This is a genomic window from Variovorax rhizosphaerae, assembly GCF_037889975.1.
In the GTDB taxonomy this organism is placed as follows: Bacteria; Pseudomonadota; Gammaproteobacteria; order Burkholderiales; family Burkholderiaceae_C; genus Variovorax; species Variovorax rhizosphaerae.
The window spans coordinates 1-54,339 of the sequence record NZ_JBBKZT010000032.1; the positions used below are offsets into that span (position 1 = coordinate 1).

Here is a 54,339-nt window from a genome sequence, read left to right on the forward strand (position 1 = left end):
GCGGCCCCTGCGGGGGGCTGGAATAATGAAAGTCAGAACAGCCAGAAGAGAAGTCAGACCATCCCGGTCTGACTCAAGCCAATAGGCCTCCTCGAAAGTCGGTGCGGTTCAGTTCCGTTGCCTACATTGCCGCCGAGCACAACTTGCGATACCCCCCCGATTCTTAACCGACGGAATCGACCCCACCACACGACATCCACGGTTGGACAGGCTCCAGCCAGCATGACCGCTTGTTGCAGGTCACTTTCGATGAAGAGGCTGATGCCGAGACGCAACAGCGCCTGTGCCTTGTGCGCAACCGCACCGTCGATCGTGTGTGAGTGAATCTGCGGATCTCGGCAGCTCAGGCCGCAACCTTCGAAGCCATGACGATCGAGCCATGCTCGCGTCACCCGGTAGTCCTGCTGCGGCCGTGCAGTAATCACGTGACATGCTTGCCAATCCACTGGTGGCAGCTCGAGGTGAGGTCGAGGTGGCAAGTCGGCCCGACGCTCCAGAGTCTGCACCAGGTCGCGTTCGTATTCACGACGGTGGATGTCCCGCAACAAGATACCATCCAAGTCCACACCAACGAACTCGGCCTCCTCTGCTGGCGATAGCATTCCATATTGGGAAATGAACTGGCGAGCTGCTGGGGTCGTTTCACGCCGGTCCCAAGGGTAGCGGATGAAGCCGGGTGCGTCCAAGGCCAAGTCGGGCGGTGCGACGCATCGTCCACGGTCGACGAAGAGTGTGCAAGTCGTGACGCGGCAGCCCGCGGCCTCTACGAACGCTCGTGCGAGCGAGAGCGTGGTCCCGCGACTTGCGATGTCATCCACCAGAAGTGTCCGGCTGCCAGCGGGCGGGGCCTCGCCGAGCCACTCAACCCGGGCTTGATGGCGCTCGGCCCGGAGCAGCACCAGCTCGGCGCCCAAGCGTTGACTGAACATCGTGGCGGGAACGACGCCGCCGCGCACTATCCCGACCACTGTGTCAAAGCGCTCGCCACGACAAACTTCGGCCAAGCGGTCGACCAGCTGGGTCACCAGCTGCTCGATTTTCGAATAGCTGACCTGGTGGACCGGGGAGTTCATGGCTAGTCCACTCCAAGGCTTTGCACGTGAATCGTCGGCGTATCCCTCAGACATTGGAGTTCCTTGTGGCGATTACGAGTATGGGTCTATCCATTCAAGGTGATCAAGAATCTCCCAGCGGTATCACAGTAGGCGTCGCGGCCAATCGGCATAAATGTACTAACGGCATACCGCTCATTACTCCAACGGGGACGCACACAAGAGTCCGTTTCCTACCAAAAGGCACCACGGATAGTGCCCTTCCGTTAGTATGTTTGCATGCCGTCCCTCCCCCTGTTCGCAGAAGCTCCAGTCGCGACACACCGGGCGGCCTTCGAAAGCTGGCTGGCCGATCAGCGTGCTGTCGGCACCTTGCGTCAAGACTCATCGATGGACATGTACCGGGAAATGTGGTCCGCGTTCACGGCTTGGTGCCTCGGCGAACAACCGGCCGTGACTCTCGCCTCGCTGGACCCGCGCGACCTTGAGGTGTTCCATGCGGCGCGGTTCGGTACCAAGAGTTCGGACTTATCTCTTTCGCCTCGACATGCGCTGCGATTGATGCGACTCATTGACCGGGTCCTTCGTCACCATGCTGCAGAGATGGACCAAGCCCCGAATACGGCGGCGGCCGACTGGATTGCCAGTCACCCCGCAGTTCGGTATGCCGATGCGGCCAGCGCAGATCCGCTTCCCGAGTCCCTGCCCGTTGTCGAGGCCAGACAGCTGATCGCTTACCTCTCGGCTGCCCGGCCGCGACGTGGCCTATCAGATGCCCGTCGCAACAGCCACGCCTCATTCACTTGGCAGGAGCTGCGCAATCGCACCGCGGTGGCCCTTCACTTGGGCGTCGGACTGACGCCGGGCGACGTGCGTGTCCTGACGTTGAAATCCCCGACATCGCAAGGTGGCCGCGTGCGCGAGCGACCGTGGAAGGTCTCGGTGCCCGGCAACGGCAACTCGCTTCCGCGCGAGACACCCATCGCGCCTTGGGCCGGTGAGCTGCTGCAGCACTGGATGCAGGTACGTGCCGAGACCGGCATCGCGGGTGAGTTCCTGCTTCCCTCTACGCGTACAGGCAAGCCATGGAGCAAGCTGTCGCACTACCAGTGCGCACGCCAGGTGCTGGAAGACGCGGGCCTGGACAGCAGCGAGGGCGGATCGTTTCGCCTGCGGCACACGTTTGCGATAAGGCAACTGCGCCGCGGGACGGAACTTGGCCAGTTCGCGCGCTGGCTTGGGATCGAACCGGAGGCGATGCGCAAGTACGATCGGGTCGTGGCCGCGCCGACCGACGTCATTTGAGAAGCGCGCTCTCCAGTTGAAGTGCTGACGCGGTTGCGGCACGTGACGCCTTCACCGAACACGAGCGCCTTCGGTTCGGATCGCCGGCTGAGCAAGAACCTGAGCTTTGACCGCTTCTGCCCCATTCACGTTGGGAACCGCGGATGATGAGGTGATGCGCGACGCATGGGATTTGCCAACGGAATAGGGCGTTGGGTCGGGTGCCCTCTTGCCACTGCGCGCGTCGGCGATCACGGACGCGTCTGCCATCTCGATCGTCTTCATCATGCGCGGCTCCGTGGCGGGCTTGCCGTCAGCTGTCATGTGACGGGTCCGCACTTCGCTTGCAGCCTGGCTCGCTGACAGAGGTTGTCGCCAGCCCCGCCGATCGCGCACGTCGTTGTAGACCATACGGTCCGCAGCATCAATGACAGCGATGCGGACTGCAGGCTCTGAAGTGGAAACATGGCACACCACGGCGGCGGCTGGCTGCCGAGTGGGTACCCCACCGTGGGGAACTGCTTCGGCGCTCGTCCGTTGGCGCACCGGCGATGCTTGTGCCCGGCGTTCGCCAACCGCACCGCCTCTTCTGGACTCGAATTCGAACGAGGCCTGCTGTTGCGGACCGGGCGCCGGCTCAGGCCGCGACGTGCTGCGTGGCTTTTTCACGGGCAGTCCCCTTGTCGTCTTCCTCGCCGACGAGATTCGTCCGAACCTTGTTCAGCATGCTAGCCAACTCCGCCAGCGTGAAGTCGGTTCGGGCACCGGACCCGAAGTCCTTGAGCAGCGTCTCGATCGATGCCATGCCCTTGGCTGCGGCAACAACAGGGTCCGCCTTGGGCGCCCTGCGCAGCATCTTCAGTTCGTCGATCCGGAGTTCCAGCCCACGCTGCTCCACACCGTCCTTGTCGGTCCATCGCGTCGTGCGTTGACGGCCTTCGACGTAGACCTCGCTTCCCTTTGTAAGGAACTCGAGGGCGATCTCCGCGAGCCGGTCATAGCAGACCACCTGGTGCCATTCCGTGTGTTCAACCGACTCTCCCGAAGTCCGATCTGTCCAGTACTCGTTGGTCGCCAGGCTGAAGCTTGCGTAGACGCCCTTCCCGCTCTGGCCGCCTTCGGGATCGCGGCCGAGCCGACCGATCAGTTGCGTTCGATTCATTGCTTTCTCCTTCGCTGAACGAGGGCACCGCTGATGGTCCCTCACACCTGCGCTGAGCCACTCCTCACCTCACGACCGACAGCGCATACATCGGGTCGTAGTAGATCGCCGGCACGTGCCGACCAAGTTCCCTGTCGAACACGAGCTGGACGACGACGTGCACCAGCGTGTGCAGCAGTCGCATGATTTCGTCGATCGCCAGGCTCCGACCTTCATCGGAGGCCTTGATCAACAGTGCGATGCGCACAAAAGCTTCCTGCGGCGAGTTCGCATGCACTGTCGTGGCGCCGCCGGGGTGTCCCGAGTTGAGGACGTTCTGCACGTAGTAGAAGGTCTCGTCACCGCGCAACTCCGCGAGCAGCACCCGGTTGGGCGTCTTGCGCATCACCGCCTGCAGCACCTGCTTGGCCGTGGCGCCGACGACTCGCTCGCCATCGTGGCCATCACGGCGGTAAAACAGCGCCTGCGAGTTCGGGTGTTTGCGAAGCGGCATCTCCGGCGTGTCTTCCACCGTGATCAGCCGCTCCCAGTGCGGAATGATCTCGATGAGCGCACGGATGAAGGACGTTTTGCCGCTGCCTGTGGCGCCCGAGACGACCAGGTTCTGGTGGCAACGCACTGCCTGAGAAAGAAATGTCGGCCAATCCCCTGCCCTTGCAAGCTGCCACAGCGCGATTTGGTCGGGCTCAAGTTGATCCAGAAAACGCGCCCGCTCGCCTTCGGGCAATGTCGCCGAGTAGACGTGGCGCGTGCGCGCAAAATACTGCTGGTCGACGAACTGGCCGAGTTCGAAGGACTGGCTGGTGTGCTTGCGCAGGTTCAGATAGATCATCCCGCGCGCCGCCGTCGGCGGCATTGTCATCTCGATGCGCTCGCCTCCTGGAAGGTAGGCCGACAAGATCGGATCGCCTTCATCGAAAGGCTTCTGTGAAATGTTCGCCAGGAAGTTGCCGAGCGCCTGAAGGTACTCGAAGGTGATCGCGGGTGCTGCGACCTGCTCCCACACACCACGCTTCCACAGCTGGACCATTCCGGGGGCGTTCACCGCGACCTCATTCACGCCCGGATCTTCGAGCCAGGCTTCGAAGGCGCGCAGATGCGCGAGGATTGAAACGTATTTGTCGGGAGCGCCCATGGTCGGACCTCAGTTCAAGGACGCCGCCGGGCGAAGCTCATAGACTGTCGAGAAATCGACATCCCGCGCCACGAAGATCTTGATGATCTCGCCCTGGTTCTTGTAGAGACTCGGCTTCAGCTGGCTGCCCTGCTTGAGCATCTCCTCGACGATTGCCTGCGTCGTGGTGCCGGTGGTGCTTAACTGCGAGAGCGTGCCCTGCATGCCGATGTTGAACGTATCGCCGCTGCCACTGCCACCACTGCCACGCTGCGCCGCGCGTGCGTCCTCTCTGGCGATGTAGATCTGCTTGGCGTCTTGGAGCAGCGAGAAGAACACTGCCCCTGCGAATCGCTCGAACCACTTGTTGTCGACCTCGCCCGAAGTGCCTGCGCGGCCCAGCGCGTCGGTGCCGGGCGAATTCAACTGCACCGACACGAAGTTGGGCGTCACCGCGCGCGACCACAGCGTGAAGATCGCCCTCTGGCCGGCCTGCAGGCCTTGGCTGTACTCTCCCTCCATCGTGGTGCCGGCCTCCATCAGCACCACCTTGCCGTCCATCGACATCACCGGCGCGCTGAGCATGCACTTCAGAAAGCCGGGCTGATCCGAGAGGATTGCCGTCAACAGCGTGCAGTCCGGCAGCGTGCCCTTGGCGAGCGTCATCGACGGGTTGCGGTTGATCGTCGCACTGGTGCCGGGCGTGACTGTGGCGGACAGGGCGCTGGCCAGTGGGTTCGTGCCGCCCGGCGGCGTCGATGCGCCCGGCAGGCCGACGTTCGCCGCTGCGGCTCCCACCTGCGCCGCGGCGGCACCCGGCTGTGCAACGGCCAGGTCAATCGCGCTCTTGCGCCGGCGCTCGCGGACGCGGTCTTCCTCGGACATGCCGGCCTGTGCCGCCGGCTGCCCGGCATCCGCCTTCTTCTCGGGCTCGGGGCAGTTCAATCCCATCGGAAGGCGCAAACCCCCCGGGCACTCTACATACGACGGGGCGGCAGGCGGCAAGCCCAATGCCAGGGGCACCTTGACTTCCGGTGCAGACAGTGGGCGGCTTTCGTTCGGCGCATCGGTCTTGGCCGGCGCGGGAGCCCCGAACAGGCCAAAGTAGTTGTTCTTGCTGGCGATCCCGAAAAGGATCAGCAACGCGGCCACACTCGAAGTGGCGACGAGGATCAGCTTCTGGCCCGGCGCCACGGAGCGATTGCGCTCAACCATCCCCTCGCGCTCTTCCTCGGCCACCGGTGCCTCATGCTTCTGTTCGAACATCAGTAGCCTCCAGAGTCCCGTTTCATGGTTCGCGAATTGCGCGCTGCACTTTGCCGCTGGCGGTTCCCGTCGGCGCCGACTGGACCGGCAGAGAGGGTGATCGATTGGTGATGCCTGCGACAAGCGAGCCGCGTCGCAGGAGCACGCGGGCGACGACCCGGTGCAGCACCATCGTGTCCTCCTCGACGTGGCAGTCGACAAGGCTCTCCGTCCCATCGGGCTCGACGATGAACGCCGCTGGCATCGGGTTGGCCGCCGAGAACAGCATGAACGTCTGCCGGCCGTTGTCGTGCATCGAGAGCGGCTGCAACTCCTTGGGGCCGACGATCCAGTAGTCGTAGTTGAGGGTGCCTTCTCGCCCGGATGCCTTGAGATCCGCATTGATCTGCTTGCGGTCGGCCTGCTCTTTAGCGAGGGCCAACGCCTCCGGCGTCGTGGCATCGCCCTCCGGGTACTGGAGCCGGACCCAATACGCGACATTGCGGGCCGTGCGGCTAGTCGTCTTCAGCTGGAACAGGTAGCTGCGCCGATTGGTGAATATCGTCAGGTTGGTGTCGGCCTTGACGTCCTTCGGCTTGACCACGAACAGGTTGCCATTGATGGCCGCGTGCCAGGCATCGCGGTCACCCATTGCGAAGTCCTTGATTTCTTCCTTCCTGCCCAGCTCGATCGTGGTCACCACACCCTCGGCCGCGGCGATGCGGATGACGTTGTCGCCCGTGAAACGGACCGTCTGGATGCGAGCATCGTTGGCGGACGGGACCGTACCGACTTCTGCGCAAGCCATGACCGCGGCGCCTGCGAGGCACACAAAGCCGATCAAGCGCGCATGGGTCGTCATCGCAATGATGCGTTTGGCATCCCGACGTTGGCCGGCGTGATCGGTGTGACGGGACCGGGAACAGAACCACCCTGCCCTGTTGCAGCCGGCGGCGAAGAGCCAAGCACTTGTGGCACACCCTCCTGATCCCGACGATAGTTCACCGCGCAGAAACCGAACGCGTTGACGTGCATGTCACGAATCTGCGAAGGGATGTTCTCGTGTTCGTAGCGCACCGTGAGAGTGGAGATGAATCGCGTGCGCACGGGCGGCGCTACGCCGCGCGTGACGGTCTTGTCGAACCGGACCTGAGCGACGCGCATATCGTCCTGATCGGTGGGCAGGAACGTGATGTTCTGGATCTCGACGCGCTCTGAGTCCGTCGGGCTCATCGTCTTCACCGGCGACTGCGCGTTGATCTCGGGATTGAAATAGTTCTCCCAGTCGGCGCGCACCGGCCCGCAGGACATCAGGTAGGCCGTCTTGTAGTTGGCCTCGGCCTCGCCGCGGGTGAACCCTTCGCGCGCCAACACGTAGCGCGCGACATCCGAGAGGATGATCTTCTGGTCCCGATCTCGGCCGACGTTGACGATCTCGCCCGGCGCCTGCACGTCATAGGCGCCCGTGGCGTTGTCTACACGGATGATGGCCGGAACGAACTGCTTCAGCGGCAGCAGGACACTCACGCTCAGCATGCTGATCCCGCAGAGGATCCCGCACGCCCAGGCGATCCCGGCGTTGCGTGACGCCCTGCGTTCAAGATCGAGACGCGACTGCGTGTCCCAGTCGATCGCCTTGGCGAAGTACGTCTCCTTGTCAGTCACTTGACTGCCCTGGTGACTTGGGCGGGATTGATGGGCCGCTCCTCTCCTGATGGCCATCCGGGCGGAGGCTTAGGCCCGGTGCAGCCAACGAGAACCAATGCAAGCAGCGCTGAGATGGACTTGAGGCGGGACATCATCGAACCCCGTCCTACTTCGCCCGCGAACGACTCAGCAGGGACTTGGCATGCGTCAGATTGGTCAAGCCGGCGCCGAACGATCCGCCACTACCACCGGTCAAGGACGCGCACATAGTTGGGATTTGCAGGAACATGAAGAACATCGCCATGGAGATCAGCAGGATGGGGATCGTGATTGCAGTCACATTCAAACCAGACCCTCGTACACCCAGCAGGTTCGCCACCATGTTTAATACCCCACCTCCACCGCCGGTGCCGCCCAACGTCGTATTCAGCGTTCCGACATAGCCGTTGATGATTCCGATAAACATGAAGATGAACAGAGCAGTGAACACGTGATAGAAGACAAAGTACAAGCCAGTGTTCAGCCATGAATAGAACCATTGGCGTGTTTGGGGCAAGATCAAAGCGAGCACAAAGAAGGGGCCGACAGCCAGCACCATGCTCAAGCCAAGCTTCGAGAAAATGATTGAGAAAAGCGCAACGGCGAGAAGCAGGTAGGTCGCGACTATGACAAGAACGCCCATCAGGAAAAGCGCAATCGCCGGGCCGATGGCGAGTTCCTTGACCAGGTTGCTACCTGCCGTGAACATTGCAGACACGAGGTCCACGACTTTCTCGTTTACTTGCCCAAGCAGATCCGGAGCATTCGTCGGCGAGTTGCTCATCGCAGATGTCAAAGCCGACGGTAGGTCGAAAATGGGTTTGGCAACCCAGTTCAAGTAACCGTTGCCCATGATGTAGAGGACCACCATGAATCCGACGAACTTCAGCAGCCAATCAGTGATCGGCATCGCCACCTTGCCCTCGATGATCAGGAAGCACCAGATCAGCAAACAGATTCCGAGCAAAATCCACGCAATCGGAATGACATAACCCGAGATGCCGGTGGCTGCGCCCTCGTACAAGCCGCTGAGCGCTCCGTCGAACTTCTTATAGATGTCGCCAATGACGTTGTCACTCATGCGCCTCTCCAACGGCTAGAAGTTCAGCTTGAGGGGCTTGCGCAGAGCTCCAACATCGTCCTGCGTGGCACACGCCGAGCCGCGCTTGCCGTTCTTCTCGAATTCGGAACTGCATGCCGCGTTCAGTTCCTTGAGTGGGCCAAGATTTCCATTGTCAGCCTCGGCCGCGATGAGTTTCGGATCAAATTTCATTGCCTCGACTTTCGGCTCTTGCTTGCTACAGCCGAAGATCATCACTGCGCCAAAGAACAACACGGCATGAGCGGTGAATTGCTTGGACATCATGTTCAGAACCTGATTCCGCCGGCCGACCCGCGGGTCATGCCAGCATTGAAGTTGTCGATGGCTGATTGCTGCTGAAGTCGCCGATCCGCCTCCTCCATTGCCTGAATCGTCGAGAGCTTGATCTGCTCGTTCTGCATGCGAACTGTCTCCACCTGGATGCGAGCCTGAATCTCGGAGATGGCCTTCTGATCGGTTGAGGCGTTGATTGAGATGACGAAGGTCTGCAAGTTGCGAATGTTGTCCGAGGCCTTCTTGTAGCCCATTTCGCCAATCTGCCTTTGCAGAGCCAACTGCTGCCACTGCTGCGTGCAGGCCGCCCGCATGGCCGCATCGCTGTTCAGTTCGGCGCAAGAGCGCAGTTGATTCGCGCGCACGATGTCGCTCACGGATCCGGAGATGCTGGCGAACGCACCAATGCCGTTCCTCATCGATCGCACGGCGGCCGCATAGTCTTGCGGCAAGTACTGCGTGAGCAAGTCGTTGTTCATGAGGCTGCCAAGATTGCGTACGCCTTGCAGCGTCCCGTAGACCTGCTTCATCTGGTCGAGCTGCTTGGCCATCGAACTCAGTTGATCAGACCATTTGGCGATGTTCTGGAGGTGGTTCATGGTGGCAGGAATGTCGCTGGTGACTGTCACCGGAATCTGGCCAAGGGCCGCGCCGGTAAAGCAGGTGCTTGCAATGGCCGACATCAAGGCTCGCTTCGTCTGAATCGAAAACTTCATCACACTCTCCTTTTCAGAAAGATGGGTAACCACTGACTGGGATCGGGTCCGAACTCGTCAATGACGCCGTGCATGACCTCGACGTTGTCGAGGCTCGCGGATAGGACAGATAGCATGTCGTCCATGCCGCTCAGGTCCATCTTGACAACGACCGATTCGGCCCCCTTCTTCAGCAAGAACTGCCCAGAGTTCTCCGGCGTGTGTTTGATCAGGTGGAACTCGCGCGGTGTCAGCTTCAGTCCGTCGATGTAGTCGGCCTGCTCTGCCTCGCCGTTGGGCAAAAGCAGTTGTGTCGGGAATTGCGACAGCAGCGTGCTGCCCAGCGGCGAACGACTGATGTCACTTGGCTCCTGGGTGTCCAGACCGATCACGCCGTCTTCCTTGCGGATGGTCTTGCCCTTATTTTCGATGAACGTCTGCATGAGCGGGTCCTTCAGCGCCCGCCAAGCCTCGGCGATGTCGATGATGTGCGGTGCTCCAGACGCGTTCTGCGCGATCTTGTGGGTGAGGTAGCGCAGGATCGGTGTGCGTGCTTCCTCGATGTCGAGGAAGTTCGTCATGTCGAAGCCGAAAGTGTGCGCGCCGCCGAGGTCGAACCGGTCCTCGGCGTTGTCAAGCACCCAGGCGAAGGCGCCTTCGTCGCACCAACGTCCCAGCGCCTGATACAGGCTGTTCTCGCGATGGGTCGGCAGCGCGTCGCGCACGCGTGCATAGCGGCGGTGCTTCGGATCGAGCTGATAGACCTGCCGGATGCTGCGCAAGAGATCCTCCTCGTCCTTGTGCGTCATGACGTACTTGCCATCGAACTGGGCGTTCCAGCTCATGATGCTAAGGATCACCGAGATGTTCTCAGCCGTCGGATTCATGGAGAATGGGTTCATGCCGGTGGGCTCCCCGCCGGCGATGCGGAAGTAGCGTCCGCCCATCGCGCGGATGCAGATTTCCTCTCCATAGTCCTTGTCGAAGCTGAAGATCTTCAACGGCTTGGCGCTGGCCATCCCCCGCTTGCGGGCGAGCAGTCGCAACGCAAGCTTGATGACTGTCTTGCCGCCGCCTGAGCGGCCGATGATCTTGTAGTTGCCGAGTTCCTTGCGGTGTGCCTTGAGCAGCGGCGTGTCCTCACGGCCGCGGGCCGTGTCCCCTTCGTCGGGGTCGGCTCTCGCGGGCTCATCGTCGTAGTCCAGGCGGATGCCCTGCTCCAGCAAGCGGTCGCGGCTCACGTGGAAGTTGAAGAAGTAGGGACCGCCTGCCGCCGTCTTCATGAGGGCGATCGGCGCTCCCCATTGACTTCCCTTGGCGTTGCCCCGCGGAAAGTTGTGCATCGGAAAGAACTTGGAGAAGTTCTTGCTGCTGATCGGCATGGCCCGAATGCGGCCGTATTTCAGATTGCCTGGCAGTGTGCTGAAGTAGGTGCAGATCAATGCTCCACCCCGCTCGCGCGATGTATTCATGCTCTTCTGGTCGAGCAACGTGACGGCCGCGTTGACGTTGTGATTCAGCTCCTTGATTGAGTCGCCGTAGACGACGAGGATCAACTCGTGCTCGAACATCGAGAACTTGCCTGCCTGCAGTTGCGTGCGCGCGGCCGCCACCTCCTGCAGCTGCTCTTCGTTGTCGCTGGTGGACTTGATCTTGTTGTACTGGGTCTTCAGCAGCGCATCGGCCTTGTCGAACGCCATCACCGTAGCCGACTGGCTCAGCACGAATTCAAAGGACGACGACAACAATCCGTCGAATACCTTGGAGTCGAGCTGCTCTGCGCGGTACGGCGCGACAAGCGTGAGCACCGCGGCAAAGCGCGATCCCGAAGCACCTTCGATCTCCACTGTCTCCGCGCCGAAGTTCAGCGCCGCAGCCTGGAGGTTCTGGCTCAGTTCATGCGCGTCCAGGCGGATGTGCCTGTCGGTGTTGTTGAGGACCCGGCAGTAGAACCCGGCGGTGCGTGAGCACAGCACGCCATGATTCGAATAGGTGCCGAGCAAACGAGGGTGATAGCGCTTCAGGCTCGCCATCAACTGCGCCGACATTTTCGACAGTTCATCGCGCGCTCGAAGGCGTATTTCCGTCATTCCTTCGCTCGCCCGTTTGGAGAACCGGATGCTGGCGCGATCTGCCTTGTTGCCAGCAAGTCGGTAGACCGGTGACACGAAGAGCTGGTTGACGAAATGCTGCTCCCCGTCGAACTTGCGCGCGTACTGTCGTGCGAACTCGGTGCTGAGGTCGTTGTCGTATGCGACGCCGGACACGTCATACCGCACGCGACGACGTTCCACATGCGTCCATAAGGCCACGTTCGGGCTGCGCGCGATGTTGTTGATCGCGGAGAACCATTGCTGGTTCAGGTTGTCGAGTTCCTTGTGGCCGATGGTCTCGAATGAAAGGCCGTGCACCTCAATGGTCTGCGTCAGGTCGCCTTCGTAGGTCACCACGGTATGGGCGTCGATCTGCTGGGAATAGGGTAGACAGCTGGCCACGCTGCGCTCGGCGTTGATGTTGGGGACCTTCAAGACTGCGGACATCACCGCACCTCACGCCGACTGGTATGGGGACTGAAGCTCACGACGCCGTTGCCGTGCACCTTCTTGTTCTGAGCGAACCAGCGGTATCGGTAGCTCGCCACGAGGTCGCGAACCCAGAACGGGTTGTCGTTGGTCTTGAGCACGAGCACCATGTGCAAGGGCAGAAGGAGCAATGTCCAGAAGCCGAAGAGGCGCATGCAGAGCAACAGCAGCATGCACTCCGCGCCAAACACTGGCAACGGAACATAGGCTTGCAGAACAGGAGCCTGCGGCCCCCGATAGATCACCGCACGCTCCAGTGCGGGTTCCTCATGACGTTGTTCGATGTCGATCATGACGCGCTCAGAGTCTCGAGATCCCGGACGCCGAGCCGCCCACCATGTCCTTCACGAATTGGACGATTGCCACGACACCGAACGCCAACGCCGTACCAAGCAGCGCCTGGAAGAAGATCTTCTTGGGATCGTCCCGACCGAGCCAGTTGCCCGTGACCCAGTTCAAGAGCGTCAGCAGGCAGGCAATGGCGCCGATCACCCCGACCACACCGTAGATGACGTTGAATATGTTGACCCCTGCCTGCTTCAGGCTTTGCGCCATCGCGGGGTGGGCGGCCAATGCCAGCACGGCGGCCCCGCCAGCCAATCGCACGATGATCACGGATCGTTGAACCCTCCAAACGTCGATCCTTGCAAGCGCGGCGATGAGATGCTCATTCATGGAACCTCCGGGGTGTGGTGTTCGATCTGCGGTGCCGCAGCTAGAAGCCGGTTGGCTTTGTCTTCTCGAAGATCTCAAGCGCCTCGCTTGGGCGCCGGGTCCTGCCCGAATTCACTGGCGTCGCAGCGGCGGTGAATGCAACTGCGGTAGCTTGGGCGGCGGGCTTCGCGCTGGACTCGCCGCCACCGATCTGCACCTGGGGCGGAGCGCTGCTCATGTATGCAAAGATTCGGTTTGCATACTCGTCGCTGATGGCACGACCGACGCCGCCGGAGTTGTAGCCACGAAGTGCAGCCCAAATGGCCGCGACGCCCGAGTAACCGGCGGCCGACGCTCGGTGATAAAAGTTCCAGAGAATCTTTTGACCCACCGCCAAGTTCTGGCAGGCGTCAAAAGCCTGCTCCCAGGTCATGCCGTAGAGCGCTACGTTGCTCACGTGGATCTGCGCCAACCCGACGGAGAACTTGCGGCCGGTTGCAGCGAGTTCTTTTGCCATCGCCACGGCTTCGGGGAGCGACGCAGGCTGCTTCACCACGACCTGAGCCTTGTCCATTCCGATGGCGAATGGCTGCCATGCCGACTCGGTGCGAACCAGCGCCTGCATCAACACCGGCGAAACCTGCGGTGCGCATTCTTGAAGCAAAGCGTCAACTTGCATAACGACCTTCCCGCCTCACAATCACCGAGAATTTCCACGATCGGTGTGCGCCAACAAAATGAGACTGCCCGTACCTATCAAATACAATAGCTTTGAAACGCGAGAGCATCGTGTACAGATGTCTTGCATTTCGACACTTTGCCCGCCGCGACGATATCGCACAACCACACTTACAAATTGATATGGGTGAAGGGAATGGGGTTGAACGATACAAATGATGACGACCAGCTTTCCTTGGCAGCGCTCGCAGTCAGGGCGCTGCTGGAGCGGCATGGGCTGCCCAAGCACCGGCACGCCGCATTCGTTGGAGAGTTCTTCAGCCTCTCACGAGCGGCCGCCCATCAGCGCGTGAATCGGAGCGCAGCTTGGACATTGGAGGAGCTCAAGCAGCTTGCAGAGAACTTCGGCGAAAGCCTTGCCGGTTTGGTTTCCGCGCACGGCGCGGACGACGCCAGGCCCGCCGTGGTGCGCATCGGCGGCCTCCAGAGCAAATGCAAGGTGTGGCTCGACCGCTCGACAGGCCCATCAGCAACAGACGGACTGGTAGCGCTGGAGGATGAGGCCGGACTGGTAGTGGTTGCGGCCACTGCAGTGACCATGAAGGGCGGCGTGCGAGTTGCGCGGCTTGAAATCGAGCAGTCGGTCTTGAAGCCCGCAAGAGTGGCTGTCATAGACGACGAACGCGACGTGGCCAGCGCGCTATGCGATCAGTTGCGCGGCTTCGGCATTGCTGCCGATGGCTTTGACGACGTCGACGCGCTATCTGACGAGATGGCCAAGTCGCCGTTCGATGGGTACGTGGTCGATTGGATGCTGCGCAAAGGGGACGCAAGCCAATTGCTCGCTACGATCCGAGCATTGGAGAGTCCGAGCGCCATCGTGCTGCTCTCCGGCAAGTTGCGCGGCGGATCGGCCGATCCAGCGGAGGTCGCATCTGCATGCACAGCCTTTCGCGTCCAGCTTATCGAAAAGCCCGCTCAGATCCCCCTGGTGGTTTCCGCGCTGGAGTTGGCAGGGCTGCGCCTGGACAAGACCGGTGTATAACGGTCGCAGCAATTGAGCCACGAATTAGACGCCTTGCGCGACGGCTTCGCATAAGCTGCTAGCCGGGGAGCCATCGGCTACGACCGCCATCGACTACGAGAACTTGACCAGTGACGTAATTTGCCTCAAGAAGCAGATACCGCACTGCGCCGGCGAGGTCGCCGAAGTCGCCGACACGTCCGAGCGGAATTGACTGCCCAATCGTATCCATCTTGGCCCGGTCGTCCCAGCTTGCAGGAAACGGTAGCGTACCGGGCGCCACGACGTTGCATCGAATCCGCGGTGCCCACTCGATCGCAAGATTGAGCAATAACGACTGAAGTGCGGCCTTCGAGATGGTGTACCAGACAAAGCCACCGGCCGGCCGTTCCACGTGTACATCCGTCACCGCAACAACCGAGCGCAAGGTGCCCTGCAGAGCAGTGAGAATTGCAACATTTGCGTGCAGGTGCACCGCGAGATCTAATTGGGCGCGGGCGGAATCACCAACTTCGCTGGGCTGATAGACGCTCGCATTACACACGCAGTAGGCTGGATCCAACTGCGTGACCCACGGGGGAACGATGACCGGTTGCGCCAGATCGGCCTCCCAAGTCATTGCATCGGCGCCGTTGGCGCGCAACTCGTCGCGCAACAGCATGGCGCGATCTCGGGACCGCTCGGAATGGTGGATGACCACATCGATCCCGGCACCATGCAGCGCGCGTGCGATAGCTTCCCCTCCGCGGGCCGTTGCGCCCGTCACCACCGCCCAAGTCATCGCGTCAAGGTCAGACGAGGGACGTCAACCCACGGATGATGCTTGGTGATCGCCACGCGAGCAGAAGTGACATGGCTCAGTTTGCGGATCCGCTCCCGGATAGTGGTCGTTACTTCTTCAAGAAGCGAGTAGCGTCTCTCGGCAAACACTTCGTGCACGATCTCTCGCAAGCGCCCATAGTCCAGCGTCAGCGCGATGTCGCCCCTCTCCGCCGCCGCGTCCGAGTAGGCATCCGCCACTTCCACGGTAAGCAGTACTTTCAAATCCTGCACTCTGCCTTGTTCACTCGACGCGATCCCAATTTCGGTGCGAACCTGCAGTTCCATTTCGATAGTGGCCATGATTTTTATGAAGTTGTAGCCCAGCGCAATGCAGCGCGGGGGAAGTAGAGAAATTGGCGGCTGTATTGGTGGCAATATTTTCTTCTACACCGTGCGTGAGCTTGCAGCAACATACGTCGGCGCAATGGGAAAGCGCACAAAGAAAGCCTTCCCACGTGGCGCCCTGCTCCGGACGCCGACACCCCAGTTTGCCGACTCCGCCAGCAACTTTACGACAGCGAGACCCAGTCCGCTGCCAGAGCGCGGTGTGGAAGCGCGACGACCACGCACGAAGGGTTCCCAGATCGCACCAAGTTCAGAGGGGGGAATGTCTGCCCCATCATCGGCGACTTCGATGTCGCACATCGGTCGAGCGGCATCTCCCGATATCTCCACAAACTTGGCACTGATCGTGATGGGACCTGGTCCGCCGTATTTGATTGCATTGGAAAGAAAATTGCTCAAAACCTGATGGAGGCGAACCTGATCTGCCGTCACCTTCTCCTGTACCGTGAGTGACGTCACCAACTGGATGTCCCGCTCCAGACCTGCGAACGAGCGGTGATCTTCAACGATCCGCTGAAGAGTCGGTATGAGCGCGAACGTCTCGCTGGATACATGGACTGCGTTGCTTGCGCGGCGCGTGTATTGGGCGATGTTGTCCAACTGCCCGGACAGCAACGCGAAACTGCGCTCCAGCGACGCAACCGCGGCTCGCCCGTCTTCGTCCGTCACGGTCAGCGTGAGCATCTCGACGTCCCCCAACATGGTCTGCAAAGGCGTTCGCAACTCGTGCGAAACCATGCCAAGCAACGCCACCCTTGCCAAGGCGCTGCGTTGGGCTTCAGCGCGCGACTCAGCTTCGACGCGAAGCGCTGCCAAGCCCTTGCGCCGCATCGCGACGTGGAAGATGAGACCAAATCCAAGAATCCCCAGCAGAGCCAATCCTAGCTCCTGGTTGTGAATGGCATCCTGACGCTGCCCTTCGAAGGCACGCTCGAAGGCCGAAAGCTCCTCTGTGCGCAAGTTGTTCACCATCCGGACCACGGCCCGGTCCAGTTCAGCGGTCTGGTCATCAAAATGCAAAGGGCCTTTCGGATCGCGCAATGCGTCTTCCACCATCGCGTTCAGCCGCGGCTCAAGTTCGCTGAGTAACGGGAGTGCCTCTCGGAAGCCCTCGACTTTGTCGAGAAAGGGTCGAATCTCCGGGGAATCCGTCAGGATCGCATACTTGGCATGGAGAACTTCCCGGAGCACCTTTGCGTCGCGCTCGGAGCGTAGACGTTGTTCTCCTGGTGGCAACTGTTGATGCCGCCAGAGCTCCAGACGCAAAGACTGCAAAAAGATCTGGTATTGCGCCCCTGCGAAGTAATAGCCTTCCGTCGGCCACTTGTCGCGCGGTGCGCCCGCAGGAAGCAAGGTCACGCGCAGGTAGATCTCCAAGATGATGGCGATCGCCACAAAGACGATTCCGATGGGCATGCCCACCCGCTGGAGCCACTTCGACACCACGTCGAACCCACGCCACCGTGACCAGTGACTCATCGGACCACGATCTTGCACACCATCCAGACAAACTGCGCCTGCCCATTGATTTTCGTCAGTTCGGGGTATTGGTCCCTCGGATAAACCAGAAAAAACGGGCCGCGGGTTGCGATCTCAAGTCGCCGACCGTTCTGCGTGTGCGCCATCACTGGTTTGTACTTGGTGAGGTCGGAGATCGGTATGGTGATCTCGTAGGCATCGATGGCATAGAAGCGCATCTCCGTAGCTTTGTCACTGACACCCGCAGCCGCGAGGACCGTTGACAATTCAGGACCGGCAAATTCGCTGCGCGGTGTCCACGCCGTGGCGGTGACAAGGCGGACCGCTTTGAGCGCGAGCAAGTCCGACTCTGAAAAGAGGTATGAACCGCGAGTCGAGTTTGATTTCACCAAGCCTGAAATCTCCAACGCAGCGTCGGTCGGACATGCATTTGGCGCAGAGTGCGCCACCCCATAGGCGACGACCAAGCCAAACGACGCGAAGCGGATCACCCCTGCAATGCAGCGCCGTAGCAAATCGCATTTCATGTAGAACCTCCAGTCAGACTGTGTTGCAGATCTTGAGCAAGCTTGATCGGCGAGTAGGGCTTGGCGAAATACCTGAGGTGGTGATGATCAATCGCGGCTAGGAGTTCGGGATCCGACGGAATCCCGCCAACCGCCAAGTTGCCCGTCAATAAAAAAATCGGCACGTCCGCGTTTCTCGCGCGACCCCGGATGCTCTCGATCAACTCCAGCGGGGTGGTGTTGACCAGCAGCCAGTCGAGTACGAATGCATCGAAAGCCTCCTCACCGTCATGCTCAGCGAGAGCTGCGGGATCTGTGAATGTGACGGCGCGCAGATGAAAGCGCCGCAGCATCCTGGCAATCGAGGCAGTCAGTTGGGCATCGTCATCAAGGATGGCGACTGTTCTGAGCTCAGGAATTGCAGGGCCGGTCACGAAGAGGACTCGCTATTTCTCTCGTCGCCGTGCCTTGACTCTGGATCTTCCACCTCGACATTCACGCGCAACTCAAAGCTCGGCCCGGTAGGGTCGCCATCCAAGACGCACAGTCCGCCACGGAGATAGCAGGCGATCAGACCGACCAAACTCAATCGATCCGTGACGATAGTTGACCATGATGACCACGGAGAGGATGCGAGACACTGCATGCGTATGAACAACGGCTTGTCCGACGACGGTGCCGAACCAACTGACAGCATCACTTGCCCCGCGGCTCCGTTGAGCACCGTGCGCACCAGCCGGTCAAGGGCAAGCTGGATCAGATGTGCCTCTCCCTTTACGAAGATCGGCAGATCCGGAACCTTTACTGCCGCGCGGGAATTGTTGCCGATGTGGCGCAGCTTGTCTGCCGCCGCAACTTCCTTCAAAAGTGCGCCAACTTCGAAGGACAGGCGATGAGGCCGCTGGTTATCCAATTGGATCTGGGCGAGCGCCCGAAGGTCGTTCAGTTGCGTGAGGATTCTCTGGGTGGCCTGATGGATCCGGGCCAATGCTGTGCGGCCATCCTCATCCAGTTCCTGAAAGATGAGATCTTCGCTGGCCGCCACGAGAAGTTGGACCGGCGCACAAAGCTCGTGCACGAGCAGGTTCAGCGCTGCTGGATGATGCCGATCGGGTTGGAGACCGTTCACGGCCTCAGCCCATTCTCGATCGGGAATCCTTATTGATGTTGGTGAGGTCATGGACAAGACTTTTACTGGAGCCGCTACCGCGCCGCGGTGGCCGGCTGAGAACTTCTCCCCGAGAAGCTTGAGCCCTGTTGTCGGTGACCCGCGTGGACTCTCGGCTGCGCGTGCACCTCTTTCGCCAGTCGCGCACGTCCGGCGCGTTCGATTTTCGCCCGCAAGACCGCCGATTCGTTCACTGCGTCTCTCAACTCCAAGGCTGCAAACTTCTTGGGCTCCCGGCTCATCGCGGCCGCCAACCTGCCTGCGTCGTCGGTAAACAAAGTGATGTCGTTGCGGGGGCGTGAGATGGCCACGTAGAACACGGCGCGATTGCTGGTCAGACTTTTTGTGTTCGCGTCGACCAGCACCCGGTTCTTGGTCAGACCCTGGGCCGAATGAATCGTGCTCGCGTACCCATGTTGCAGATGAATGGGGCGGCGGCAATCGATGAGAATATCCGGCCGGGCAAGCCCCCTATCGGGCTCTCGCTTCAGCATTACGTGCCCGGATTCGACGGCCCCAACCTCGTATCGCTCGCCGTTGCAGATGCCAAGGGCCTTGTCATTTGCGGTCACACGCACCCAGTCGCCAGGTGCGAGATCAACAGTGTCCTTCTCGTAAAGGCGAAGCATCGGATTCAGCGCTGGATCGAAGGATGCTTGCTGGCCATTCTCCCGCCTCACTGTCAGCGTGTTCCGCGCAATGTCATGGCTCAAGACCGTGAGCTGTTCACCCTGCCGTACGTCCATGCTATAGCTCCGCTGCGGTATGACGATTTGACCAACGTCGTAGCTTTGCGCTGAGCGCAGTTCGGCCCTGGTCATGTCAACGTTGTTCAATACATCCACGGGCCGACCGTCAGCAAGCGACAACCCTTCCCGCACCAGCGCGTTGATTGCGCGTCTTGCTTCGTTGGTTCCCGCCACGATCAGCGTCTCCTTGCGCTCGGCCTCCGGCAACTGCACGTAGGCCTGTGCCACGCGCTCATGGCGCCTTGCATCCTGCACAACTTCGACGATCGTGTGGCGCAACGTCGAAACGGCAAGCGGCACTTCGTTGTTCGCGGCGTGCACAACCGCCGCACGGATGGCTTCATTCTTCTGTCGCTTGATCTCGGTGAGAAAGGCCTTGGTCATGCCTGCGTCCTGCAACTGCTCGAAAGGCTTGCCCGCTTCCACTGCGTGGGTCTGCTTGCGGTCTCCGCTGAGAATCAGACGTGCATCCTGCTTTTCCACGATCGTCATGAGCTTCTCGAGCTGGTGCGCAGGCACAACGCCCGCTTCGTCCAGAAACACGATGCTGTGCCGGTCCAGCGTGCGTTGCTGCGAGACTCGTGCAAGGAAGGACGCCAAGGTTTGCGATTCCATGCCCAGAGACGCGAGGGCCTCATTCTGGGAGGCATAGGGCGCCAAGCCGATCACCCGGTAACCATGCGCCCCGGAAAGGCGCGCAGTCTCCGCCTTGATCCCCGCCACTGCCGTGCTGAGCATGTGGCTTTTGCCGGTGCCGGCCAGACCCTGGATGCCGACGAACCGATCGTGTGTGGTGAGCACCATTTCCACCGCCTCGCGCTGCCCAGCGTTGAGATCGCTCGCCGCAAGCATGCGCGCGACGCTCTCCACCGAGGCGACCGCCGGAACGCTGCCGCGACCGGCCTTCTCGATGCCAAGGATGCGAATCTCGGTGCGCTTGGCGTCCGGCGTCGCGAAACGCGCCTCCGCCGCGACGAGCGCGCCGCGCTGAATGGCGGAATCGACCGAAGCCTCGGCTTGCGCCTGGGTCTGGTCGCGCGAAGCCATGGTCAGCGCGACCCACGAAGCCCGTGTCAGCTTCTCGAACTCGTCGTGCCCCTTGAAGCGCGCTGCGTTTGGATCTCTTGCCAGTTCGCCGGCGCTGATGTTCAAGGAGCGGGCTGACTGGTACAGCGGCAACTCCGGCAACAACCGGCCATCTCTTTTCGCATTCTCGAGTGCTTCTTCTACAGACGCAGTCGTCGTTCGCGTCGCAGCCCGACCGTAGGCGACCTCCAACAATTCGCCGCGCGAGAAGATCCCTTGTCTTTCGGCCAGGTGTGCGATGGCGAAATCAATTGCTTCGTTGGCGGCCCCCCGGCTTCGGCCCTTGCCTGTGAGCGCTTCATTGATTGCGTCGCCGGCTTTGCCAACCCGTTGACGGACCGCGTGGACCACGCCACTCTGGGCATCAAGATCGAGACCCGCCTCCCTTGCCGTTTCCAGCCAGTGGGCGCGCAGCCAGGCGCGATCACTCTCTGTCTTCTTCTGCCGGGTGGCGAGCGTGATGATCTGCTTTTGGGCCGTGGTGGCAGTGCCCCGGTCCTGGCCGCGAGCAGCGAGCAACCGTTCGATTTCCTGACTGCGCTGACTGAAGTGCTGGATTGCGGCATCGGGGATGTGAGCCAGCTCCCAGCCGCCTTTGCGGGTCTCCCGAAGGTCGAAACCCAAGGCCTTCAGTTCGGCAGCGAGCGTCGCGCGGTAGAAGGCACCGATCACTTTCACGTTCTTGAGCAGGTCTTCGTTCGACAAGGCGCGCCATTCCCCGTCCGAGCGTCTCGTCAGGTTCATCACAATCGCGTGCGTGTGGAGCTGCGGATCCTGTGCGCGAGAGAGTTCGTGCCTGAATGTCGCAGCGACGAGATTGCCGGTGCGCTCGCGAAACGACAGGCCCGCCTGCTTCTTTCGCGTCGCCGCGAACTCCTGCATGAGCTCGAGACTCTTCCTCACCGCCCCGTCGTGCGCGGCGACGATCCGATGGTCGCCCTTGACGAGCGCCTGAATGCTTACGGACTTGGGCGCACTGAAGGTGAAGTCGATGCCCTTGCGGTCCTTGCTGCCTTTCGTCTGACTCAGTCGAATTCGTTTGCCGTCGGGTAGCTGCCCATCGAGCAGGTTTTGAAACGTGTCACGGTCAATGGCCTGCGCGCCGTCGAGGCCCAGATTGAGGACGCTTTGCCCGATCCATTCGCCGCGGTGACCCTCCTTGCCGTAGTAGTCGTCGGAGGTCTCGAAGTAGTGCGCGGCTCCGGCCGCGCTGGCGACGAACTTGAACGACAGCATTTTGAGTTCCTCGTCAGGAAGTCAGCACGCGCGAACTTTGGTGCGAAGCGGCGGTCGGTGATGATGCCGCCTTCACGCCTTGTGGCGCGGTGAACAGCAGGTTTCGCGCCTGCGGGCGGTCGTGGAAGCCGTCGGCCATGATCATCGGTGCCACGATAACCCGACGAGCCTTGTACTTCATGGTTACGCGCGCAATCGGATAGTTGCCGGCGAGCTTCACGTAGCCGGTGAGGTTGGGTAGCAGATGGAACTCTGCGGGCGACACGAGTCGCTCCGTGTCCTGCCGATGCGAAAGCGTTCCTTTCCCGCCGGCCGTTCCGACCGACACGCTGGGCGCACGCCGCAGGACGGTGTGCTCGCCAAGGCCACGCGAGAATTCTTCAGCCGTGTATGTGTCGAGCTCGCCGATTCCGCAGAGGAAGGCCGATCTGAAGCAGTTGCGCAACGTCAGCGCATCGTCCTTGCCGTAGGTGTCATTCAGCTGTGCCAGCGACTGCACGCCCGGCATGATGCGCAGACCCTTCTTCCGGCCTTTGGTGGCAGCGTCGATGATGTAGTTCAGCTTCTCGAGTGAATCGAGTTCGTCGCAGACGAGGTGCATGCGCCGCCCTGGCTCTTCCGGCATCGACAGCACGCTGGCACAAGTCACGTCGACCCAGCATGAGATCAGCGGCTTGAGGGCCTGCAGCATGTCCTCGCGCCAGGTGATCCAAAGACTGCCCTGCCCGCGATCCAGCCAGTCACGGAAGGAGAAATCTCCGGACGGCAGGTACTTGTGCGGCGTGATGTATTGGGTCAGCACGGTGCGGATGCTGGCAAGCGTATCCGGCGCCCCGTGAAAGCAACCCGCCGCCGGCGTGCCGGCAAGCAAGGCCTTCAGATCGTCGTTGCTGGCAGTAGTCAGCCAGTGGACCAATTGCTCGGTCGATCCGGCGCCCTGTCGCAACAATACCGTCAACGTCTCGCTGACGATGGTGCGGCCCATGCTGTTCCAGGTCTCCTGTTCGGTCGACGGACTGCGCGGGATCAGGCTGATCGCGTACTGCTCGCAGTCGAAGCTCGTGCGGATCTCGTTGAAGATGCTCCAGCCCTGGCTGCGTTTGTCGAACGGGTTGAGGATGACGTCGCCAGGTCTGAAGAAATACCGCATGGATGCACCATCCGGATCGACGCAGACGATGCGGTCGCCGCGCCCAACAGCGCTCTCGATGTAGTCGCTGATACAGACGCTCTTGCCAGTGCCCGTCGAGCCTCCAACGAAGAACTGGGTGTTCTCGACATCCTTCGGGATCGGAATCCCGGCGAAAACAAGTTGGGATTTGCCGCTGCGCGTCTGGGTTGCCAAGACTTTTTGCCCGACCATCTTGGGCCCACGCAGGCGGGTCACGAAGACGGAGCCGCCGTAGTGGTTGGCATAGCGATTCGCGCAGACTGCGAAAACGAGGATGCCTAGCGCAAGTCCGACGAAGGGGCCAATCCACAGGATCGGCAGGAACGGCGTTTCCTTGGCGGCGTACCACAGGCCCTTCGCAAAAAGAGTTGCAGGCAGCTGGTAGTACAACGCCACGTTTGCGATCCAGCCGGCAATGACGGCTACCAGCACCCCCAGCGCCAGCCAGGACCGGAGCGTGTTGTCGGGCGTGCGATGGTTGACGAACATCAGCGCCCTCTTAGGTACGTTTCGATGGCCGACACGTCGATTGCCTGATCGGCTTGAGCGCGGATGCTCTCCCCTACCGACTTGCGCACCATCACGTAGAGCCCGCAAAGCACGCTGAGTATGAGTTGCTGGTCTCCACTCTCATCGCCCGGCCGCTCAAGACGGCGGATGAGCGAGCCCATCTTTTCGAGCTCGGATCGAACGCCGGCAAGTGCGTCGGTGTTGGGTCGAAGCGCGTCAAAGTACACGCGCTTGATGTGGGTGCCCAGGGCGGCATCGTCAGATGCCGCGAACGAGCGCTCCAGAAAACTGGCCTCGTCGTCGTTGAACCGGATCGGGACGTACTTGCCCATGTGTTACCTCCTAGAGATGCGCCGTCATTGGCAAACGGCGGCGCGAAGTAACACAGGCTCGGCCCCATGTAACACAGCGAAATCGAGAATCCATGCGGGTTTGCGGGCACCTTGTAGGTGCGTATGGTGTATCGCCCCTAGGCGAGTCGACGGACCCACTGTCGCACCCCAAAACGCGGTCTTTGGTACACACAACTGCTCGGGCGAGCCGAAGGGTCGACCGAGAGCGTGACAGCAGGCCGAAGGCAATCTGTAGCCAAACTGTAGACATCGTGTAGTCCTTCTGTAGCGATTATGTAGCCTTTTTGTAGCGAAAGTGTAGCCACCGGACAGGTCATTCTGCGTTTTTTCAAGACATTTCATATCTTGAGCGCCACAATACGCCGGATTGACTTCCATTTCCATACTCGATGTCAGAGCTAGAAGTGATCACGTGCCAAACAGGCGAGCTGACAAAACTCGGGCTCAAGAGCGATGCCGCCGTCATCCAGCGCCTTTGCCCCGCAATAGCGGCGGCACTGCGGGCCGGCTATTCGCACCAAGTCATCCACCACACCCTGAGTGCAGCGGGTTTTGCAATCACTTGGACAAACTATCGGATCGCGCTCGGGCGAGCGATCAAGGCATCGGCTTCCATCGTCAAGCCCAAGGGTCATCGAAGCGGCCTCGCGCATAGCGCCGCCCAGACGACTTCCGACACGGGAGCGTGGCAGACCTCTTCGATGCCGCAGGAATCCGGGGAGTCGCGCACCTTGAGCGGTACGTCCTCCGCCACGCGCGTGATGGACGCATTGCGCCAGGCCCGCGAGGTGGCCACTTCAAAAGACTACGGCCAGATCGCCCGTGATCTCTACCGCCAGCAACAACGCGACCAAAGACGAAAGGACCGACCATGAAGATCTGTGTTCTCAATCTCTCCGGCAACGTCGGCAAGAGCACCCTTGCCATTCACCTGCTGGCTGCATATCTGCCCGGCGCGCGCATCCTGAGCGTCGAGTCGATCAACGCAAGTGCCGCCGATCGCATGCCGGGACTCGATGTCGAGGAGCTCGGTGCGAGCCGTTTCAAGGAGATCCTCCGGGAACTCATGCAGGGCGACGACGTGATCGTGGATGTCGGCGCCTCCAACGTCGCGGCTTTCATGACCGAAATGAAACGCTTCAAGAGCGCGGTCGGGGAGTTCGACTGGGTGCTGGTGCCAACCGTCCCGACGCTCAAGCAGCAACTCGACACCATTGCAACCATCGACTGGCTGCACGAACTCGGCCTGGACGGGCTCAAGGTCCGGGTGATCTTCAACCAGTATGCGAGCGATGCACAGGATCCGATCCAGGTGGTCTATTCGCAGGTGCTAGGGTATGCGGTGGCGGATGGCAAGGGCAAGGCAGTCTACGAGCCTCATGCTGTCGTCGATCACAACGAGGTCTATGAGTTGGCCAAAGACTCCGGTCAGGTGATGCGCGCACTCGCGAGCAGTACGACCGACTGGAAAGCAGCGCGCGGCGAAGCCAAGCGCGCAGGCGACATGGTCGCACTGGAGCGCGCCATGGCCGGCCAGATGACACACGACTTGGCCGTCACGGCCCATGAAAACCTCGCGCGTGTGCATGCGATGCTTTTCGACGATCGGAGCGCGAACGATGCCGGGCCAGCCGCAGCTGGCAGGAAGCGTGCATGAACCCCGCAAGCGCGCAGCATGCAGCGCTGCGCATCCTGCTGGAAGATGTTGATCCGCTACTGCAGCGCGCCGAAGAAGCGGCGCAAACGCTGACAAAGGTGCGCGAGGAGTTGGATGCCGATCTGATGACGCTCGGCGAACTGGTTCAGAAGTCGATCGATGCGCAACCAGCGATGCTGGAGGCCGTCCGCAAGCTCAGCGCGTCCGCCGCGCGCATAGAGGCGGCGTTGCAATTTCAGGTGGTTTCAAACCCTGGTCGAGCCGAGCGATGGCCCGGCGCAATCTGGATCGCCTGTGCGACCAGTGCAGTGCTATCGGCCACGATCGTATCGGGCATCGCGTGGATCGGGTCGAGGGAATTCGTGGAACAGGCGCGCATCGGCCGGGCGTTGCAGTCCGCATGGACGTCAATGGATCCGGCGACGCGCTCCAAGGTGAAAGAGCTTTTGGGGAAGTCCTGAGAGCAAAGGAAACGGCCGTCGAGACTCGCCAGCCATTTCCGTTGGTTCGCCTCAGCGCATTTCGTCCTCGACAGCACCTTCGCCGCCTTGCTCGTCCAGGTTGCGGAGTGGCGCGGGCAGCCAGCGCGTCCCTTCAAGCTTGCTTTCGCAATAAGCCACGACCTCGGCCTTCTTCATGCCGACTGTGGCTTGTGTTGCATCGACGCCGGTGGCCTCCTTGACGGCTTCAAGTGCCTTGGCCTTGCTGACGTGGCCGAGGTAGCGGCCTGCGCTGGGAGTCCACCAGTCGGCCACGTCGACGTCCAACGCCTGCGCGAGAGCATCGCTGTGGTTGGCAGTGGAGCGAGTGCGTGCGGCGATGGCGTTGACACTGCGCGCGGTGCAGTAGGCCAGCAGTTCGAGCAATGTTGCCTGCGGCTGCGCGAGCAGCCAGCGGAACAGTGCGGCAGGGTTGCCGGGGAGGCGGTCACCCCACATCGCCTCCGCTTCGCCGAGCAGCGTGGCGGCCGGGCTGTCGCCGTACGCGCTGGCTTCTTGCGCGAGGGTGCTGTCGCTGGTCACGCGAACTGCGACCTTGACGATGTCGTCGCCGCTGCCGTACAGGCTGAACACGGTCTCTGCCATCCGGTGCACCAGCGTCACGAGGGCCACCTGCGGGTTCTGCATCAAGGCTGCTTGCAAGGCCGCAGTGCGGTGCGCGGTGAGGTCGCGCATGAGCTTCTCGCTGAACTCGGCCCGCGTCGAAACCTGCTCCGTCGCCACTGGATCCGGACGGGTGATCTCACCCCCTTCGCTGGTCGCCGCCTTCCGATCCTCTGGTCGCAGCAAACCGCGCTCGATCACAATGTCGCCACAGTGGTCGAGTCGTACCAACGCACCGGACCGTGCCAGTTGTTCGGGTGCCCACTGTTGCAAGACGGCATGTGCGGTCATCAGGTTTTCATCAGCCTTATCGAGCGCTTCGCAAAGCTGCTGTTCGACGAGTTCGTAGTCATCGGCCTCGGGATCGCCTTCGTCCTGGTGCTGGTCGTAGGCATCGGCATGCTTGCGCTGCTCGGTCGCGAGCCGCTCGATTGTCTCGGCTTCCTCGGGCGTCGGCTCGCGTTCGCTCTGGCCCTCGCGTCCGTAGCGCCGCCATGCACTCGTGTCGGCTTCAAGCGAACAGGCCACCCAGGACCAGCCCCTCCTCCTTGAGGATGACTTCGATGCCGCGCAGCTTGTCCATCGCGAGGGCTTGCAGCATGGTCGGGTTGGCGAGGTAGATGCCCGAGAGGTCCTCTGGCGAGGAGAACAGGTCGCGCCGCACGGAGCCGCCTTCGGCTTCATAGGTGTCGAGGCCCACGAAACGCGCGAGCCGGCTGTCTGCGCTGCAGGCTTCCTGCGTGATGGCATTGCGGATGCGCCAAGCGCTGCGGTCGTAGGGGCTGAGGCTGTCCCAGATGGCTTCTTGTGTGGCGATGTCATCAGCCAATGCCAAGGCCTGCAATTGCTCGGGTTCGATCTCGTCGACGCGGTAGAGGTCGAGGAAGCGCGGGGCGAGCCGTGCGAGCTTGAGGCGGCGTTCCACGGTCAGGGGGGACACGCCGAAGCGCCCGGCCACCTGTGCGATTGTCAGGCCGTCGTCAACGAGGCGCCGGAACGCTTCCATCTGGTCGGCGGGGTGCATCCCTTGGCGTCCCGAGTTCTCTGCGAGCGAGACCTGGACGGCTTGCCCTTGCGCGTACAGCTTGCACTCGATGGGCTGGTCCGTGGGCCAGTGTCCTGTGGCCGCCAGCATCTGCATGGCTCGCAGCCGCCTGCCACCCGCAACCACGTCGAATCGGCCGTCTGCGTTGGCCACGATGCTCAAGCGCTGCAGAAGGCCCTGCGATTCGATCAGCGCAGCCAGTTCGATCAGGCCTTCTTCATGTTGGACCTTGCGCATGTTGGAGGTGCTGATGGCGAGCTTGTCCAGCGGCACGAGCACGTCGCGACCGGATGCCGGGCCCACGGCACCTGTCGTCATCGGTTCCGGTGCGTTCGGAGAAGTCGATGGGCTTGATGCGCCTGCGACCACGTTCTTCTTTCTGGGCTTGGCAATGGCAGTCATTTCGGTTTCCTTTGCATTGAAGTTGAATGAACAGTGCCGGGTTCCTAGATTCAGAGCCCTTCGATGAAGGGTTTCGGTACGCATCGGCCTCCTACCCGGAGCTGGCCGCCGTTTTCCTGAGTTCTTCGCCCGGTGAACGGCAGCGACGGCGGGGACAGGGGAGCAAGGGGGAAGGTTTGTAAGGCGAAGCCTTATGAAAACCCCCTTGCAGGCGCAGCCGGTCCCCTGGCGCCGACGGCGCAGAGTCACCGGACAAGGCGAAGGACTCGGGAAAACGGCAGCCCGGAAAGATCACGAGGCCGATGCGTGCCGGAACCGCCGCGCGGCGAGCGCCTCGACCTGCCGAAGGACAGGTCTGATCAGGGAAGTTCGAGCGGACGCAGTCCGCTGCGCCAGGGATGCGCAAGGCTGGCGCAGCCAGTCCCCGAAGGGGATGAGCGCGAAGGCGCGAACCTGGAGCAGCCCGACAGCGGCGCAGCCGGTGGGGCGCCCAAGGCATGGAGCGGCCCCGGTGCAAATCCCAGACGAACGACCGCCAACAGACGCGGGACCGGGATCACAATCTGCAGGACGCCAGTGTCCATTCAGAAAGCTGGAACGGCTATTGCAGGAGAAGTGCCATGCTGGGCACAGAACAGAAAGCAGTCATCCTTCGAAGGGCGGGCATTGCCGTGCCGCCCGTTCCGCGTCGACGCTTGCCGCTGCAGGAAGGCGACCAGGACGGCGAGGCGTCAGCCTCGCATCGACAGCTGGTCGCCGGCAACGGCGACGCTGCACTGGGCGCAGCGGACGCGCAGCCCACCGACGCTGCCACCGACGCGTGGATCAAGGCCGTCGACAAGCTCTACGCCGACTATGCGCTCGCGCGCGCAACTCACAGCCTGCGCGAGGCCGAGCATGCCCGCACCGGCGGAGCTCGATAGAGCGGCCACGATGCGGCCGCTTCCGCGTTAGGGCAATACTGATCAAGTCCCCTGGCCCGGGGATTGCTGTGATGCAGGCGTAGTCATAGTGTGAGTGCCGAAGATGAAGCAGCAGACATTGGCGATGGCGGCGGACCAAGGCGCAGGATTCGAGCGGTTTCGCCGCCGCACCAAGCGCGAGGACTTTCTCGATGCCATGGAGGCAATTGTTCCGTGGGCTGCGTTGTGCGCGGTGATCGAGCCGCACTATCCCAAGGCCGGTAACGGGCGCCGCCCGATTGGCCTGCAACGCATGCTGCGCATACACCTGCTTCAGCACTGGTTCAATCTGGCCGACACCGCGGTGGAGGAAGCGCTCTACGACATTGCCAGCCTGCGGCGCTTCGTGGGCATCGACCTGGGTTGCGAGCGGGTACCCGACGAGACCACGGTGCTGAAGTTCCGTCACCTGCTGGAAGAGCATGACCTGGGCGAGAAGCTGTTTGCCGAAGTCGGCCGGGTGCTGCAGTCCAGCGGCTTTGCGGTCAAGACCGGCACCATCGTGGACGCCACGTTGATCGGCGCACCCAGCTCGACCAAGAACGCCCACAAGGCACGAGACCCCGAGATGCACCAGACGCGCAAGGGCCAGCAATGGTATTTCGGTATGAGATGTGGTCGACCACATCTCATACCTAATGTGGCGCTGGTCCATATGTGGCGCCCGGCGGCGTCGCCCTTGGTAGGCCGGTCGCTGAGCGTCACATAAATTCCGGTCACAGCGATCTTAGGAACTCCATGATGTGCGGCTGGGAATGCCACGGCTTGCTTGGCTTCTTCGCCGCGGGGATCTCGCACTTCTCAAGCGCCCGCGCCTTGCCCTCGAGATCGATTTCGGCGTAGACGTTGGTCGTGTCGAGCGATGCATGTCCAAGCCAGGCTCGCACGGTGTTGATGTCGACGCCCGCATTGAGCAAATGCGAGGCCGTGGAATGGCGAATGGAGTGCGGGCTGACTCTTTTCGTCGCCAGGGATGGCATGACGGCCTTGGCTCTCGCGGCGGTGCGCTCGACCAATGCATGAACTCCGAACCGCGTCGTCGGCTGGCCACACCGGTTGAGGAAGACGTGCTCGTGCCTGGAGCGTTCGCCCACGAGCGCGCGCAACTCGCGCACCGTCACTGGCCACAACGGGCATTGGCGGCGTCTACGCCCCTTGCCGAGAATGTCGACGCTTGCCTGATCAAGATGCAGGTCCCCGACGATCAACTCCGATGCCTCACTGGCTCGCGCGCCAGTGTTGTAGAGGAACAGGAGCAGCACGTAGTCTCGACGGCCTTGTTCCGTGCGCCGGTTCGGACAGGCCAGCAGCGCGTCGATCTCCGCCTTGCCGAGGTATGGCACTGCGGCATGAGTTCCCTTCTTGTAGGGCACGCAGCGAACCTGTGCACACCAGGCGATGTGTTCGGGACTGTGTTCACCGACGAATCGGGCCAAGGCGTGAACGGCCGCCAGGCGCTGATTACGTGTGGCGATTCCACACCCTCGATGAGTCTCGACGTCATTGAGGAACTCCCGCACCATGTGCGGCGACACGTCGACCACGGCCAGGCGGTCGACGGCCTTGTGCAGGCGACCCGAGACAAAAGGCAGCAACTGGCACATCGTGTCTCGGTAACTGCGTCGCGTGTTCGCAGCCAGATTGCGCTCGCTGACGAGGTGCTCCAGCAGGAATCGGCGAATCCATGGCCCCAGCGTGCTGGCGTCACGCATGGCTGGCCTCCCGCAGGAAGAATTGCTCGAAGCGCGCGCTGGCGTGCTGCATCAATTCGGGCGTCATGCTCAGATAGCACTGCGTGCCGCTGATGTGCACGTGACCCAGGTACGTCGCCAACTGCGGCAGCATGCGCTGCACGTCGGCGCCGTCGCGATACCACCGCACAAGACGCGTCACGGCCGAGGTATGGCGTAGGTCATGCAAGCGGGGTTGGTATCTCGCGCCATCATGTCGACACACCTTGGCCTGCGATCGCATCTGACTAAAGGCTTGCTCGGCGCCCGCACGCGAGACTCGCCCACCTCGAGATGTCAGCAAGAATGGCGCGTCGGAATCCAGCGGCGAACGCTTGCAACGCCGCTGCGCGTACTCTCGCAAGACCTGCGTCAGGTCGGTGCCTATGGGCACAAGTCGTGTCTTGTAGAACTTGGACCCGCGCACGTGAAGCACACGGTCGTCCAAGTCGACGTCGGCGAGGTTCAGGCTAAGCGCTTCGCCGATGCGCAGTCCGGTTGCGTACAGCAGCAGGAGAAGAGTTCGGCTGGTGAGCGCATCGATTCTGCGGGTGGCACGGCCAGCGGCTGCCTGCAGGAGCCGCCTGATCTCATCCTCCGAGTAGATGTAGGGCGTGAAGGTCTGGGGACACCTCGGCTCTGTGGTGGGCAGCGGCACGCTGGAGACGTAACCGCGGGCAAGGCAAAAGCGGTAGAAGCCGGTAAGTGTTCCGAACTTGCAATGCCAGGACCGCGTCATCGGCCCGTTGCCATCGAGGAAGGCGCGCACCGACTTCGGCCTGATCCGGTCGACATCGAGGCTGCCCATACTCTTGCTGAATGACTTCAGCATGCGCGCCTGGGTCACGAAGCGCATTCCCAGAGATTGTTTGTAGCCTACGTACGTCGCGATGGCTTGTTCGATCTTCATAGCAGTCCCTCCAGACTGAACTCGGCAACCTGACGCAGGCCGACGAGATCTACCTTGGCGTAGGTGCGCGTGGCGGAGGAACTGCGGTGGCCGAGATGATCGCCAATCTGCTTGAGGGACAGGCCCTCGGCCACAAGATGAGCTGCACAGGCATGGCGCAATGCATGAGGTCCCTGCCGGGGGCAGCGGATCTCCAGCGCCTGAATGCGTGGTGCCACCGCGTAGCGCAGGCTATGTGGCGCCAACGGCCCCACCGGTGCCCTGAGCGTCAAGAATAGGTTGCGCGACGCGCACCGCGGTCGCACCTCGCGCACATAGCGAAGGATCGCACTGCCGACCTCAGTGGCCAGCGGGTAATCGTGCCTGCAGCGCTGCTTGGGACGTGCGACGTGAAGGATGTCGCGCTCCCAGTCGATGTCATCCAGACTTAGCCCGACGACCTCACTGCTGCGCAGGCCATAGATCCCAAGAAGCATCAGGACGGCTCGGTCGCGAATATCCCGGGGTCGATCCGTGGCGGTGCTTGCGATGAGCCGCTGGACGTCGTCCCAGCGCGGGCCGGAAGGCAGCGCTTCGTGCCTGAACAGGCGGGGCCCCTCGATCCCGGCGGCGAAGCTCTCTGCGCAACGACCCGTTGCGGCCATGTGCGTGTAGAAGGATCGCAATGCGGTGGCTGCTGTGGCGATGGACGCTCGGCACCACCCCTGCGCACCCCGCATCGACAGGAACGCATCCACATGCTCCAAGGTAGCCATGCCGGCGTCACTGTGTAGGGCGTCGAGCCACGTCAGAAATGCCCGAACATGCCAGCAACGGTTGTTGACAGTCTTCGGCGACAGGCCACGCTCTCGCTGCATGTGCAGCGAAAACTCGTCCACGAGTTCAGCGTCGGCGCCCGGCTTCGAAGGCGGCAACTGCAGACGCCCCATGAATCGTAGCCAGTCGGTGGCTACCTGCACGAATCTCTGGTGCCGAGCGGGTGAGATGCTGCGGCCGCGTCGTCGATGATGTCTGACCCAGCGATCGGCAACCGAGGCGACCTCTTCGGGCGTCACGCTCCTCGTACCGCTGACGTCTAAGTGCTGCGCGACGACTAACAGGTCGCTCGCCAGGTTGCCAACCGACTCCCTCGTCGCACCGGACGTGGCGAAGTGCGCAACAAAGCAGTCTCGCTGCTCGGCTGCCGGCGCAACGAGATGCCGGGCCAGAACGCGCGAATACCGAAATAGAGTCTCGAACATGATCGGATCCCCTTGTGAATTGAGGGGAGCCGACCCTACGCCGACGCTGAGAGTTATGTGGTGCTCAGCGACCACCCTTCAGAAGAGGATGTCGCCGGGCGCCACATATGGACCAGCGCCACATTAGGTATGAAGTTGCACATTGGTGTGGACAGCCAGAGTGGCCTGGTGCACAGCGCGGTGGTGAGCGCGGCCAATGTGCACGACAAACACCCCTTGCCTGACCTGCTGCACGGCAATGAACGCCGTGTCTATGGCGACAGCGCGTATGCGAGCCAGAAGGAACTGATTCGGGGCAAGGCACCGAACGCGCTGGACTTCACCAACCAGCGCACGCGCAAGGCGGGCTGCGAGGTCGACGAGGTGAAGAAGGCGAAGAACCGCAACAAGTCGAAGATCCGCTCCCGGGTCGAACACGTCTTTGCTGTGGTCAAGCGCCTGTGGGGATTCGACAAGGTGCGCTATCGGGGCCTGGTCAAGAACGCGACGCGCGCGTTTGTGACGCTGGCGATGGCCAACATCTATCTCGCGCGGCGACCACTGTTGGCACAAGTGCGTGCATAGCGGATAGAAAGCGGGCCAATAGCCCGCAGCCAGTGCCCGAATGGGCCAATTGACGATGCAATGCGCATCTAATTGGGACGCGAGGCACTGAAGTCGTGCAGATTCATCCTCTGCGTTCGGGTCAACTACTGGTCAGCGAAAAACACCGGCTTGATCAGCGTTGCCTTAGACCCGCCTCGGATCCCGGCAAGGCTCCGGCCGAGGCTGGCTGACAGCCGCCGGCGCGGGCCGGCGGCTTGGCTGCTAGGCCTGGATGCGCCCGTGCAGCCTGGCTTCGTGTGCATAGGCACTCAGGGGCTTGTCCGGATGGAAATGCAGGTCCTGATTGATGGGCCGCTTTATGAGGACGTGTACCGCGATGAGCTCAGAAAGCGCTACGATTTCTGGGAACCCCAATTCAAGGTCACACAGCCCGAACACAATTTCTCCGCAGCCGTCCGGTTCAGTCAGTAGCCAAGTGGCGTCGGGCGTGAAGAGTTTGAGGACCGGCAACGGATCGAAGTCTTCCAGCGCTTGAGCGGTACGGCCAGTGGCGATGAGTTGTGCGCGCAGCGGGTCGGAGAGAAAGGATGCATTCATGATGGACTCCTGGAACGGTTGCGGGCGGGATTGCCCGAGACCGTCGGAGGTCACGTCGCAGCGCAAGCGGTCAAGGTTCGGAGACGGCCGCAGGCCGCAAGCGCACGCAGTGCGCGAAGACCTTGAGGCCTAGCACGACGTGGCACGCTGCAGGGAACAGCAAGGCCACCCCAACTCACCAGACCAGACCCTGTCTCTTTGATGCAAGGGCGGGAGGCGCTATAGATTCGCGTGATGGACAACAGCCCGATCATCCGCTTCCGGCTCGACGGCGAGATTGCGCGAATCGCCCAGCGGATGACAACCGCACGCGGATGGAGTTGCCCGACATCATGCGAATGATGATCACCAAGGCCGTGCGCATTGGCGACTTTTCGATCGACCCGAGCGATGCGACGCCACCTGCCGGTGCTTCGCAACAGGATGGCGCCTCCTTGGAGGTTTACGAGCCGCGCTACTGGGGCTCGCACAAGGAAGCGCTCGAAGCCGAGCTCGCGCTGACGCTATTGCAGCAAGCGGTTGCAGATCGCAGTGTCCGGATCGGTCTGCACCCCCAGGCGAGGCCGCTCGACGCGGAGATGCACGCGCGGCTGCAGGACGAGCGCGATGAGGCACTCCGCCTCCTGGCCGGATTCGATCCGGGCGACAGGAAGGGTATCGAGGAGTTGCTGAAGCGCTTTCGCAAGGTACGGCCAACTTCGACATCCTTTCGACGCTGGGGCATTACGTCGGAAGAGCGCGAACGGATCTACGAAACTTGCATCGAACCTGATGTCTTGGCCAATGCATTGCCAGCCGACAACCCGGTGGCCATGATCGTCGCAGGACAGCTTGGCGCCGGAGTCTCGAGCGCCGCAGCAGCGCTGCGGCGCGAGTTGTTGAGTACGGCCGGGGCCGCAGTGCACCTGTCGGCAGAACGACTGCGCGCCTATCAATTCGCACATCAAGCCAGGCTCGGCGATGGCAAGGACTCGGACACAGTCGCATCAGGGGGCCATTCACACCAAGATGTCGCCCATTGGTTGCGGCGTGCGGTCGACGAAGCGCGCCAACATCGATTGCACATGGTCATTGAAGACGAAGTCGCAAACCCGAAGCTGCTGCGGAGACTCGCCACGGCATTGCGCACGGACGGCTATGCCGTCCAGATAGTGCTCGTCTGTACGACACCGTTGCAGAGCCGTCTGTCGATCGTGGCCAACTGCCACCTCCGATGGATCAATGGCTTGGCGCTGCCTCCTTTCTCGGCACAGGAACACGACCAGGCGCTCGAGGGGACTCGTTCGGCGATAGCGCTCCTTGAGAAGCGCGGCGGTGTCGACGGGATACGGGTGATCGCGCGCGATGGCCACCAGTACTTCGAGAACCGCTGGGCCGGCGTTGAGTGGTTGCGCGCGCCACGAGCGCTCGCCGTGTTTGACACGGAGCGCGACCGCGCCGTGCCACCCAAGGACGAGGTGAAACTGCTCATGTGTTGGGAGATGCTCGTGCAAGATCTCACGCACGACCCGACCATCCCGCGCGAGCTCGCCAGCCTGGCGCTGACTTGGCGCAACGAAGTCGCCGCGCGCTGCGAAGCAAGTCCGGCGACCGCGCAGTTCACGCAGTATGCGCGCGAGGGGGCCGCGTTCCGCACGATGAACCGCTTCGAATTCGAGAAGGAATTTCCGCATCACGCGAAGGCGGCGGCGCTGCTCGGACGGGCGGTGATCGAAGCGGAGAAGTACGACGCTGCTGAAGGCGAACGGCTTGTTCGCAGTGCGCGCGAGAACATCGCCCAGCGCATCGAGCGAGGCGACATGGCCCGCATCGCTGCGCGCGCGCAGGCCTTTGCGGCGAAGGCGTCGGGGCAATGACCCGGCGCGCAGGAGACTCGGTTCCTTCATCGCGGCGCTGCCGCCATGGACTTTCGGCGCTCGCCCGGACGCACCGCACCGCCTTGGAACGACGACGGCGAAGTCTCGGCGCCTCGGCGCCCCTGGCGATCAGACTGCCAGTGAAACTTCGGTCGCGGGCGACGCAATAGGCGTGGCTTCCGCCGTCGCGGGCGAGGCGACGGAAGCAGGTGTCGCAGCGCTTGCGCCAGTCGCGCTCTTGCGCGCTGGCAACGACTTCTTCGAAGCAGCAACCTTGGGCGCCGCTGCCTTCTTCGGTGCGGCCTTCTTCGACGCCGCCTTCTTCGCAACGGCCCTCACCGCCTTCTTTGCCGCGGTCTTGATCGTTGGCTTGGCAGGTTTGGCGCCAGTGCCCTGTTTGCTTGCGCCGATCTTCTCGGCAAGCGTCTTCTTGGCGGCGGCCTTCTTCGCGGCGACTTTCTTCGCCACGGCCTTTTTTGCCGGAGCCTTTTCAGCCTTGACCGCTGCAGGTGGCGGCGCCACGACGGCGTTCGATTCGGCCGCGGCCTTCTTCGCAGCCGCCTTCTTTGCCGCTGGCTTCTTGACGGCAACCTTCTTGGACACTTTGGCCTCAGGCGACGGCGCTGCGGATGCGGCGACGGTCGGCGCCTTGCCGGCCGCCTTCTTGGCAGCAGTCTTCGACACTGGCTTCGCGGCCGCCGCTGCGGGTGTCTGAGTCGTGTCGGTCAGGAAGCTTTCAAGAGTCCGTCCGGCCTCGAGCGCCACCTTCAGCCAGGCCGGCCGTGGTCCACGGCCGCCCCACTCCCCGCCCTTGCCATCGCTGTACTTCGCGCCGCCGGCGACGGCAACGGGCTTGACCTTCGCTTTGGCCTTGGTCTTGGTCTTCGCTGCGGCAGCAGCTGCTGCTGTGGCTGGCTTCGAAGGTGCGCTGTCGACAATGGCCGATGCGAATTGCAGGTCCGAAGCGGACAGGCCGTGCTTGGCGATCAGGTCGTTGATCCGGGCAATGGCACCTTTGGATTCAACAATCTTTTGCTTGTCGGCAGCGGCCTGCAGGATGGCAATTTCGCGCAGGAGTTGGGCGTGTGTGGAGGCCATAGGCAATTGAGAGTTGGAGGTGCGCAAGTCTAATTGCTTTTTATGTTGATGAATTAGAGGCTGAATCAGAGGGACTATTCGGCGCCTCGCAATGCATTGGCATCCGGAGCCGCCGATGGCGATGGCGATGGCAACTCCCGCGCCAATATGAATTCATACGCTTCGCCGGCGTGACGCGCAGCTGTGAAGATGGCCGTGCGGTCATTGCGCAGGACCTGCAGCCAGCTGTCCAGATAGGCTGCATGTCCTTCGATGGTGGCATCGACCAGTCCGATATGGCCGAGCACGAAGGCACATCCGAGCTCTGCCACGAGTTCCTCGAACGCGTAAGCCGCATCGCCGAAGCGCTCCCCGAAAGTCCGGTTCAGGCGCTTCTCATTTCCTGTCCAATGGACCAGCTCATGCAGGGCGGTCGCGCAATAGGCCTCCGGACTGGTGAAGCGGTCGACATCGGGCATCAGGATGCGATCGGCACTGGGCGAATAGGCCGCGCGCAGGTAGCCGTGCTGGATGTTGGCTTTGCAGCCGCCGATGAAACGCATGGCACCTTCGATCGGAGAGCGGTCGCCCCAAGCTTTGCGTTCATACACTTCGTCTGTCGTCGGCTCGGGCAGTCCATCTATCTGGGCCACGTTGAAGAGCCAGAACGGCATGCACAGCAGAACACCGGAGCGACCGTCATTGCCGCGATCGCTTGCATCGCCCTCCCCTTCCCCATGCGATTCGCTGTTTCCGTTGGCCTCAATGCCGGCATCGTTCTGACCGCGCATCGCCTTCCGTTCGAAGTGCGCGCACAGCACCGCGCGTTCGCCCCTGCGCACCTGTGCACCCATGCTGGCCGCCTGCTTGTAGGTCAGCCACACGTTGGAGGCGTAGCCGTGCTCGATGGCGGCATCCCAAAGCAGCAGCACATTTGCCCCGTGATAAGGCGCGCCGGTCTTGCCGTTGCGCGGCATGCCGTGCGAGGCGGCACGCGTCCACCGTTCCCGGAAAACATTGCCGCCCTTCTCGAGCATCGCAATGATGCGGTCCGTGATCGCCTGCCGCACGTCCATGCGGCCCCTGCTCTGTCCTGAGGAAGTTCTGCCTTCAACAGGTCCTGCTTTGGGTGAGCCCTCGGGGGGTACGGGGGGAAAGCCCGTGGCTGCTGGATTTGATGGGCTTTTGCGCACCTGCGCGACGCCCGCACGGGGGGAATGGAATGCACGCATGACGGAGCCTTTCTGCGGCGTTTGCCGCGCTGGTTGAACATCTGCTTTCGGAGCCGCCTCGACGCATGGAAAGCGAGCAGCAAGGGCCGATGTCCGGGGACCGCCCGGAAGCCGCAGCCGAGGCGCGAGCCGAGGACCGGGTGAGGACGGTGGCGCAGCCCGAAGCCCTGGACAGCGGCCCGTGCGAGCTATGCGTCGGACAAGAGGTGGCTCTGACAGCAGATGGCACGCGTTCAACGCCGCATGGGCGCTCGGGCACGCAGCAAATGCGTTCCCGCAAGTCGCTCGGACGGGAGATGACCCATTGCTTGCGCTGGCTACGCAGAGACTTGCCATGTCCCTATCGAACGCATCGATCGATCACTACACTCGAAGGCCTGCCGCGCAGGGGCGCGGCCCGATCAAGAACAGCGCGCGCAGCGCGCCACACGAGGCAAGTCGATGGATCGCCGCCGGCGTCGCCGGCGGCGAGACGTCAGGCCTCGATCAGGCCTGGATGCGCCCAGCCATCCGGGCTTCCTTCGCGTAGGCGCTCAAGCGCTGCGTCGCGCGGAAATGCCGGTCCTGCTCGATGGGCCGGTTCATCAGGCCACGCAGCGCCGCAAGCTCGCCGACACCAACGTAGCCAATCTCCGGACACCCCATGCCAAGATCACAAAGTCCGAAGGCCACCTCGGCGGCTTCGTCCAGCTCGCTGAGCAGCCAGGTCGCACCGGCATCGGGGGTGAAGAGCTTGAGCACCGGAAACGGGTCGAAGTGCTCGTCCCTAGCCTGGCACACCACGGCCATGCGGCCATTGGCCATCAGCCGCTCGAATTGTTCGTCGGTGATGAAGGGGAAGTTGGACGCCATGACGTTCTCCTTGAACGGTAGCGGGCGGGATTGCCCGTGACCGTCGACGGCACGCCGCAGCGCAAGCAGTCAAGGCTCGAAGACGGCCGCAGGCCGCCAGCACCGCAGGTGCGCAGGCCTTGACGGCGAGCACGGTGTGGCACGCTGAAGGGAACAGCAAGCCCACCAGCCTCCAACACGCGCTGGAGCTCCCCTCCCTGTCTTCTGGCTTCCTGGTCCCCCTATTCCCGCCGCCTCCGCGGCGGGCACTTCGACAACGAGAGCGGGAAAGGATTCGTGGCCGTGGCGGCCACGCCGATGAGGTCTCGCACGCAGTGCGCTTGTGAGGCGCAAAGAAAAAGGGGGCCGAAGCCCCGACAGTCACAGCAGGCCGCGCTGAACAAAGGACAGTGTCTGTCCGCCCGCCACGATCCAATGGTCGAGCAATTGCACATCGATGAGATTCAAGGCGTCTCGTAACACGCGCGTCAATGCCTTGTCCGCGGGCGATGGCTCGGTGCAGCCGGTCGGGTGGTTGTGCGCCACGAGGATGGCTGCGGCGTCGTGATGCAGAACTCGCTTGAGCACCTCGCGCGGATAGACGCTGGTCTGGCTCAGCGTACCGCGGAACATCTCCTCGAAGGCGATCAAGGAACTCCTCGAGTCGAGGAACAGCACCACGAAACTCTCATACGGCTGGCCTGCGAAATGCAACTTGAGAAAGTCGGCCACGGCCGTTGGCGTATCGAACACCGAGCGCGTGGTCAGCTCTTCGCACAGCAGTTCCTGCGCCAGAGCCAAGCCGGTCGCCAGCCGACGAAAGCTCGGCAAGGCCGATTGCCGTGCGCTGTATGCGAGCTTTTGCAACGAGCGGCCGTTGGCTTCGTAGAGCGCATCGGCTTCGGCGCCGAAGAAGGGACGCAGTGCATCGACGATGCGTTGTTGACGAGCATTGAGCTCGACCGAGGAAGCGGGGGAAGCGGGGGAAGCGGGGGAAGCGTTCATGATGAACTCCTGTGGACGACACAGGCGGGATTGCCTGCGTGGCCCCGAGCCACCTCGCCGCAGCGCAGCGCTCAAGGTCGCCGCAGGCGCGCGGCACGCGCCGAGCCCGCGCAGCGGGCGACGGGCCTTGACCGCGAGAACGGTGAGGTAGCGTGAAGCCACACAGGCAAGCCCTCCCCCACCTCAACAGACGCCACGTCTCCCCTTTGTCTGTTCTCTCTTCGGTCTTGCCCCGCTCCCGCGTCAGGGATGCGCAAGGCGGCCAGGACTGTCCGGCCGTCCCGAAGGGATGAGCGCGACGGCGCGAACCTGGAGCAGCCCGGCCGGCGCAGCCGGCGACGCCAGACAACGCTTCCCCTTAGCCTTTGCGTCACGAAAAAGCGCATCGACTTACAGGCACGGAAGATCGGCCGGGCCTGACACGCCGCGATCAAGCGGGTCTCGGGGGAGCGCGATCGCGAGGCATGCCCGTGGGTCATTGGCAATCCATCGCCGCGCTGCACAATCGGCGCATGAGCCATCTCCGTCATGTATCCGTGTTTGTCGATGAACCCGATCCGGGACACTTCTATTGGGTGCTTCACGAAAGCACCGCCGACGCCAGTGTCTGGATCGACATCGAGTCGAGCCCAACGCGTTCACGTCGTGGACCGAAGCGTTCGAGGCCGGCACGGTCGAGCTGTATCGGCTTGCAGTGGACGAGCGCACCGGACCGCGCGCACCCGGCGAAGACGAGGACGCCGCGCCGGTGGGCTGACGATGTGCAACCGCTACACGCCACCGGACTGGGTGGAAATCGAGCGCGAGTGGCACATCGGAGCCCGCAACCAGCCCGCGTGGCCGAGCGAGATCTTTCCGCGCGCGCCGGGTCCCTTCATACGCCGCGCTCGCGATGATGCGGGCTACTCGCGCGAACTCGTCGTCGGGCAGTGGGGACTGATTCCTTGGTTCGCCAAGGAGCCGAAACTCAAGTACCCCACAAACAACGCTTCTGGAGCACTGCTAACTGTTTAGTTCGCAAGGAACGGAAGCGAAGGACATCTTCGACGGTTGGTGAGGTGCTCAACTTCGACGTGACCGCGACGCCAATGGTGTCACCGAGTTGGCGAAAGAGACCCTTCCCTTCAAGGATGAGTTCTCTGCGATCAGAACCTCGTTGACCGAGGCGAGGCGAGCCACGTCGGTGCGCAGTGACCTGATTTCCTGGTTGAGCTGCCGCACCCGGCCTCGTAAGGTCTTCAGCTCCTGGCTCCCCTTCGACTTCTTGGCCCCGTCGCTGCGCCCCATCGCATCTCGGATCTCCGATGCGATGTCAGGGTAATGGTTATGGATGAGCGCCGCGCTCACCCCAGCCTCCCGCGCGACCGCGGCAATGCTCAGACGAGTCACCTGGGTCCGCGTGCGCCCGCGCCTAACACGCGACAAAGCAGTGCGCAGCTCCCGGCTCCGCACTTGAGCTGTCTTGCGATCCGTCACTTTGCCTCCTTCGGGCCTTGCCCGAATGCCACCAGCACGCTGCGACAGCGCTGCATGTCACGCTCGACCAACGCCTGGCCGCCGACGCCTATGTCCGCGCAGGCAGCCAGTTCCTTGAGGTGGTCGTACAGGCCGTGGTAAAGGGATAGATGTGGGCGCCCGATGACTGCATGGTCACAGTCCGAACATCGTGTGGGTTCGAGGTCGTTCCCGACGCATTGAGCATCGCCGGCCGTGCCCCATGCATGGCCGTTGCTGCGGATGCCGGTGCTCTCCTCGAGGACTGCGTAGCTCGCCAAGCCGCGCCAATGCTCGAGCGTAAAGTTATCAACAGGCTTGCTTCGCACGGGATTCCTCCCCCGGACCCCCTTCGGCTACTCGTCTCCAAGAGACAAGCCAAGGTACTCCGCCTCTTAACGGTTTGCAAGTTCCAGAACAACGCCAGGTCCGAGGAGTTGGCCAACAAGGCGAGCTACAAGGATCCGTGGAAGCGTGACCAGCGGTGCATCATTGCGGCGGCCACCTTCGACGAGCCCAACTGGGAAACAGGCAAGAACATCTGGTGGCGCTTCGCGCGCGCCGATGGCACGCCGTGGGGCTTGGCGGGCCTGTGGAACATCTGGACCGACAGGGCGACGGGCGAACAATACGAGAGCTAGGATGCTCACGCTGAACGCGGACGCGCACCCGCTGATGAACCGCATGCACAAGCCGGACCCCAAGGTCGGACGGGACGAGCAGGACAAGCGCAGCGTCGTCCCGATCGAGCGCGGCGATGTCGATCAATGGCTCGAGGGCACCATGAAGTAGGCCACCGAGTTGCTGCGCCTCGCACCGGTCGAAGTGTTCGCGGCCGGTCCGATGATTCCGCCGGCCAATCTCATCGAGTAGGCCCGGACGCAAGGAGCCGGGCGCCCGCCCGTCGGGGCAACGAGATCGCAGGCCCAAGGGCCGAACAAGGCCGGAGCAACGAGGGGCACCGCCTCTTCATACCTCCTTTCGCGCGCCCGAGGTCGGACGGTGCCGCTGCGGCATCAAGTCGGCATCTCGCCACATGCCGGCCGAAGCTCGACATCGCGCGCCGATAATTGGCGGCATGACATCTCTCGCGCCAAGACGCACGCGTCGTTCGGGCCCTGCGCTCGACGGAGTGCAGGCGGCGCCAGGTATCGAGCCCGAGTTGCTCGACAAGGCGCGGGAGCGCGTCGAGTTCCTCTACGGTGAGGTGGCCAGGACATGGCCCGGCTTCATTGCCCGCCCTGGTCAGCGCCAGATGATGCACGCGGCGCTGCTGACCTTCCTGAGTGCCAGCTTGCCCGAGAGCGACGGCGCCCGCGCTGGCCATCATCTGGCCTTGCTCGAAGCCGGCACGGGAACCGGCAAGACGGTGGCCTACTGTCTCGCGGCGATCGTCGCGTCAGAATTGCTGGACAAGCCCGTCATCGTCTCCACCGCCACTGTGGCGCTGCAGGAGCAGTTGTTCTTCAAGGATCTGCCGCGGCTGGCAAAGGTGATCCCGGACCTGCGCTTCGAGCTTTTGAAGGGTCGGGGGCGCTACGTCTGCGAAAGCCGCCTGGAAGCCGCACTGAATGATGTCGCCCAGGACGGCCTGTTCGACGAGGGATCGCAGGGAACGATCAATGGCGCGGGTTCACCAGGCCGCAGCGCCCCGCGCGATGCGGACCAGACCAAACGCTGGATTGCGAAGGTCGCCAAGTCGTTTCGAAGCGGCAAATGGGACGGCGACATGGACAGCCTGGCAAAGCTGCCCGACCCGCGGGACTGGCAAAGGGTCCAAGCCAGCGGCAGCGCGTGCAACGGAGGTCAATGCGAGCACTTCAGGACCTGCGCCTTCTTCAAGGCGCGCCGCCGCGCGGCCGCAGCGACGATCCAGATCGCCAATCACGCACTGATCCTGGCGGCGCTGCAGACGGACAGCGCGCTGATCGATGCCCCGAACACGCTGTTCGTGTTTGACGAGGCGCACCACCTCCCCGGCATTGCCGGGGAACAGTTTGCCTGCCGCGCCCGGCTAGGCGCGAGCGTGAGCTTGCTTGCGAGCTTGCGTGCGCTGGCCAACCGCCACAGCCGGGACATGCCGGCTTCCACCCGTCCCGACCTGACGGCCTTCGGGCAAGCCATCACCGAATGCACGGACAAGCTCGGGCTACTGGAGGCGTACTGGACCGACAACCAGCTGGTCAGCGTCGACAAGCCGGTCCACCGCTTTCTGCAAGGCCAGATTCCCGAGGTCCTCATCCCGGAATGCGAGCAACTGGCGACGCTGCTCAGCTCGGTCGCGGCGGTGGTGGAATCGATCGCCAGTGCGTTGAAGGAGCCCGACGAATCGCGCTCCCCTGCGGAGCGCGAAGAGCAGATGCGCGTCGGCGTGGAGCTCGGCGCGCACGTGTCTCGTCTCCAGGCACTGCAACGGCTTTTCAGCGCCTGGGCCACGCACGATGCGGTGGCGTGGGCCAAGTGGCTGGAATACGCGCCGGCCTCCCCGACAAGCACCTCGGGCAGCTCCCAGCCTACCTCTCAGGCAGCGAGCGGCACGCACCGCATACCTGCCACGTCGGGCCCTGTCCACGTGGACGCCTGGTTGTGCGCGAGCCCGATGACGGCGGCCCAGTCGCTTTCGCGCGGCTTGTGGAAGAACGCGAGTGCAGCCGTCTGCACCTCCGCCACGCTGACCGCGTGCGGGCGATTCGATTTCTTCGACCGCTTGAGCGGTATGAACCGCTTTCCCGAACGGCGCGCCATGGTGGTCGCATCGCCGTTCGACTACCGCCGGCAGGGGGAACTGCGCATCGCGCCGATGACCTACTCGCCGAAGAGTGCGGAGTTTTCGGAAGAGCTGTGCCGCGTGTTGCCCACGCTTCTGCACGAGCACCGGCATGGCCAGCTCGTGCTGTTCACCTCCAAACGCCAGATGCTCGCCTGCCACGCGGCCCTCCCGCAAGATCTGGGAGCGCAGGTGCAGATGCAGGGCGAGCGCTCGCGCACCGAGCTCCTCGCAGAGCACGGCCGTCGCGTTGAGCGTGGCCAGCGCAGCATCCTCTTCGGACTGCAGTCTTTCGGCGAAGGCATCGACCTGCCGGGTCGGCTGTGCGAGCACGTGGTGATCGACAAGCTGCCGTTCAGCCCGCCGACTTCCCCAGTGGAAGAAGCGTTGGCCGAATGGCTTAATGCTCAGGGACGCGATCCGTTCGCCGAGATCGCGGTGCCGCGCGCCGCGATGAAGCTGGCCCAGTGGGCCGGTCGAGGGGTACGCACCGTGACCGACCACGCAGTCATCACCATCTGCGATACGCGCCTGGTGACGATGCGCTATGGGCGCGAGATACTGGCCGGGCTGCCGCCGTTTCCGGTGATGCGTGCGAAGCAATTGCCCCTGGCCTCCAATGCAGATACTGCCGAGGTCGACGCTGGCGTGCGTACGGCCCAGATCGGCGATGCGGCGAGGTGATGCGGCGATCAACGGTCCAACCCTGACCACACTGCGCGCACCATGGCCATCTCAGCGGAGCTCATGCGTTTCCTCATTCGCCTGGATGCGGCACCGCTGCCGGTGACCGTCGAGGACGAGGAATCCATTGAGATGGTCGGTCGACTGATCGAAGCCGGACTGCTGCAGGCGATCATGCCGCCCTACGATGAAGCGACGAGCACGCATTCTGGCCCCGCCTGGGTCATCCGGCTGACCCATGAGGGCATCGAAGCCGCGCGAGCGCCACCAAGCGCTGACGGCTCGTCCCAGTAAGACGGCCGAGCCGCCAGGTACCTTGAGGCACTCTGCCGTCGGGTCACAGGCCACAAGCATGTCGAAGCGAGCGCAATCCGAAGTGACGAACCGCTCCCCATCCCCTGAAGCGCAGCGATTCTGTGGGGCCAGGTGAAGAATTCGGCTTTCCGTCCTTTCACGGCGAGATCGACGTAGCTCGTCCCAGCCTGCAATGTCTTTTGACATCTGCATCGAACGCGAACCTGGCGCTGCGGAGTGCGGCAGAACGCAGACAACCACACTGCGAGGAAATTGCTGACAGGTAGCCGATTCTCCACACGGTACAAGCAATGCAGGAACAGATTCTGCTTCGTTTCACCTTCACCACCAAAGGTCCGGATCCATGAGGCTCTTCAACTGCACACATTGTGGCAATCGCGTCTTCTTCGAGAATCTGAGTTGCGAGGCCTGCAAAAGCATTCTGGGCTTCTCGAGCGAGGAGCGCTCGATGATTGCCTTCGAGATCTCGCCCGAGGGCCTCTGGAATCGCTTCGGCACGGTAGGCGATGTGATGTACCGGCCATGTATCAATGTGGCCGAGGGCGTATGCAACTGGCTGGTGCCGGTAGACAGCCCGCACCAGCACTGCGCATCGTGCCGCACGACGCACACGATCCCGGCGCTTTCCAAACCCGAGAACCGTGCTTACTGGGCCAAGCTCGAGGAGGCCAAGCGCCGCCTCTTCTTCACGTTGCTTGCGCTCGGCTTGCCGATTCCGAACAAGCTGGAAGATCCGGCGAATGGCCTGTCCTTCGAGTTTCTCGAAGAGACCAGCAAGGAGGCGCGTGTCCTGACGGGTCATGATGAAGGCGTCATCACGCTCAACATTGCCGAAGCGAACGACGCCCGTCGCGAACAGATACGCCTGTCCATGCACGAGCCGTACCGAACGCTACTCGGGCATTTCCGGCATGAGATCGGCCACTACTACTGGGATCGCCTGGTCCGCGACACGGCCTGGATCGACGAGTGCCGCGAGTTGTTCGGCGACGAGACCGTGGACTATGCCGAGTCGCTGCAACGCCACTACGCCCAGCCTCCGGCGGACTGGCCGCTGCGCCACGTCAGCGTGTACGCAAGCTCCCATGCCTGGGAAGACTGGGCCGAAACCTGGGCCCATTACCTGCACATGGTGGACGGCCTGGAGACGGCGGCGGCCTGGGGATTGAATCTGGCGCATGCACTTCCCACCGGACCGGCGCTGACGGTGCAGCCGCTCGATCTGGACAGCGAGGACATCTCGTCCACGACGATCGAGCAGTGGCTGCCGGTGTCGCAGTTCATCAATGCGATGGACCGCAGCCTGGGCGCGCTGGACAGCTATCCGTTCATCATCGTCGAACCGGTCGTGACAAAGCTGAACTTCATTCATCGCGTGGTGCAAGGCGCTCGGCTCGGGACGACCCCAATGAATTTCGCGGGGGAGACGGCGCCGCCGGTGCCTGCAGCAAGTCCCTCGCAACGCGCCGGACCTCTGCAATAGGCCAAACGATTGCACGAACCGGCTGCGTGCGGCGCGGGCGGTCGAGCCGTTTGATCAAGTTCGCCGCGGTGCTGCGGCGTTGGAACGCATGGCCGTCCATGGTCGGGCAGCCGCCACCGGAAACCGGCAAAAGGCGGCAAAGGCGGCAAAGGCAGCCGTGACAAGAGCCGAGCGGCAGTCCGCGAGTCATGCGAAAGATTCTTCGCAGGCGCGCGCGCCCGTTCACTTGCGACTCGTGCGGCCATTGTCGGCCAATGCGCCTGGCGCCCCTCGAGCGACTTCATCGATTGGGGATCGAATCGGACAGGGGCGACGCAATGTCAGTTCGCAAGCAGCGCAGCCTCAAAAAAGAACCCCCAGGGCCGGAAGCCTTGAGGGTTAATTCCACCAAAAAAGGGTGGAGGAGACATGCGATGCACCAGAAGTGGATTTAGAGGACATCCTGATTCCGGCGACATGATTGGATTTGCAATATGCGTGCCCGCATACGACCATGGAAGCGGCTTCGTGCTCGGGCAAAAAGGTACTGATCCCATCGACCCAGTTCAATTTTCGCCCGCTGGCAATGCGCCTACGTGTCATGCGTGAAATTGATTACAGCGCAGCGGTGAGGGCGGCGTCAGATTGCAGTCCCCTGCCCTGCGCTCGCCGGGCCAAACCCCTCGAGGAACATCATGGACGAACTCAACAAGTCTCCCGATCAAGTTGCCGACGACGCCAGGCAGGTAGGCAAGGATGCGGTCGACAAGGCCAAGGGTCTGGCCTCGGACGCAAAGCGTGTGGCTAACGACGCGGTCGATACCGGGCGTGCCTACGCGAAGGATGCGGTCAATGCCGCGGGCAAGAAGATTGATGCGGCAAAGTCGCAACTGGATCAGACGGCACAGTACTTGACGAAGGCGATCAACGACGAGCCCGTCAAGGCGGTCCTCATCAGCGCGGCGCTGAGCGCGGTGATCACGGCGCTTTTGATCTCGGCCGTCCGGGGCGACAACCGCTACTGAATCCGGTCGTGATCCATCCGATCTTCGTGACGGTCCTGCGCCGGCCGGAATTGTTTTTCACGCACTTGGCGAACTATGCCGAGCTGGTGAAGAGCGAGCTTGCGGCGTTCGGTTCTTCGCTGGCGATGCGAGCCGCGAGCGCAGTAGTGGCACTTGTCGCCCTGATGCTGGCCCTGAGCCTGACGGGTGTCGCCGTGATGCTTGGCTTTCTCCGTGATTCACTGGAATGGGTCCTCGTCATCGTTCCGGGCGTGGCATGGCTGCTGGCCGTGATCGGTGCCGTGCTGGCGATGAGGTCGTCTTCGGTGATGAAGAAGGTCGACGACGTGAAGGATGAACTCGAGGCAGATGTAAGGGCCCTGCGACTTGTGAAGGAGGCGAAGAATGACTGATGCAGTCGATCCCCTCACGGCGAAGGCGAAGCTGGCGTTGTCGCGGGCTGAACTTCTCGCGGCGATGGGGTACGAAGAGCTTCGCAATTCAGCCGACGATCGCACGACGGTGGTGCCACGGTTGCACCACGAAGGGCGCGCAAGCGCCTCCGGCCTCGGCGCAAAACTGGCTCGCAGTGCCGTGGGTCGGTGGTGGCACCGACATCCGCTGAGCGGCGTTGTTGAACTGGGCCAACCCCTGCTGCAGGACTACGCGCGCAGGGAACCTGTCAAGTTGGTGGCGTATGGCGCAGGCGCTGGTGCGTTGCTGTGGATCCTCAAGCCCTGGAAGTTACTGTCTGCGGCCACGGTGGCGACGCTCATTCTGCGCAATGTGGATGTCGCAGGGATGGTTTCCGGCCTGTCACGGAAATCCACTGACCCATCCGGCGCTGCCCTACCCCCAGCATCTTTTCCAAACTCGCGAGGACCTCGGCGCCTGTGACGGGAAGCGCAGGCGCTGGAACGTGCGAGGCATCGCCGACCTCACCTGGTGTTGCTGGATATGGGAATGCCGGGCATGGATGGATTCGAGGTCGCCCGGCGCATGCGCAAGCATTTTGAAGGAGAGCCAAGGATTCAGATCGTCGCGCTCACCGGATGGGGTCAGGAATCCGAGCGGCAGCTCAGGAAAGCCGCTGGCATTCGACGGTCATCTGGTCAAACCGACCAGCGAGGCAGACTTGCAGGCAGTGCTATCGGCAGTGCGTCGCTCTGTCCACTGACATGATCTCGACCGGCGCCGAAAACCCGACATTGCCTGGGTCATAAGGCGTCGCGAACAGCCCTTCCTCGTGGACGCATAGCTCCTGGCCCAGACCTCGACTTCGTCTGTCCGCATCAAGCATCAATTGATTACCAAGTCTGCACGCGCCACGAGATCCCGGGGCACGGTAACGCCCAACGCTTTTGCCGTGCCGAGGTTGACGATCATCTCGTAGCGCATAGGTTGCCAGACCGCCAACTCGGAGGGCTTGGTGCCGTTCAGTATCTTGTAGACCATTCCAGCAGCGCTGACAGCGAGCTCCTTGAAGTCCGGCGAATAGGTCAGCAGCACGCCTGCGTCTGAAAATTCCCGGCCATCGGCCACGGCGGGAAGCCGGTATCTCGCTACCAAGGCTGCAACGATCGCCTTGTTGGCGCCCGCGAGCGGAAAACTATTGATCGCCAACCCCTGCAGGCCTTTGGCGGCGATCTGCTCGAACGATTTCGCGAAGTCATTCTGCTCCTTGATCTCGAAGTAGTGAATTCGCCCGGCTCGCCCGGAAGGTGTTTTCTTGTACGCCTCGAGAAGGTCACCGGGGAACTGCATGTCGAGTACACCGACGGAAACGCCTTCTCCGATCACCTGCGTAAGCAACTGGAAGCGCTTGAGGTCAAGCTGCCTCGAGAAGATGGCATTGCCGGTGATATTGCCGCCTGGACGCGTCAAGCTTGCCACGAGCCCGCGCGCCACTGGATCGTTGGAGAGCAGGAACACGATCGGTATCGAACTCGTCGCCTTTGCAACTGCCTTGGTTGCCATGGTGCCGCTTGGGACAAAGATCACGTCGGGTTTCAAGGCTGCCAGATCGACTGCTGCTTCGTCGAGGCCTGAGGGACCGGTCGCAGAGCGATGGTCGACCAAAAGATTTGATCCATCCGCCATTCCCATCCTCTGCAGTTCATTCAGGAACGGTTTCAGAAGGATGGGATGTGGCTCACCGAGCCACAGCACGCCCAAGCGATGGATCTTCTTGCCGCTCTGCGCCCGCACGAAAGGAAGTGAGAACAGAGTACATCCAAGCGACACGCTGACCGCTCTGCGCAACCCGATTGGCGTCGCCAACGTTCGTTCGTCAGGGCCCAGCACGCTGCGTCTCCTTGATCAAAGCGCCCGCTTCGTCCTAAAAAGGGGCGCGAATTCATTGTGCAACCTTCAACCCACTAGCGCCAGAGTTCGGCGACAGTTGCCCCGATGAGGCAATCGTGAAAGGTGTGGCTCAAAGAGTGACTTCGACAGCGAAGATGATTTCGGAGGCGCAGGCAACTGCGCGGGTTTTTTTGGATCTGAAGCAGACCGGGCAATTTGCGCGTCCTGAACGGCCACTTTGGGGCAACTGGACTTCCGCTCGGAGCCTAAAGTCGGCTTGTCGAGGTGCGCGTCAGGCCGAGAAGCCGAGGACACGCATGGGTTTCGCCAAGGTTTGCCTTGCCTTCCAGTAGTCGGCCCAGGGGTCGACCTTCTGGAAGGACATGTGTTCGCGCGCGGTGGCAATGGTCCAGTGTGCGCCGCTCTTGAGATTCTGCAGATCGTCCCATGCGACAGGCATGGACACACCGAGACCCGGCCGCGCGCGCGCCGAGAAAGCCGCCGCGGTCGTGGCGCCGTGGCCATTGCGCAGGTAGTCCACGAACAGCTTGCCGACGCGGTTCGCCGGGCCGCTCTTGGCGACGAAGCGCGACGGGATCGTCTTCGCCAGGTGCTGGACGATCGCCTTGGAAAACGTATTGACCGTGTCGTAGTCGATCCGCGGTGCCAGCGGTACCACGACATGCAGTCCCTTGCCGCCGCTCGTCTTCAACCAGGCCTTGAGCCCCAGCTCTTGCAGCAGCGCATTCATGAGCACGGCCGCCTCCTGGACGTGAGCCCACGACGTGCCTTCGCCGGGGTCGAGGTCGAGGTCGAAGATCATGCGGTCGGGCCGGTCGATCGCCTTCTTCGTGGAGTTCCAGGTGTGGAACTCGATGACGTTGAGTTGCGCCGCACCGGCGAGCGCCTGCGCGTTGAGCGACCTCGAGCAGCGAGGCATGGCCCGGCCACAACGAGGGGGCGAGTTCCGTGATGCCCGGGATGCCGATCTTCTCGCCATGTTTCTGGAAGAAGAGCTGGCCGGCCACGCCCTGCGGTCCACGCACCAGCGACACCGGTCGACCCTTGAGATGCGGCAGGATGAAATCGGCCACCGACTCGTAGTAGCGCACGAGGTCAAGCTTGGTGAGTCCGGACGCGGCGTCGATCACTCGGTCCGCGTTGCTGACCCGGATGCCGGCGACGGGCGACTTCCCCTTCGCTATCTTCCCAGGCGCTTTAGCAGCGGGCGTGCCCCCGATGAGCTTCGCCGTCTCGCGCACGATTGCGCGCGCCGGCTTGTCGCTGCGCAGGCCCAGGAACGACGCATGGCGTACCTGGCCGTCCGGTGTCCATTCGGCGAAATTCACCTCGGCCACGAGCTTGGGCTCGACCCATCGCTCGGCGCCGGCGGGACGCCGCGACCAGCGGCCGGGCTTGGCGGGACCGGCGGCGAACGGCGAGGTCTTGATCTGCAGTGGCGCCAGTTTGTCCTTCAACTCGCGCGCCGTCTGCATATCCCAGCCGGTGCCGACGCTGCCCGCGGAAACCAGCGTGCCGTCGGGCGCATGGACGCCCAGCAGCAGGCTGCCCACCTGCGCGGCGTTATCGCTGCGCTCGGTGTAGCCGGCCACGACGAACTCCTGGCGCAGTTTGCACTTGAGCTTGAGCCAAGTGTCCGAACGGCGCGAAACGTAGGGCGCATCCGCACGCTTGGCGATGAGCCCTTCGAGGCCAAGTCGGCAGGCCGATGCAAGGATCGAGGCCGGGTCGCCTTCGAAGTCCGCGCTGTAGCGCACGTGTTCTGTGGCCTTCTCGTCGAGGAAGGCCTTGAGCAATGCGCGGCGCTCGCGCTGCGCGACCGCGCGCGGGTCATACCCCTCGAAGAACGGGACATCGAACACGAAGAAGACGATCCGGTCGGCGCCGCGCCCGCGATCGAACGCGTTCTGCAGCGCGTTGAAGTCGGGTGAGCCATCGGGGCCGGGCACCACGATCTCGCCGTCGAGGAAGCCCGAGGACAGACCGAGCTGCTCCAGCTCGGCGACCAGCGTCGGCATCTTGGCAGACCAGTCGTGGCCGCCGCGCGTGATCAAACGCGCATGACCGTTGTCGATGCGGGCCATGAGGCGGTAGCCGTCGAACTTGATCTCGTAGATCCATTCGCCGGCGAGCGGCACGGCGGCAGCGAGGGTCGCGAGCTGCGGGGACAGTTTCTCGGGCAGCGCCGCCTTGACGGCCCCGGCCGCCTGCGCAGGGGTGCCCTGCCCTGCTGTCGCTTTCCGTGCGGCTTTCCGCGCGCCCTTCCCTGCGGCTTCCTTCCCTCCATCCTGCCCTCCCCTGGCAGTCGCGTTTCGCCTGGGCTTCTGCTTGTCCGCGGGGGTCGACTCAGCGCGCGGCTTGCCGGCAGCCGGCGCGGCCAGAGGCTTCGTGATGACGCTGTCCGGCAGCGCGGCGACCACGTCGTAGTCTTTCCTGGCTCTCGCGAACGCGTCGCGCTTCTTGAAGAGGAGCCATGGTGGCTGCTTCTCGCCGCCCTTGGCGATCTTCACGAGTTCCCACAGGCCCTGCAGTTTCTCGCCGTGCAGCGCGAAGACCAACTTGCCCTCGGCCATCCCCTTGCGCGGATCGCCGACCGGCTCCCACGTGCCGCGATCCCAGACAATGACTTCGCCAGCGCCGTACTGTCCCGGCGGGATCGTGCCTTCGAAGGATCCGTATGACAGCGGATGGTCTTCCACGTGGATGGCCAGGCGCTTGTCGGCCGGATCGAAGCTCGGTCCCTTGGGAACGGCCCACGAGACCAGGACGCCGTCGAGTTCGAGGCGGAAGTCGTAGTGCAGGCGGCTGGCCGCGTGCTTCTGGATCACGAAGCTCAAGGCGCCTTGGCGATCCTGGAGTTGTTCGCCGCGCGGCTCCGCCGTGACGTCGAAGTCGCGTTTGGCCCAGTACCGCGCCAGCGGGTCGGTGCGCTTTTCAGCCACTGCGGTTCTCTACCCGCCCAAAAGCCTATTGCTGGGCCAGGTGCTTGCGGACCGCTTCGGCCGAGTTGCCGACTGCCTTGACGGCGGCCTTCAGTTGTTCCGGCGTGCAGCCCAGGGTCTTGGACCAGTCGCGGACTTCGTAGTCCTCGCTGAGGCTGATCAGCTTGCGGTCCTGCCCGGTCTTTGTGGTGTCGTCGCTCATCAAAGTCTCCAGCTGGAATGGCAGCGCACAGACTACTGCTGTGCACTTGGCCACGATGTAGGGCGGCGCCCAAAGCTGTGCGAACGAGACGCGGTGCTCACACACGCGGCACGGCGCGCCGCTGCTTTGCCGATCGCCGGGTGTGCGGTGGTGACGGGCCTGATTAAGCGCCTCGGGGCTGTTCGGGTGCAGCAGGCGTGTTGCCAATCGGTGCCGTCAAGCCGATCCAGGTCTGGTAGTCGATCAGCAACAGGCGCCGTCGCGAAGTCGGAGTTCGCGCCTTGCGCCTTCGGCGGGCGGGCGCGGGCTGCGCCGGGATCGATGCAAGATCCTGTTGATGGGGTTTGGCTTTCACGAAGCAGGACATCCTTCTCGACTTAGCACGGGGGCCTTTCGCGAATGATCCCACGACGCCGGCACCCTCACGCCCGGCGCCTCGCGGGCGTCGCCGCCTTCCTGGCAGGTGTCTTGGCGGCCGCCTTGGCCGGCTTTTTTGCGGCCGCCGGGGGCTTGGCCTCTTCCTCTGCGCGCTTGCGTGCCGCGCTTCCCTTGCTGCCCTTCAGGCTGCGCTGCAGCAACTCGGTGAGGTCGATCACGTTGGCATTCTGCTCAGGCACCTCTTCCTCCGGCTCGATGACGGTTTCGGTGTCGCCTGCCTTCACCTTCTTCTGTACGATTTTCATGACGGCATGCTTGAACTCGTCCTTGAAATCCGCCGGCTCCCAGCGACCGGACATCTGGCTGATCAACTGTTCGGCCATCTTCATTTCCGCTGGACTGACCTTGGCGCCCTTGACGCCGGCCGCCGGCAGGTCGAGGTCGGCGAGGGATTTCACTTCGTCGCCCCAGCGCAGAAGGTTCAAGACCAGGGCCGGGCCCGAGGGGACCAGCACCGCGAGATGCTGCTTCGTGGCGATGACCACCTTGGCCAGGCCCACCTTGCCGGTCTTGACCAGCGCCTCGCGCAGCAGCGC

General features: G+C 62.6%; 56 protein-coding genes and 3 pseudogenes. 20 read left to right on the top strand and 39 right to left on the bottom strand.

Features of this window, described 5'->3' with window-relative positions; translation table 11 throughout:
• Positions 1 to 53: 53 nt before the first annotated feature.
• Positions 54 to 1,073 (bottom strand): phosphoribosyltransferase family protein, encoded by a 1,020-nt coding sequence (locus WKW82_RS36265; protein WP_340348017.1) that lies wholly within the window; start codon positions 1,071 to 1,073, stop codon positions 54 to 56.
• Positions 1,074 to 1,331: 258 nt separating this feature from the next.
• Between WKW82_RS36265 and WKW82_RS36270 the strand changes: the two genes are divergently transcribed.
• Positions 1,332 to 2,357 carry a tyrosine-type recombinase/integrase gene (locus WKW82_RS36270; protein WP_340348019.1) on the top strand — a complete coding sequence of 342 codons (1,026 nt, stop codon included), beginning with the start codon at positions 1,332 to 1,334 and terminating at the stop codon, positions 2,355 to 2,357.
• Between the two features lie 51 nt (positions 2,358 to 2,408).
• Here WKW82_RS36270 and WKW82_RS36275 read toward each other — a convergent pair whose 3' ends face one another.
• From WKW82_RS36275 to WKW82_RS36335, 13 genes are all read right to left on the bottom strand, one after another.
• Positions 2,409 to 2,624 (bottom strand): hypothetical protein, encoded by a 216-nt coding sequence (locus tag WKW82_RS36275; protein WP_340348020.1) that lies wholly within the window; start codon positions 2,622 to 2,624, stop codon positions 2,409 to 2,411.
• Between the two features lie 349 nt (positions 2,625 to 2,973).
• Positions 2,974 to 3,498 (bottom strand): single-stranded DNA-binding protein, encoded by a 525-nt coding sequence (locus WKW82_RS36280; protein ID WP_340348022.1) that lies wholly within the window; start codon positions 3,496 to 3,498, stop codon positions 2,974 to 2,976.
• A gap of 64 nt (positions 3,499 to 3,562) precedes the next feature.
• Positions 3,563 to 4,633 carry a P-type DNA transfer ATPase VirB11 gene (gene virB11, locus WKW82_RS36285; RefSeq protein WP_340348024.1) on the bottom strand — a complete coding sequence of 357 codons (1,071 nt, stop codon included), beginning with the start codon at positions 4,631 to 4,633 and terminating at the stop codon, positions 3,563 to 3,565.
• Positions 4,634 to 4,642: 9 nt separating this feature from the next.
• A complete protein-coding gene (locus WKW82_RS36290; RefSeq protein WP_340348025.1) occupies positions 4,643 to 5,878 on the bottom strand; it encodes a TrbI/VirB10 family protein in 1,236 nt (411 codons plus the stop codon).
• A gap of 22 nt (positions 5,879 to 5,900) precedes the next feature.
• Positions 5,901 to 6,665, bottom strand: a complete 765-nt coding sequence (locus tag WKW82_RS36295; protein ID WP_340348027.1) for a TrbG/VirB9 family P-type conjugative transfer protein — start codon at positions 6,663 to 6,665, stop codon at positions 5,901 to 5,903.
• Between the two features lie 50 nt (positions 6,666 to 6,715).
• Complete coding sequence (locus WKW82_RS36300; RefSeq protein ID WP_340348028.1) at positions 6,716 to 7,522, bottom strand: VirB8 family type IV secretion system protein; 807 nt, start codon at positions 7,520 to 7,522, stop codon at positions 6,716 to 6,718.
• Between the two features lie 148 nt (positions 7,523 to 7,670).
• On the bottom strand, positions 7,671 to 8,624 hold the full coding sequence (locus WKW82_RS36305; RefSeq protein ID WP_340348029.1) for a TrbL/VirB6 family protein: 954 nt from the start codon (positions 8,622 to 8,624) through the stop codon (positions 7,671 to 7,673).
• Between the two features lie 15 nt (positions 8,625 to 8,639).
• A complete protein-coding gene (locus WKW82_RS36310; RefSeq protein ID WP_340348031.1) occupies positions 8,640 to 8,909 on the bottom strand; it encodes a hypothetical protein in 270 nt (89 codons plus the stop codon).
• A 2-nt stretch (positions 8,910 to 8,911) separates the two neighbouring features.
• On the bottom strand, positions 8,912 to 9,634 hold the full coding sequence (gene virB5 / locus WKW82_RS36315; protein ID WP_340348033.1) for a P-type DNA transfer protein VirB5: 723 nt from the start codon (positions 9,632 to 9,634) through the stop codon (positions 8,912 to 8,914).
• Complete coding sequence (locus tag WKW82_RS36320; protein WP_340348034.1) at positions 9,634 to 12,153, bottom strand: VirB4 family type IV secretion/conjugal transfer ATPase; 2,520 nt, start codon at positions 12,151 to 12,153, stop codon at positions 9,634 to 9,636. Before WKW82_RS36320 ends, virB5 begins: the two co-directional genes overlap by 1 nt.
• The gene (locus tag WKW82_RS36325) at positions 12,153 to 12,488 is read right to left on the bottom strand and encodes a hypothetical protein (protein WP_340348035.1); all 336 of its coding nucleotides are present in this window, start codon (positions 12,486 to 12,488) and stop codon (positions 12,153 to 12,155) included. The genes WKW82_RS36320 and WKW82_RS36325 overlap by 1 nt, the downstream gene beginning before the upstream one ends.
• Before the next feature lie 7 nt (positions 12,489 to 12,495).
• Complete coding sequence (locus WKW82_RS36330; RefSeq protein ID WP_340348037.1) at positions 12,496 to 12,870, bottom strand: hypothetical protein; 375 nt, start codon at positions 12,868 to 12,870, stop codon at positions 12,496 to 12,498.
• Between the two features lie 40 nt (positions 12,871 to 12,910).
• Complete coding sequence (locus WKW82_RS36335; protein WP_340348038.1) at positions 12,911 to 13,528, bottom strand: lytic transglycosylase domain-containing protein; 618 nt, start codon at positions 13,526 to 13,528, stop codon at positions 12,911 to 12,913.
• 123 nt (positions 13,529 to 13,651) lie between these two features.
• Between WKW82_RS36335 and WKW82_RS36340 the strand changes: the two genes are divergently transcribed.
• Entirely contained in the window at positions 13,652 to 14,572 is a 921-nt protein-coding gene (locus WKW82_RS36340) for a helix-turn-helix domain-containing protein (RefSeq protein ID WP_340348039.1), read from the top strand.
• Between the two features lie 58 nt (positions 14,573 to 14,630).
• On the opposite strand, the gene WKW82_RS36345 is transcribed toward WKW82_RS36340, so the two are convergent.
• The 9 genes from WKW82_RS36345 to WKW82_RS36385 all read right to left on the bottom strand — a co-directional run bounded on the left by WKW82_RS36345 (position 14,631) and on the right by WKW82_RS36385 (position 23,955).
• Complete coding sequence (locus WKW82_RS36345; RefSeq protein ID WP_340348041.1) at positions 14,631 to 15,332, bottom strand: SDR family oxidoreductase; 702 nt, start codon at positions 15,330 to 15,332, stop codon at positions 14,631 to 14,633.
• Positions 15,329 to 15,673 (bottom strand): dihydroneopterin aldolase, encoded by a 345-nt coding sequence (locus tag WKW82_RS36350; RefSeq protein WP_340348042.1) that lies wholly within the window; start codon positions 15,671 to 15,673, stop codon positions 15,329 to 15,331. Before WKW82_RS36350 ends, WKW82_RS36345 begins: the two co-directional genes overlap by 4 nt.
• 84 nt (positions 15,674 to 15,757) lie before the next feature.
• Complete coding sequence (locus WKW82_RS36355; protein ID WP_340348043.1) at positions 15,758 to 17,134, bottom strand: sensor histidine kinase; 1,377 nt, start codon at positions 17,132 to 17,134, stop codon at positions 15,758 to 15,760.
• A gap of 59 nt (positions 17,135 to 17,193) precedes the next feature.
• The gene (locus WKW82_RS36360; protein ID WP_340348044.1) at positions 17,194 to 17,724 is read right to left on the bottom strand and encodes a putative pterin-binding protein; all 531 of its coding nucleotides are present in this window, start codon (positions 17,722 to 17,724) and stop codon (positions 17,194 to 17,196) included.
• Positions 17,721 to 18,137, bottom strand: coding sequence for a response regulator (locus WKW82_RS36365; RefSeq protein WP_340348046.1), 417 nt, complete (start codon positions 18,135 to 18,137; stop codon positions 17,721 to 17,723). Before WKW82_RS36365 ends, WKW82_RS36360 begins: the two co-directional genes overlap by 4 nt.
• Positions 18,134 to 18,883, bottom strand: coding sequence for a sensor histidine kinase (locus tag WKW82_RS36370; RefSeq protein ID WP_340348047.1), 750 nt, complete (start codon positions 18,881 to 18,883; stop codon positions 18,134 to 18,136). Before WKW82_RS36370 ends, WKW82_RS36365 begins: the two co-directional genes overlap by 4 nt.
• Positions 18,884 to 18,906: 23 nt before the next feature.
• Positions 18,907 to 21,942, bottom strand: a complete 3,036-nt coding sequence (mobF, locus tag WKW82_RS36375) for a MobF family relaxase (RefSeq protein ID WP_340348049.1) — start codon at positions 21,940 to 21,942, stop codon at positions 18,907 to 18,909.
• 13 nt (positions 21,943 to 21,955) lie between these two features.
• Positions 21,956 to 23,602: a type IV secretion system DNA-binding domain-containing protein gene (locus WKW82_RS36380; RefSeq protein ID WP_340348050.1), complete on the bottom strand. Its 1,647-nt coding sequence runs from the start codon at positions 23,600 to 23,602 to the stop codon at positions 21,956 to 21,958.
• Positions 23,602 to 23,955 carry a hypothetical protein gene (locus WKW82_RS36385; RefSeq protein WP_340348051.1) on the bottom strand — a complete coding sequence of 118 codons (354 nt, stop codon included), beginning with the start codon at positions 23,953 to 23,955 and terminating at the stop codon, positions 23,602 to 23,604. Before WKW82_RS36385 ends, WKW82_RS36380 begins: the two co-directional genes overlap by 1 nt.
• Positions 23,956 to 24,365: 410 nt before the next feature.
• On the opposite strand from WKW82_RS36385, the gene WKW82_RS36390 reads away from it, so the two are divergent.
• From WKW82_RS36390 to WKW82_RS36400, 3 genes are read left to right on the top strand one after another with little or no spacing between them, the layout of a single operon-like run.
• Positions 24,366 to 24,851, top strand: a complete 486-nt coding sequence (locus WKW82_RS36390; RefSeq protein ID WP_340348052.1) for a hypothetical protein — start codon at positions 24,366 to 24,368, stop codon at positions 24,849 to 24,851.
• On the top strand, positions 24,848 to 25,633 hold the full coding sequence (stbB, locus tag WKW82_RS36395; protein WP_340348053.1) for a StbB family protein: 786 nt from the start codon (positions 24,848 to 24,850) through the stop codon (positions 25,631 to 25,633). The genes WKW82_RS36390 and stbB overlap by 4 nt, the downstream gene beginning before the upstream one ends.
• Positions 25,630 to 26,094 carry a hypothetical protein gene (locus WKW82_RS36400; protein WP_340348054.1) on the top strand — a complete coding sequence of 155 codons (465 nt, stop codon included), beginning with the start codon at positions 25,630 to 25,632 and terminating at the stop codon, positions 26,092 to 26,094. The genes stbB and WKW82_RS36400 overlap by 4 nt, the downstream gene beginning before the upstream one ends.
• Positions 26,095 to 26,145: 51 nt before the next feature.
• On the opposite strand, the gene WKW82_RS36405 is transcribed toward WKW82_RS36400, so the two are convergent.
• Together WKW82_RS36405 and WKW82_RS36410 are read right to left on the bottom strand one after the other, a co-directional pair.
• The gene (locus WKW82_RS36405; protein ID WP_340348056.1) at positions 26,146 to 27,264 is read right to left on the bottom strand and encodes a hypothetical protein; all 1,119 of its coding nucleotides are present in this window, start codon (positions 27,262 to 27,264) and stop codon (positions 26,146 to 26,148) included.
• Complete coding sequence (locus tag WKW82_RS36410; protein WP_340348057.1) at positions 27,248 to 28,183, bottom strand: ParB/RepB/Spo0J family partition protein; 936 nt, start codon at positions 28,181 to 28,183, stop codon at positions 27,248 to 27,250. Before WKW82_RS36410 ends, WKW82_RS36405 begins: the two co-directional genes overlap by 17 nt.
• A 620-nt stretch (positions 28,184 to 28,803) precedes the next feature.
• On the opposite strand from WKW82_RS36410, the gene WKW82_RS36415 reads away from it, so the two are divergent.
• Entirely contained in the window at positions 28,804 to 29,106 is a 303-nt protein-coding gene (locus tag WKW82_RS36415; protein ID WP_340348058.1) for a hypothetical protein, read from the top strand.
• A gap of 103 nt (positions 29,107 to 29,209) precedes the next feature.
• Positions 29,210 to 29,758: pseudogene (locus WKW82_RS36420) on the top strand (IS5 family transposase); the annotation flags it as partial.
• A 103-nt stretch (positions 29,759 to 29,861) separates the two neighbouring features.
• On the opposite strand, the gene WKW82_RS36425 reads toward WKW82_RS36420, so the two are convergent.
• The 3 genes from WKW82_RS36425 to WKW82_RS36435 are packed head-to-tail and all read right to left on the bottom strand — an operon-like array spanning position 29,862 to position 33,026.
• The gene (locus tag WKW82_RS36425; RefSeq protein WP_340348060.1) at positions 29,862 to 30,857 is read right to left on the bottom strand and encodes a tyrosine-type recombinase/integrase; all 996 of its coding nucleotides are present in this window, start codon (positions 30,855 to 30,857) and stop codon (positions 29,862 to 29,864) included.
• Complete coding sequence (locus WKW82_RS36430) at positions 30,850 to 31,785, bottom strand: tyrosine-type recombinase/integrase (protein WP_340348061.1); 936 nt, start codon at positions 31,783 to 31,785, stop codon at positions 30,850 to 30,852. The genes WKW82_RS36425 and WKW82_RS36430 overlap by 8 nt, the downstream gene beginning before the upstream one ends.
• Positions 31,782 to 33,026, bottom strand: coding sequence for a tyrosine-type recombinase/integrase (locus WKW82_RS36435; protein ID WP_340348062.1), 1,245 nt, complete (start codon positions 33,024 to 33,026; stop codon positions 31,782 to 31,784). The genes WKW82_RS36430 and WKW82_RS36435 overlap by 4 nt, the downstream gene beginning before the upstream one ends.
• Positions 33,027 to 33,152: 126 nt before the next feature.
• Here WKW82_RS36435 and WKW82_RS36440 point away from each other — a divergent pair.
• Positions 33,153 to 33,590, top strand: a pseudogene (locus tag WKW82_RS36440) (transposase); the annotation flags it as partial.
• A gap of 243 nt (positions 33,591 to 33,833) precedes the next feature.
• On the opposite strand, the gene WKW82_RS36445 reads toward WKW82_RS36440, so the two are convergent.
• Positions 33,834 to 34,169, bottom strand: a complete 336-nt coding sequence (locus tag WKW82_RS36445; RefSeq protein ID WP_340348063.1) for a DUF2958 domain-containing protein — start codon at positions 34,167 to 34,169, stop codon at positions 33,834 to 33,836.
• Between the two features lie 314 nt (positions 34,170 to 34,483).
• Here WKW82_RS36445 and WKW82_RS36450 point away from each other — a divergent pair, with 314 nt between their 5' ends.
• Complete coding sequence (locus WKW82_RS36450) at positions 34,484 to 36,025, top strand: zeta toxin family protein (protein ID WP_340348064.1); 1,542 nt, start codon at positions 34,484 to 34,486, stop codon at positions 36,023 to 36,025.
• 129 nt (positions 36,026 to 36,154) lie between these two features.
• On the opposite strand, the gene WKW82_RS36455 is transcribed toward WKW82_RS36450, so the two are convergent.
• From WKW82_RS36455 to radC, 4 genes are all read right to left on the bottom strand, one after another.
• The gene (locus tag WKW82_RS36455) at positions 36,155 to 37,123 is read right to left on the bottom strand and encodes an H-NS family nucleoid-associated regulatory protein (RefSeq protein ID WP_340348065.1); all 969 of its coding nucleotides are present in this window, start codon (positions 37,121 to 37,123) and stop codon (positions 36,155 to 36,157) included.
• Positions 37,124 to 37,197: 74 nt separating this feature from the next.
• Positions 37,198 to 38,178, bottom strand: a complete 981-nt coding sequence (locus WKW82_RS36460) for an ArdC family protein (protein ID WP_340348066.1) — start codon at positions 38,176 to 38,178, stop codon at positions 37,198 to 37,200.
• Between the two features lie 642 nt (positions 38,179 to 38,820).
• Positions 38,821 to 39,186, bottom strand: coding sequence for a DUF2958 domain-containing protein (locus WKW82_RS36465; protein WP_340348067.1), 366 nt, complete (start codon positions 39,184 to 39,186; stop codon positions 38,821 to 38,823).
• A 360-nt stretch (positions 39,187 to 39,546) separates the two neighbouring features.
• Positions 39,547 to 40,170, bottom strand: coding sequence for a RadC family protein (gene radC / locus WKW82_RS36470; RefSeq protein ID WP_340348069.1), 624 nt, complete (start codon positions 40,168 to 40,170; stop codon positions 39,547 to 39,549).
• Between the two features lie 571 nt (positions 40,171 to 40,741).
• On the opposite strand from radC, the gene WKW82_RS36475 reads away from it, so the two are divergent.
• Positions 40,742 to 40,927, top strand: a complete 186-nt coding sequence (locus tag WKW82_RS36475; RefSeq protein ID WP_340348071.1) for a hypothetical protein — start codon at positions 40,742 to 40,744, stop codon at positions 40,925 to 40,927.
• 2 nt (positions 40,928 to 40,929) lie between these two features.
• The gene (locus WKW82_RS36480) at positions 40,930 to 41,184 is read left to right on the top strand and encodes an SOS response-associated peptidase family protein (RefSeq protein WP_340348072.1); all 255 of its coding nucleotides are present in this window, start codon (positions 40,930 to 40,932) and stop codon (positions 41,182 to 41,184) included.
• Between the two features lie 48 nt (positions 41,185 to 41,232).
• Here the strand turns inward: WKW82_RS36480 and WKW82_RS36485 are convergent, their stop codons facing one another.
• Both WKW82_RS36485 and WKW82_RS36490 read right to left on the bottom strand, forming a co-directional pair.
• Positions 41,233 to 41,646, bottom strand: coding sequence for a TetR family transcriptional regulator (locus tag WKW82_RS36485; protein ID WP_340348073.1), 414 nt, complete (start codon positions 41,644 to 41,646; stop codon positions 41,233 to 41,235).
• Positions 41,643 to 41,993: a hypothetical protein gene (locus WKW82_RS36490; protein ID WP_340348074.1), complete on the bottom strand. Its 351-nt coding sequence runs from the start codon at positions 41,991 to 41,993 to the stop codon at positions 41,643 to 41,645. The genes WKW82_RS36485 and WKW82_RS36490 overlap by 4 nt, the downstream gene beginning before the upstream one ends.
• 108 nt (positions 41,994 to 42,101) lie before the next feature.
• Between WKW82_RS36490 and WKW82_RS36495 the strand changes: the two genes are divergently transcribed.
• From WKW82_RS36495 to WKW82_RS36535, 9 genes are all read left to right on the top strand, one after another.
• Positions 42,102 to 42,305 carry an SOS response-associated peptidase family protein gene (locus tag WKW82_RS36495; protein WP_340348076.1) on the top strand — a complete coding sequence of 68 codons (204 nt, stop codon included), beginning with the start codon at positions 42,102 to 42,104 and terminating at the stop codon, positions 42,303 to 42,305.
• 1 nt (position 42,306) lies between these two features.
• The gene (locus tag WKW82_RS36500) at positions 42,307 to 42,456 is read left to right on the top strand and encodes a hypothetical protein (protein WP_340348078.1); all 150 of its coding nucleotides are present in this window, start codon (positions 42,307 to 42,309) and stop codon (positions 42,454 to 42,456) included.
• Between the two features lie 286 nt (positions 42,457 to 42,742).
• Positions 42,743 to 45,115, top strand: a complete 2,373-nt coding sequence (gene dinG / locus WKW82_RS36505) for an ATP-dependent DNA helicase DinG (RefSeq protein WP_340348079.1) — start codon at positions 42,743 to 42,745, stop codon at positions 45,113 to 45,115.
• A gap of 42 nt (positions 45,116 to 45,157) precedes the next feature.
• Positions 45,158 to 45,409, top strand: a complete 252-nt coding sequence (locus tag WKW82_RS36510) for a hypothetical protein (protein WP_340348080.1) — start codon at positions 45,158 to 45,160, stop codon at positions 45,407 to 45,409.
• A gap of 364 nt (positions 45,410 to 45,773) precedes the next feature.
• On the top strand, positions 45,774 to 46,913 hold the full coding sequence (locus WKW82_RS36515; protein ID WP_340348082.1) for a zinc-binding metallopeptidase family protein: 1,140 nt from the start codon (positions 45,774 to 45,776) through the stop codon (positions 46,911 to 46,913).
• 674 nt (positions 46,914 to 47,587) lie between these two features.
• Entirely contained in the window at positions 47,588 to 47,917 is a 330-nt protein-coding gene (locus tag WKW82_RS36520; protein ID WP_340348084.1) for a hypothetical protein, read from the top strand.
• 8 nt (positions 47,918 to 47,925) lie between these two features.
• Entirely contained in the window at positions 47,926 to 48,309 is a 384-nt protein-coding gene (locus tag WKW82_RS36525; protein ID WP_340348085.1) for a hypothetical protein, read from the top strand.
• Positions 48,302 to 48,793 (top strand): hypothetical protein, encoded by a 492-nt coding sequence (locus WKW82_RS36530; RefSeq protein ID WP_340348086.1) that lies wholly within the window; start codon positions 48,302 to 48,304, stop codon positions 48,791 to 48,793. Before WKW82_RS36525 ends, WKW82_RS36530 begins: the two co-directional genes overlap by 8 nt.
• A gap of 15 nt (positions 48,794 to 48,808) precedes the next feature.
• The gene (locus WKW82_RS36535; RefSeq protein ID WP_422823674.1) at positions 48,809 to 49,078 is read left to right on the top strand and encodes a response regulator; all 270 of its coding nucleotides are present in this window, start codon (positions 48,809 to 48,811) and stop codon (positions 49,076 to 49,078) included.
• Between the two features lie 117 nt (positions 49,079 to 49,195).
• On the opposite strand, the gene WKW82_RS36540 is transcribed toward WKW82_RS36535, so the two are convergent.
• The 4 genes and pseudogenes from WKW82_RS36540 to WKW82_RS36560 all read right to left on the bottom strand — a co-directional run.
• Positions 49,196 to 50,200, bottom strand: coding sequence for an ABC transporter substrate-binding protein (locus WKW82_RS36540; RefSeq protein ID WP_340348088.1), 1,005 nt, complete (start codon positions 50,198 to 50,200; stop codon positions 49,196 to 49,198).
• 292 nt (positions 50,201 to 50,492) lie between these two features.
• Positions 50,493 to 53,163, bottom strand: a pseudogene (ligD, locus tag WKW82_RS36550) (DNA ligase D).
• A gap of 25 nt (positions 53,164 to 53,188) precedes the next feature.
• Positions 53,189 to 53,365 carry a DUF3606 domain-containing protein gene (locus WKW82_RS36555; protein ID WP_340348089.1) on the bottom strand — a complete coding sequence of 59 codons (177 nt, stop codon included), beginning with the start codon at positions 53,363 to 53,365 and terminating at the stop codon, positions 53,189 to 53,191.
• A 422-nt stretch (positions 53,366 to 53,787) separates the two neighbouring features.
• Positions 53,788 to 54,339, bottom strand: a 552-nt coding sequence (locus WKW82_RS36560) for a Ku protein (protein WP_340348090.1), incomplete at its 5' end; no start/stop codon positions are given.

Excerpts from the sequence above, each read along its gene's own strand:
- WKW82_RS36265 (WP_340348017.1), bottom strand. The coding sequence starts at position 1,073 with ATGAACTCCCCGGTCCACCAGGTCAGCTATTCGAAAATCGAGCAGCTG.
- WKW82_RS36270 (WP_340348019.1), top strand. The coding sequence starts at position 1,332 with ATGCCGTCCCTCCCCCTGTTCGCAGAAGCTCCAGTCGCGACACACCGG.
- WKW82_RS36275 (WP_340348020.1), bottom strand. The coding sequence starts at position 2,624 with ATGATGAAGACGATCGAGATGGCAGACGCGTCCGTGATCGCCGACGCG.
- WKW82_RS36280 (WP_340348022.1), bottom strand. The coding sequence starts at position 3,498 with ATGAATCGAACGCAACTGATCGGTCGGCTCGGCCGCGATCCCGAAGGC.
- virB11 (WP_340348024.1), bottom strand. The coding sequence starts at position 4,633 with ATGGGCGCTCCCGACAAATACGTTTCAATCCTCGCGCATCTGCGCGCC.
- WKW82_RS36290 (WP_340348025.1), bottom strand. The coding sequence starts at position 5,878 with ATGTTCGAACAGAAGCATGAGGCACCGGTGGCCGAGGAAGAGCGCGAG.
- WKW82_RS36295 (WP_340348027.1), bottom strand. The coding sequence starts at position 6,665 with ATGGCTTGCGCAGAAGTCGGTACGGTCCCGTCCGCCAACGATGCTCGC.
- WKW82_RS36305 (WP_340348029.1), bottom strand. The coding sequence starts at position 8,624 with ATGAGTGACAACGTCATTGGCGACATCTATAAGAAGTTCGACGGAGCG.
- WKW82_RS36310 (WP_340348031.1), bottom strand. The coding sequence starts at position 8,909 with ATGATGTCCAAGCAATTCACCGCTCATGCCGTGTTGTTCTTTGGCGCA.
- virB5 (WP_340348033.1), bottom strand. The coding sequence starts at position 9,634 with ATGAAGTTTTCGATTCAGACGAAGCGAGCCTTGATGTCGGCCATTGCA.
- WKW82_RS36320 (WP_340348034.1), bottom strand. The coding sequence starts at position 12,153 with ATGTCCGCAGTCTTGAAGGTCCCCAACATCAACGCCGAGCGCAGCGTG.
- WKW82_RS36325 (WP_340348035.1), bottom strand. The coding sequence starts at position 12,488 with ATGATCGACATCGAACAACGTCATGAGGAACCCGCACTGGAGCGTGCG.
- WKW82_RS36330 (WP_340348037.1), bottom strand. The coding sequence starts at position 12,870 with ATGAATGAGCATCTCATCGCCGCGCTTGCAAGGATCGACGTTTGGAGG.
- WKW82_RS36335 (WP_340348038.1), bottom strand. The coding sequence starts at position 13,528 with ATGCAAGTTGACGCTTTGCTTCAAGAATGCGCACCGCAGGTTTCGCCG.
- WKW82_RS36345 (WP_340348041.1), bottom strand. The coding sequence starts at position 15,332 with ATGACTTGGGCGGTGGTGACGGGCGCAACGGCCCGCGGAGGGGAAGCT.
- WKW82_RS36350 (WP_340348042.1), bottom strand. The coding sequence starts at position 15,673 with ATGGCCACTATCGAAATGGAACTGCAGGTTCGCACCGAAATTGGGATC.
- WKW82_RS36355 (WP_340348043.1), bottom strand. The coding sequence starts at position 17,134 with ATGCCCATCGGAATCGTCTTTGTGGCGATCGCCATCATCTTGGAGATC.
- WKW82_RS36360 (WP_340348044.1), bottom strand. The coding sequence starts at position 17,724 with ATGAAATGCGATTTGCTACGGCGCTGCATTGCAGGGGTGATCCGCTTC.
- WKW82_RS36370 (WP_340348047.1), bottom strand. The coding sequence starts at position 18,883 with ATGACCTCACCAACATCAATAAGGATTCCCGATCGAGAATGGGCTGAG.
- mobF (WP_340348049.1), bottom strand. The coding sequence starts at position 21,942 with ATGCTGTCGTTCAAGTTCGTCGCCAGCGCGGCCGGAGCCGCGCACTAC.
- WKW82_RS36380 (WP_340348050.1), bottom strand. The coding sequence starts at position 23,602 with ATGTTCGTCAACCATCGCACGCCCGACAACACGCTCCGGTCCTGGCTG.
- WKW82_RS36385 (WP_340348051.1), bottom strand. The coding sequence starts at position 23,955 with ATGGGCAAGTACGTCCCGATCCGGTTCAACGACGACGAGGCCAGTTTT.
- WKW82_RS36390 (WP_340348052.1), top strand. The coding sequence starts at position 24,366 with ATGTCAGAGCTAGAAGTGATCACGTGCCAAACAGGCGAGCTGACAAAA.
- stbB (WP_340348053.1), top strand. The coding sequence starts at position 24,848 with ATGAAGATCTGTGTTCTCAATCTCTCCGGCAACGTCGGCAAGAGCACC.
- WKW82_RS36400 (WP_340348054.1), top strand. The coding sequence starts at position 25,630 with ATGAACCCCGCAAGCGCGCAGCATGCAGCGCTGCGCATCCTGCTGGAA.
- WKW82_RS36410 (WP_340348057.1), bottom strand. The coding sequence starts at position 28,183 with ATGACTGCCATTGCCAAGCCCAGAAAGAAGAACGTGGTCGCAGGCGCA.
- WKW82_RS36415 (WP_340348058.1), top strand. The coding sequence starts at position 28,804 with ATGCTGGGCACAGAACAGAAAGCAGTCATCCTTCGAAGGGCGGGCATT.
- WKW82_RS36425 (WP_340348060.1), bottom strand. The coding sequence starts at position 30,857 with ATGCGTGACGCCAGCACGCTGGGGCCATGGATTCGCCGATTCCTGCTG.
- WKW82_RS36430 (WP_340348061.1), bottom strand. The coding sequence starts at position 31,785 with ATGAAGATCGAACAAGCCATCGCGACGTACGTAGGCTACAAACAATCT.
- WKW82_RS36435 (WP_340348062.1), bottom strand. The coding sequence starts at position 33,026 with ATGTTCGAGACTCTATTTCGGTATTCGCGCGTTCTGGCCCGGCATCTC.
- WKW82_RS36445 (WP_340348063.1), bottom strand. The coding sequence starts at position 34,169 with ATGAATGCATCCTTTCTCTCCGACCCGCTGCGCGCACAACTCATCGCC.
- WKW82_RS36450 (WP_340348064.1), top strand. The coding sequence starts at position 34,484 with ATGGAGTTGCCCGACATCATGCGAATGATGATCACCAAGGCCGTGCGC.
- WKW82_RS36455 (WP_340348065.1), bottom strand. The coding sequence starts at position 37,123 with ATGGCCTCCACACACGCCCAACTCCTGCGCGAAATTGCCATCCTGCAG.
- WKW82_RS36460 (WP_340348066.1), bottom strand. The coding sequence starts at position 38,178 with ATGGACGTGCGGCAGGCGATCACGGACCGCATCATTGCGATGCTCGAG.
- WKW82_RS36465 (WP_340348067.1), bottom strand. The coding sequence starts at position 39,186 with ATGGCGTCCAACTTCCCCTTCATCACCGACGAACAATTCGAGCGGCTG.
- radC (WP_340348069.1), bottom strand. The coding sequence starts at position 40,170 with ATGAACGCTTCCCCCGCTTCCCCCGCTTCCCCCGCTTCCTCGGTCGAG.
- WKW82_RS36480 (WP_340348072.1), top strand. The coding sequence starts at position 40,930 with ATGTGCAACCGCTACACGCCACCGGACTGGGTGGAAATCGAGCGCGAG.
- WKW82_RS36500 (WP_340348078.1), top strand. The coding sequence starts at position 42,307 with ATGCTCACGCTGAACGCGGACGCGCACCCGCTGATGAACCGCATGCAC.
- dinG (WP_340348079.1), top strand. The coding sequence starts at position 42,743 with ATGACATCTCTCGCGCCAAGACGCACGCGTCGTTCGGGCCCTGCGCTC.
- WKW82_RS36510 (WP_340348080.1), top strand. The coding sequence starts at position 45,158 with ATGGCCATCTCAGCGGAGCTCATGCGTTTCCTCATTCGCCTGGATGCG.
- WKW82_RS36515 (WP_340348082.1), top strand. The coding sequence starts at position 45,774 with ATGAGGCTCTTCAACTGCACACATTGTGGCAATCGCGTCTTCTTCGAG.
- WKW82_RS36520 (WP_340348084.1), top strand. The coding sequence starts at position 47,588 with ATGGACGAACTCAACAAGTCTCCCGATCAAGTTGCCGACGACGCCAGG.
- WKW82_RS36530 (WP_340348086.1), top strand. The coding sequence starts at position 48,302 with ATGACTGATGCAGTCGATCCCCTCACGGCGAAGGCGAAGCTGGCGTTG.
- WKW82_RS36555 (WP_340348089.1), bottom strand. The coding sequence starts at position 53,365 with ATGAGCGACGACACCACAAAGACCGGGCAGGACCGCAAGCTGATCAGC.